Source organism: Flavobacterium sp. (assembly GCF_028689845.1).
In the GTDB taxonomy this organism is placed as follows: Bacteria; Bacteroidota; Bacteroidia; order Flavobacteriales; family Flavobacteriaceae; genus Flavobacterium.
Window position 1 is genome coordinate 1 of sequence record NZ_JAQVCH010000023.1, and the last position, 42,726, is coordinate 42,726.

Here is a 42,726-nt window from a genome sequence, read left to right on the forward strand (position 1 = left end):
TCATACTGTTTTTTCAAGCTTTCTATTTCATCGGCTTGATTTTGTATAGAATGCATGGATTGATTTAATTCTTTTCTCAAATTTTCAATAGTACGCTCCAAACCTTGCATTTTACTAATTAGCTTGGCGAGTCTATTCTCTAGAGAATCAACAATTTCTATCATTTCACTCATCGTAACTTGTGTTCACTACACGATTTACAAAGTTAGTATTCCTATTCGATTATCGCAAATAAATGAAATAAATTTTATAATCTTATTTTTATTTCTTGATTATTGGTCGTTTTATACTGTTTGTAATTTTTAATTTTGGATTTGATATTTCTATAAATTTAAGTAGATTAGCAAAAAAATAAACGCCATGAAATTCTTAATCATCCTACTTTTTGCCTCAATTTCAGTCTGTTCACAAGAGCAGTATCCTAAAGATTATTTTATCGCTCCGCTTGATATTCCGCTATTTCTTTCTGGAAGTTTTGGCGAATTGCGTTCGAATCATTTTCATTCTGGTTTAGATTTTAAAACGCAATCAAAAACGGGCTTCCAAGTTTTCGCTACAGCGGATGGCTATGTGTCTCGAATCAAAATTTCTACTTTTGGTTATGGAAAAGCGATATATATTACTCACCCCAACGGATTTACTTCCGTTTATGGTCATTTATTGCAAACATCTCCCAAAATTGAGGCATACTTAAAAATGAAACAATATGAACAACAAAGTTTTGAAGTAGATTTATTTCCGTCTCAAGAAGAATTAATAGTGAAACAAGGTGAAGTAATTGCGTTGACTGGAAATACAGGCGGTTCAGGCGGACCTCATTTGCACTTTGAATATAGAGATACCAAAACTGAAAAAATAATTAATCCGTTGTATTTTGGTCTTTCCGATAAAATAAAAGATACTAAAGCTCCTATTGTTAATGAAATCGTTTTATATCCGTTAACGGAAGAATCTATCGTCAATCAATCTCAAATTCCAATTTCTGTTCCGATTTCCTTACAAAAAGATGGAACCTATTTGGCTTCAAAAGTAAAAGTAACAGGAAAAGTTGGCGTTGGAGTCAACACGTTTGATGGGTCGGATAATAATTATTCGAAAAACGGAATTTTTCAATTAAAAGCAAGTTTAGACGGAAAACCAAGTTTCGAACTGCTTTTAAATACCTTTAGTTATGATGAGACGCGTTATATTAATGCATTTATTGATTACGGTCGGTATAAAAAAATGAATCAACGGGTTCAAAAATTATTTTTCACTAAAAAATTTCCGTTAAGTATTATTTCATCGAATGACAAAAATGGAATTATTGCTCTTTCACCAAATATGTCTTCCATATATAAAGTAGAGATTTCCGATTTTAATAACAATAAAACGTCGGTGACCATTCCTTTAGAATATGCAAAACAAGAAATAAAAATCCCTGCTAAAAACACTAAAACAAACTATTTTATTAAATCGGCTCAGGAATATAATTTTGTGAAAGAGAATGTAACTGTCTATTTTCCAGAAAACATTTTTTATGATGATTTCTACTTAAATTTTGATGTAAAAAAGAACATACTGTATTTGCACGATGATTCGGTTCCGGTTCATGCAAATTTTTCGGTTACGTTTGAAGTAGATTCTATCCCTGAAAAGGAACGGGAACATTATTTTATTGCGAATGTAGAAGGCAAAAAAATTTATTATAACAAAACGAAAATTAAAGGAAATAAATTTACGGCTTGGACACGTAATTTAGGCCAGTTTTCCTTGATAAAAGACAATGATCCTCCGCTATTAAAAGCAGTTAATTTTCAGGAAGGCAAATGGTTAAGCAAACAGAATACGCTTGAATTTGAAATTTCGGATGAACTTTCGGGAATTAAAACCTATGATGGTTTCTTGAATGGAAAATGGATTTTATTCGATTATGATTATAAAACTAAAAAAATAACACACGATTTTTCAGATAGTGTCGTTATCGAAGGAAAGAATGAATTAAAAATAGTTGTTACTGATAATATCGGAAATTCAACTATATTTGAATCACATTTTTTTAGAAGTCAAAAACCTTAAATTTATCTTTTGAAAACAAAACAGATTATAGTTAGCCTAGTGCTTTTTTGTGTAGGATTAGTTTCAAATGCCCAAACTGCTCGAATTAAAGGAATTATTTTAGATAAAAATAATAAACCGGTAGAGGGTGTTTCCATCAATTATCAAGAAAAAGGAACCATCACGAATGAAAACGGATTTTATTTGTTAACTATTCCTGCTAATCAAAAAATTACCTTGGTTTTTACACACATTTCCTTAAAAAGAGCCACGCTAAAACTAGAATTAAAACCAAATGAAGATTACGAATATAATTTTCATATGAGTGATTCAGATGAACTCTTGGGCGAAGTAATAATTACTTCTGGCAATCGAAAAAGGGTTGAAGGAATTGTAGCGATTGAACCCATTCTGATTCGACAGATTCCTGGAGCGAATGCTGGTGTCGAAAATATTTTAAAAACACTTCCTGGAGTAAATTCCAATAATGAATTGAGTACGCAATATTCTGTTCGCGGTGGAAACTATGATGAGAATTTAGTTTATGTCAATGAAATTGAGGTTTATCGACCGTTTTTAGTCCGTTCTGGCCAACAAGAAGGATTGAGTTTTACTAATACCGAGATGGTTCAAAATGTTGATTTTTCAGCGGGTGGATTTCAAGCCAAATATGGCGATAAATTATCGTCGGTGTTGGATATTACCTATCGCATTCCGACCAAATTTGCCGCAGCTTTGGAAGCAAGTTTATTAGGTGGAAGTTTAACTGTTGAAGGTGTGAGCAAAAATCAAAAATGGGCCAATATAACCGGAATTCGCTATCGTGATAATAGTCTACTGGTCAATAGCCAAGAAACAGATGCAAATTATAATCCGACTTTTGCCGATATTCAAACCTACCTAACTTTTACACCCAATGCAAAATGGCAATTTGGGTTTTTAGGAAATATTTCTCAAAATACCTATGATTTCCAACCTCTTTCTCGTCAAACTAATTTTGGAACTATTGATGAACCGATAGCCTTGCAAGTTTTTTACGAAGGGCAAGAAAAAGATAAATACCATACGTATTTTGGTGCTTTTAAAACATCATTTAATATTAATGAAAACAATACGCTAAAATTTATTGGGTCGGCTTATCACACACTGGAAGAAGAATATTTTGATATTTTTGCAGCTTATTATTTAGGTGAAATAGATACTAATATTGGTTCTGAAACAGTGGGTGATGTTACTTTTAGTAGAGGAATCGGAACACAACTCAACCATGGACGAAATAATTTAGATGCCTTGATTGTAAATGCAGAAGTAAAAGGCTTTCATAAAATCGAAACGAATGCGATTGAATGGGGATTAAAATATACTCGCGAAGATATTCGTGACCGTTTAGTTGAATGGGAAGTCATCGATTCTGCGGGGTTTTCTATAAATCCGCCACGCGATTTTCCAGTAAATGACCAACCGTATTCGCCTTATACTGGTCCGTTAGTTCCTTATCAAAATGTTCGAGCTACTAACTTTGTGACAATTAATCGTATTTCAGGTTACGGACAATGGAGTAAGAAATCAAGCTTGGGTTCTAGTGAAGTTTGGTACAATGCGGGGGTTCGAATGCAGCATTGGCAAGTTTCTGGCGATAACATTACGTCCAATTCGCAAACTGTTTTTAGCCCAAGAGGTCAATTTGCTATTAAACCAGATTGGGAAAAAGATATGGTTTTTAGAGTTTCGGGAGGATTTTATTACCAACCTCCTTTTTATAGAGAATTACGAGATTATTATGGCGTAGTGCAACCCGATGTAAAGGCCCAACAGTCCATTCAATTGATTGTTGGAAATGATTACAGTTTTAAAATGTGGGATAGACCCTTTAAATTGGTTAGTGAATTATATTATAAAACCCTTACCGATGTTAATGCTTACACGGTAGACAATGTTCGGATACGCTATCGAGCAGATAATGTTACAGATGCTTTTGTGTATGGAGCAGATTTTAGAATCAATGGCGAATTTGTTCCGGGAACGGAATCGTGGTTTAGTTTTGGTTATTTAAAAACAGAGGAAAATATTGAAAATAAAGGTTACATCGCAAGACCAACAGACCAACGGTTGAAATTTGGCATACTTTTTCAAGATTATGTGCCTAATATTCCAAGCTTGAAAATGTATTTGAACCTTGTGTACAATACAGGTTTGCCAGGCGGTTCGCCTTCGTATGCCGATCCGTATGACTACCAACAGCGATTGCGAGATTACCGTCGGGCGGATGTTGGATTTTCGTATGTATTAACCGAAAACAATGCAAAAAGACCTGATGGACATTGGTTAAAACGTTTTAAAGACTTATCGATTGGAATGGAAATTTTCAACTTGTTTAATAATCAAAATGCAATTACCAATACGTGGGTTCGAGATGTTTATTCAAAAGTGCAATACGGCATTCCAAATTACATGACCACTCGGGTTTTTAATGTGAAATTAGCTGCACGACTCTAAGTAAAGATTAATTTTTTATATCTTTGAATGCAAACGGACTAAATTTAGAATCACTGTAAACAATTGCTTTAATAAAAACGATACTAAAAATAATAAAGTAATAGCATTAGATTATAAAATCAATAAATAGTAACCTATGAAAACTTCCTTAAAATATATTTTTCTATTGCTTGTTTTGACGGTTTTGGGTTGTAAAGAGGAAGAACAAGAAAAACCAAAAGTAACTTATAGAGATACACAAGCTGAAGCCATAAAACGGGACACCACGCAAATAAAAATTTCCGATTTACCCATTCAAATGGACGGAACTAATTACTTGCTTCATCCAATTGGTGATGTTCGAGTTTATAATGGTAGTGGCTCAAAATTTAGTTATGGTTCTTCCAGTACAAGCCGAGTGAGTTATGCCATTTCAAACTATGACCGATATGAAATTACAGGGTATTTAAATAATATTTACATCCAACATCTTGATTCTACCACTACTAAGCCGCTCACAACCAAGGCGGTGGTTATTCAATCGGCGACTTATCTCTATTCGATGGCAGAGAAAACGAAACGACAAATGCTTATTTATACGTTATCTGATTTAGACACTAATAAAGATGGAAAATTGGATACCAATGATATTAATTCGCTCTATATTAGTGAGATATCAGGAAATAATTTTATGAAATTATCGCCTGATTATCAGGAGTTAATCGATTGGAATTTAATCGAATCTAAAAATCGATTGTATTTTCGAACAAAAGAAGATTCTAATAAAAATGGCGATTTTGATAAAGACGATGCCGTTTTTTACTACTTTGTTGATTTAATGGATAAAGAATGGAAGTTAAACGAATACAAACCGTTTGATTAAATTAAAATATCGCTTTCTAAATCTGATTTTTCTATCTCAAATGTAAAGCCTAGCTCAGCCATTAATTGAATGACTAAATTTTTATACCAATTTTCAGATTTGGGATGAATGTAAATTTTTTCAATCAATTGGTGAATATCTACGTCAATTTTATATCCGTGATTAAGTTCAATTTCAAGTTCCGTTACATCGGTAATGATGCGAACTTCTCGTTCATATTGAAAACTTTTTCGTTTAAATAGAAAAGGGAAAAAATTGTCATCAAAAGGAATGAGTTCTTTTTTATAATCGATATAATTCACTTGCCCAATATGTTGCTTTGTTTTTTGTTCAGGAACCAAAGCAGCTTGCAAACGCTCAACGGTGGATTGAATGGCTAATCCTTCATTGTTTTTAGTGAAAATTTGCCACATTGCAAACGATTCATATTCGTTGATATGCCAACTACTAATCACGATTTTTTCTCGACGTGATTTGTAATAATCTAAAAATTCAGGTTTGTTTTCTGCAATTTTTTTTATTTCCTCAAAAGTGGGTTCGCTAAACGTACCTTCATATTGATCTTCAAACTTATCAGACCGCGACATGAATAATTTTTGTGATAATAATAAATCCAAAAACTTCGATAAATCCAAGTATTTCCAAATAATCGTTTTGGAATCTTTCGGCAGTTTTATTGTTGGATTATGAAGATACATTTTTATTTTTCTTTAGGAAATTTTGTGGAGTACTGTCCTGCTTGATAAGCAATTAAAATAACTATAAAACTATAAGTAGCAATATAATCAAGTAGTCCAAATTCGTTTAAGACAAGTAATAAACTTACACTAATCAACAAAAAAATTATCGTAAATCGTTTTTGTGTCATTTTTCACTTTTTTTTCACTTCTATTCAAAACTTTGCATCATTACCAATTTAGAATACATTCCATTTTTGGAGAGCAACTCATCATGCGTTCCTTGTTCTACAATTTCTCCTTTTTGCATCACTACAATTACATCCGCTTTTTGAATAGTTGATAAACGGTGTGCAATGACTACTGATGTTCTATTTTGCATCATGTTTTCTAGAGCAACTTGAACAAATTTTTCGCTTTCGGTGTCTAAAGCGGAGGTTGCTTCATCTAAAATCATAATCGGAGGATTTTTTAAAACCGCTCGAGCAATCGATAACCGCTGCTTTTGTCCGCCTGATAATTTTCCTCCAGCATCACCAATATTGGTTTCAATTCCGTTAGGCAATTCTTTTACAAACTCATACGCATTGGCGATTTTTAAGGCTTCAATAATTTCATCATCAGAAGCATCTTGTTTTCCTAATAGTAAATTATTTTTTATGGTATCGTTAAATAGGATAGAATCTTGGGTAACTAAGCCCATTAAACCACGTAATGAATGCAAATTAAAATCCTTAATATCGATGCCATCAATTTTTATATTCCCTTCGTTAACGTCATAAAAACGAGTCAATAAATTGGCAATCGTACTTTTTCCACTACCTGATTGGCCGACTAGAGCGACCGTTTTTCCTTTTGGAATGACTAATGAAAAGTTTTTTAATACATTTTCCTCTTCATACCTAAAGTTTATGTTTTCAATTGTAATAGCCGAATCAAAAGTATCTTTCGTTATTGCATTTTGCTTACTCTTTATCGGATTTTCTTCTTCTAAAACTTCCAAAACACGTTCTGCCGCAGCATTTCCTTTTTTAACACCATACGATGCTTTTGAAATTGCTTTAGCTGGCGTTAAAACACCATAAGCCAATCCCATATAAGAGATAAAAGCAGCACCAGATAAGGTTTTTTCTACTAAAACTAAATTTCCTCCATATAATAATAAGATACCAATTACTAGAATTCCTAAAAACTCACTCATAGGTGATGATAAGTTTTGACGGTTTAAAATGGTGTTCGATAACGTGAAAAAACGGGTTGTAGATTGTTTGAATTTATTTTCAAAAAACGATTCCGAATTAAATCCTTTAATCACTTTTAATCCGCCCAAGGTTTCTTCTATAATCGAAAGGAAATAACCTTGTTCTTGTTGAGCTTTATCCGATTGTTTTTTTAATGATTTTCCAACGCGAGAAATAATCATCCCAGAAACGGGAATAAAAATAAAAACGAAAACGGTTAACTCTGAGCTGATGAAAAACATCATACTAATCGTGAAAATTATCGTTAAAGGTTCGCGAACAATCAATTCTAAAACAGATAAGAAGGAATGTTGAATTTCCAATACATCTGTAGAAATTCGAGCCATCAAATCGCCTTTTCTTTTTTCTGAAAAGAAACTTAGTGGCAATTCTACTGTCTTTTTATACATCGCATTTCGAATGTCTTTTAAAACACCATTTCTAAGGAAAGTGATAAAATACATGGCCCAATAATTGAACAAGTTTTTTAAGAGAAACAACGAAATAATTCCAATAATCATCAAGGAAAGGGTATACTGTGAGCCGTGATTTTCATTATTGGTAGTAATGAAATAACTCATATACTCTTCTAAATATGTTTTTAATTCTAAAACCCCGTTGTATACGGGTTTAATCATTATTTTTTTGTCTTCTTTAAACAAAACAGTTAACATCGGAATTAAAGCCACAAACGAAATAGCACTAAATAAGGCATACAGGATATTGAAAAAAATATTCAAATACATGTATTTTTTATAGGGTTTCGCAAAGCGAAATATTTTTTTGAAGTAATTCATTTAGTTTAAGTGCATTTCTGCCACAATATTTTTAATTTTTTGGTCTAAGGTAGCTTCTACTTTTTTGAAATCATCAATAGTAGCTAAGTAATCGTTTACGCTAAAATAAAACTTTATTTTTGGCTCTGTACCACTTGGTCTTGCACAAATTTTGGTTCCATCTTCTAAGTAATAAATCAATACATTCGACTTAGGGATTTCTAATAATTCTAGCTCATCGGTTAGTAAATTTCTTGCTGTTGATTGAGCATAATCTTCTATACAAACAACCCGTTGACCGTTGATATTTGTGAGTGGATTTTCACGTAAATCAACCATCATTTGTTTGATTTCATTAGCCCCTTCTATTCCTTTTTTTGTAATTGAAATTAAATATTCTTTATAAAAACCGAAATCTATGTATAAGTGCAACAACTCTTGATATAAAGAACTTCCAGCTGCTTTTGCTTGAGCAGCAATTTCACAAACGAGTAGGGTAGCAGCCACGGCATCTTTATCACGAACGGCATCGCCAACCATATAACCAAAACTTTCTTCGCCACCGCCTATAAACGTTTGATTTGGAAAATCTTTGATAAATTTAGCAATCCATTTAAAACCGGTTAAACCTACTTTGCATTCTACACCATAGGCAGAAGCCAGTTCGAGCATCATCGGTGTAGACACAATGGTTGAACCAATAAATTGATTTCCGTCGAGTTTATTTTCTCTTTTCCATTGTTCAAGTAGAAAAGCAGTCATGATTACCATGGTTTGATTTCCGTTTAGCAAAATCATTTTTCCTTCCAAATCTCGAACGGCAACACCTAATCGGTCTGAATCAGGGTCGGTTCCTATCACAATATCGGCATTGGTTTTATCGGCTAAAGCCAAAGCCATTGTTAACGCTTCAGGCTCTTCTGGATTTGGAGATTTGACGGTTGGAAAATTCCCGTCTGGAATTTCTTGTTCTTTGACAATATTCACATCGGTATAACCTGCTTTTGCCAAAACAGCTGGAATCGCTTTGATAGAAGTGCCGTGCAAGGAAGTATAAACGATTTTTAAATTTTCTTTTGCAGCTTTTGGCGTATCAAAGCTTGCATTATCTATTGTAGATTGAAAAAAAGCTTCATCAATTACTGTGTCAATGTATTCAATCAAATTTTCATTTGCTTCAAATTTAATTTCAGCATAATTAAGGTCTTCAATTACTTGAATAATTTCTTCATCTTGAGGCGGAACTAATTGCCCACCATCTTGCCAATATACTTTGTAACCATTATACTCTGGCGGATTATGTGAAGCAGTTAAAACAATTCCGGCATGACAACTTAAATGTTTTAAGGCAAAAGAAAGTTCGGGCGTAGGACGCATATCTGAAAAAAGATAGACATGGATTCCATTGGCCGAAAATACATCGGCTACCACTTTGGCGAGCGTGTCGCTATTGTGACGACAATCGTAAGCAATCACTACTTTTAACGCATCAGTTGGGAAAGCTTTTTTTAAGTAATTTGAAATTCCTTGCGTGTTTTTTCCTAATGTATATTTGTTGATTCGATTGGTGCCAACGCCCATGATTCCTCGCATTCCGCCTGTGCCGAATTCTAAGTTTTTATAAAAACTTTCTTCCAGTTCTTTTGGAGAAGAAGTTATCATGCGTTCAATTTCTTCGTGTGTATGTTGGTCAAATGTTGGAGTTAACCATTCGTTTACTTTATCTAAAATGTTGTTAGGAATGTGCATATTCATTATTTTTTAAATCCTATTTTATTTCGTTCTTTCTGTGAAGTTGCATTTTCATTATCCATTAAAAAGTTTAACGCTTTGTAAATATCAGGAAATTGCTTTTCGATTTCTGTAATTTTATTATTTAATTCTTTATAGTTTAGAGCAAATTGCCTTAGCGAAACAAATGTTCTCATGATTGCAATGTTAATAGCAATTGCTTTTTCCGAATTCAAAACACTGGAAAGCATTGCAACTCCTTGTTCTGTAAAGGCAAAAGGTTTTGCACCACCTAACTTACTTTTTGATGGTATCACAGATTGTGACACCAAATGTTTAATTTCATTTTCATCGAGTTCAAACATAAAATCGGCAGGAAAACGATTGTTATTTCTTCTGACAGCTTGTTTTAAAGTTCTAGTTTCAATTTCATATAATTCGGCTAAATGAAAATCGAGCATTACTTTTTGTCCTCTCAACTCACTAATTTGTTGTTGAATAATTTCTAATTTCATGATTTTGGCGTTTATAAAGTTTAAATGGCGTTTAGGTTTATTTAATTCATATTTATTTTGTTTGAAATTTTATAGTTTTCGTTTGTTTCTTTATTGCGTAAAATAATTTCGCCTAAAAAGCCGGCTAAAAACAGCTGTGAACCAATAATCATTGTGGTCAACGAAATGTAAAAATACGGACTATTGGTTACTAAATCATAAGGCAAATCATTATATAATCGGTATAATTTTGAAATTCCAATGTAAATGGCCGCAGCAAAACCGATCATAAACATCACCAATCCCCATGCTCCAAACAAATGCATTGGTCGTTTGCCAAAACGAGATAAAAACCAAATGGTAATTAAATCGAGAAAGCCATTGATAAACCGCTCCATCCCAAATTTTGTTTCGCCATATTTTCTGGCTTGATGTTGCACTACTTTTTCTCCAATTTTTGTAAAACCAGCGTTTTTTGCCAAAACAGGAATGTAGCGATGCATTTCGCCAGAAACCTCTATGTTTTTAATAACTTCATTTTTGTAGGCTTTTAGTCCGCAATTAAAATCATTTAATTGAACGCCTGACGTTTTTCGAGCAGCCCAATTAAATAATTTGGAAGGAAGATTTTTAGAAACCACGGAATCATAGCGTTTTTTCTTCCAACCGGAAACTAAATCATATTTTTCATTAATAATTAAAGTATATAATTCAGGAATTTCTTCTGGATTGTCTTGTAAATCGGCATCCATTGTAATGACAACTTCACCTTCAGCTTTAGCAAAACCAGCGTGTAGAGCCTGCGATTTTCCATAGTTTTTTTGAAATCGAATCGCTTTCACATTTTGATTTTGTTGAGCCAATGCATTAATGACCTTCCAAGAAGCATCGGTGCTTCCATCATCAATAAAAATAACTTCATAGGAAAAAGCGTTTTTTTCCATTACGGAAACAATCCAATCATGAAGTTCACGAAGCGAATCTTCTTCGTTTAAGAGTGGAATGACTATGGATAGATTCATTATTCTTTAAAAGTAGTTGGTGTTTTAAAAACCAAGGCAACTAATAAGCCAAGAACCGCATAGAATGCAATTTGAAAAAAATAAGATTGAAATTGAACCATTGGACCAAAATTATCTTTACTTTCAATATCTGAAATTGCCTTATTGATTTCACTGGCGGGAACATTAAATTTAGCCATCGTTTCTTTGGTCATTGCAATAATATTTTCCGTCAAGACCATCTTTGCATCGGGATCTATAACATTAAATAAAATGATATTATAAAGCACATATATTGCAACACCTACTATGATTGGTAAAATAAAACTTAAAAAAGCATCTCTGTAGTTCATTATTCCTTTTAATTCTTTTTTACTTGAAATTGAACTGTAAATAGCAATACCAATTATGATGACGAAGTTCACAATTCCAATCCACCAATTGGTGAATAATGATAAATCGACTACATACATTGTAGTGGTTATTAAAACCAAGATTACACCGATTATAATGCCTAAGGTGACGCCGTTCTTTTTAATGCTGTTTTCCATTTTTTTGTTGTTTTAAAGTACAAATATAGCAATATTCCATTTAAGGTATAAATATCAATTTTTAAAATAGTTAAAAAAAATCAAGTAAAGATTTGAATATTGAAAAATAGTTGTAAATTTGCATGCTTAAATAAAAAAGTATAAACAAAAAGTTGTGTTTGGTTTATACCTTTTCTTAACTGAAAAGCCGCAAAATAAAGCACAACCATTAATAGAAAAGATTTACACAAATGAAAAAAGGAATTCACCCAGAAAATTACAGATTAGTTGCTTTTAAAGACATGTCTAATGAAGATGTTTTTATCTCTAAATCTACCGTTGAAACAAAAGAAACAATCATGCACGAAGGAGTGGAATATCCTGTGTTTAAAATGGAGATTTCTAGAACATCTCACCCATTTTATACTGGTAAATCTAAACTTATTGATACCGCTGGTCGTATTGATAAATTCAAAACTAAATATGCTAGCAGAGCAAAATAATTTGCTGTTAACTTATATATCAAAAAAAATCCCGAGTTTATCGGGATTTTTTTTTTGCTCTAAAGTAAGTTTGTTTATTTTAGTATTCCTTCAAGTGGTTTGAGCTGCTCCATATCGATGTCTGAGTTTTGAATCGCTTTAAGCATGACCATAAAGTCTTCTGGGTTCATATTTTCACCAAGAATTCGAATCACTGCAAAACCACTATCTTTTTTATTGCCATATAACACAAATTCATCAATAGCATCTTCTTTTCCTACAAAGTAAACTGCCGCTCCTTCTTTGCCAGAGCCAAACTTCATCAGTTGTTGGTATTTTTCATCTTTTAGAATTTCATTTAATTTAGAACGTTCGGTGTCAAATTGGCCTTGATTTTGTTCATTGGCCTTGAAAGCTAACACATTCATTTTCTTTAACGATTCCATAGTTTTTTGCTCTTTGGCAGATAAAAGTTCGGGTTTGCTATTAAAAATACTTGGCGAAACATCAACCGAAATAAAGTCGCTAGATTCTGTTTTTTCTACAAAATATTTTTGCAGCGATGGATTTTGGTCGCAAGACATTAAAGTAATTGCCACTAAGGATAAGATTATCTTTTTCATTCGATTAGTTTTGTAAGGTTTTTAAAATACGTTCTTCATTTTCTGAAAGTGGCATGATATTACTTGTTTCCCAAAAACGACCGGTATAATTCATGCCGTTTGGATATAAACTATTTTCTTGAAAAGCTTCATTTTTATTGGGAATACTAGTAATCGTATCCTCAAAATTTGTGACTACTAAATCGCTAATCGACATTAAACGGTCGTTCATTTTTCCTCCAAATTTTATATAGACATCCAATAATGTTTTTTTATAGCTTGGAATGTATTTTCCGTTTACAAACTTGTAAGATTGTTTGATTTGAATATCATAAAATGCATATTTAAACAATAAAACATTGGTAATTTCAATGTTTTTTTTGTGTTTTTCAGACATTTTCAAATCAATATCCAACACAATTTGATTGATTGGGTCGTACGTAATTTTACCTTCTAATAATGCTTCTTTGATTTCTGGTTTCGGAATAACATAAATAATTTCTATAGTTGTTCTGTTTTGATCTTTTTTAGAGCGGAGTTCAAAATCATAATAGTCCGATTTTTTCTGGTTCAAAAAGTTTTTTTCAATATAATCATAACTAAAAAATCCATTGGCTGCTTTTTGAATATCGAAAAAAGAATCCATTTCTGATAAGTCAGCTTTTCCTTTTTTCTCAATTTCAGAAGCATCGGCCAATTGATAAGCACGACTCTGATTCACAATAAGTACCGAAGTTAACTTATCTTTCTTTTTAGGTTGCAAGTAAAAATCGATTAATCCATCTGCAAATTTGGAATATTTGTTATTTATTTTGACAAACTCACGGTAATAGGTTTCGAGTTTTACACTCTTGTCCAACGCATTTTTTGAATTTGAAATGACACTCGCTAAAATAGAAGAAACGGGTTTGTTGGTGACAAATACTTCTTCTAATGCAATTTCGTCTACGTGCAGATAAATGGATTGAAAAGAAGAGTCGATAGCCGTTACGTCAAATTTTTGTGATTGATAACCCATTGAACTAATTTCGATGGTCTTAACATTGGATGGAATATAAAATTTAAAAACGCCATCTTCATTTGAAATCACTCCCTGCGTGGTTTGGAGTGCAATAATATTGGCAAAAGGAATTGATTCGTTTGTTGTTTTATCAATAATTTTACCTTGAAAAATTCCTATTTGAGCTTGTGTAAGGATGGTTGTAAAACAAAAAAAAAGCAAATATTTTTTTTTCATATCATTAGATTGAAGTGGAGTTTGAAATTAAAAAACTTTGTCAGTAGGCTACTGACAAAGTTTATTGGAGTTATTATTTTTTGCCTTTTTTAGCCGCTTTTTTCAAATCATCGCCTCCAGGCAAATTCATTTTTTCGGTTAATGCAGAAATTTCATCTAAATCAAAGTTTCCGGTTAAGGATAATAAAACGGTTTCTTTGTCTTTTGGACCGCCTTCCATAAACATGAATAATTCTCTTACTTCAGATTCTTTAGCACCCGCTCGCATGTAGATGCGAACATTTTTACCACCGTCAGACATTCGCATGAGTTCTTCTAAACCAGCCGTTTTTAAATATTTGTCGGCTGTAGCACGCATATCTGTCGTGATTTTGGGATTAGAAGTAACAAATACTTTTAAATTATCTAATTTTTTGATCAGGTTTAAATATTGTTGGGCTTCTTTATCATTGGTGTCCATTTTAACTTTGCCCATCATTTCAAACATTTTTTTGTTTACGATGATGGTGCTCACTTCTTCTTGACCGTCAAATTTGTCAAAAGCACTTTGACCAAACAATACGGTTGAAATTAAAAAGATTACTAGGGTTGTTACAAATTTTGTCATTTTTTTACTTTTTAAAAATTAAGTTTCTCGATTTTTCAAATTCATTCAAATACACGATACCTTCAACACCATTGTTTACATTTTCTGAAAGAAAATTCAAGGCTTTTTGAGTATGTTCAAAAGCTTCTTCTGGACTTTCAAAGGTTCCTAAATCGGAAGCCACTTGAATAGGGTCAGAAGCGGGTTTGTAATTTAGATAGGCAAAAACCCCGCCAAAAAAAAGAATGCTTGCGGCAATTGAAATCCAAGCAATAGAAAAAGATGCTTTTGGTTTTAAAGGCAGCTCTTTTTGATATACTTCTTTTTGACTTTGATTAAGATAACCAAATAGCGGTTGGTAAGCAGCTAAATGCGGAGCGACTTTTTTTGATGAAAAGTACTGTTTTAATTGTTGTTCTTCCGCAAGATTGGACTCTCCTTGAAAGTATTTTTCTAGTAATTTTTCTATTTTAGCTAATTCCATATTGGTGGGTTTTAGTTATTTTTTCCTTGATCGTTTTACGAGCTCTTGATAAGGCTACTCGAATTGCTCCTTCATTCATTTCTAGTATTTTAGCAATTTCTTCAAATTCATATTGTTCGATATCACGCATTTGAACAATTATTTTTTGTTGCTCGGGTAATTCATTTATCATTTTTTCTACCCAACTCAAACTGTCTTCATCTTCTATTTTTTGGTCTAATCTTGGCTCACGATCTGTAAAATTAGTGTGAACCAATTTTATGTTCGATGCTCTTTTAGATTTTAATTGGTCTAAACAATAATTTTTAGTCATTGTCATGGCAAAAGCTTCTATATTCTGATAACTACCTAAATCTTTTTTTTTATCCCATAATTTAACCAAAATATCTTGCGTTGCATCTTGAGCTTCTTCTGTACTAACCAATAATCGTTTGGCTAACCGAAAGACTTTGTCTTTAAACGGGGCAATCAAGGATACGAATTCCTGCTGATTCATGGGTTAGATTATTCGATTGGTTATATAAGCTAGACGAGTAACTTTCAATTTTGTTACAAAGTATGATTTAATAAAAACTAAAGTATGTAAATTTACGTTCATAATGTAAATTAAATCATGAAAAAATCAGGCTGTATTTTTCTATATGTGTTTTTTATAGCTTTTGTTTTTCAAGCTTGCGAAGACCTTGACGATAATCCTGTTCCAGCTGCTTTAAAAGTGAATGATTTTGTTTGGAAAGGATTAAATTTGTATTACTTATGGCAAGCTGAGGAAGAAAATTTAGCAGATAATCGATTTGCAACCCAAGCAGATTTAAATATTTTTTTAGAAGGTTATCCCTCTGCCGAAGGATTATTTGAAGATTTATTAGTCGCCCGTTCTAAAGATAGATTTAGTGTCATTTTTAATGATTACCGTGTCTTAGAAGGACTTTTACAAGGAACAACAAAGAATAACGGAATGGATTATGGCTTGCGATACAAAGCAGGAAGTACCACCGAAATTTACGGTTGGGTTCGTTATGTTTTACCTAATTCTGATGCAGAAAACAAAAATATTGTCCGAGGAATGCTTTTTCATGCCATTAATGGAACGCCTTTAAATACTGATAATTACCGAAGTTTATTGGGTTTAGATTCCTATACGATTCATTTAGCGAACTATGAAGATGGAACGATTGTTCCTAATGGTCAATTTGTTGAATTAACAAAATCAAATTTAACGGAAAATCCCGTTTACCTATCCAATATAGCCGAAATAGGAAATAAAAAAATCGGTTATTTACTGTATAATGGTTTTTATCCAAATTTTGAAAATCAATTAAACCAAGTGTTTGGAGATTTTAAAGCACAAGGAATTACGCATTTAGTATTGGATTTACGTTACAACTCGGGCGGTTCTGTTGATACAGCAACCCGATTAGCAAGTATGATTACGGGGCAATTTTACAACCAAGTTTTTTCAAAACAACAATGGAATGAAAAAGCAGCTAATTATTTTAACGATACAAATCCTGAAGTTTTACTCAATCGCTTTACCAATGTTATCGGCAATGGAAATGCTATCGAAAGTTTAACGCTTTCTAAAATTTATATTTTAACGAGTGGGAGCACCGCTTCGGCAAGTGAACTAATCATTAATGGTCTAAAGCCTTATATGCAAGTGGTACAAATTGGAACAACAACAGTTGGAAAAAATGTAGGTTCGATCACCTTGTATGATTCGCCTACTTTTGGTAAAAACAATAAAAGTGGTGCTCATCGATATGCAATGCAGCCAATTGTATTGCGTATAACCGATAAAAACGGAGAAGGCGATTATGTAAACGGAATTGAACCACTTGTGGAACAAGCTGAAAATTTAGCCAATTTAGGGGAGTTGGGAAATGAAACGGAACCACTTTTTAATACCGCTATTCAATATATTCTTGAAAATGGTCGCGTAGGGGAACGATTTAAAGAAAATAATCAACTCAATTTTAAAGACCGAAAATCATTGGCTGTTTTTGGAAGTGAAATGTATTTGGAAAAAGCACCATTTGTTTTTCAATAAATTTTTCTATTAAAAAAGGATGCCTGTGACAACATCCTTTTTATTGTAAATTTTTGTAAATTTAATCATTAAAGTAAAAACCTGCTGGAATTACGCCAACTGTTTGCTCCTTAAGAAGCGTACCAGTTAACGAATAGACATAAATTTTTCCATTCGAATTGAAATCCAAGGCATCACCTACATAAATTTTATCCTCTTCTACGGCAAAACTATACACTCCATAAACACCCTGCGAATTCGTTGAGAAAAGTGGTGAAGAAGGCAAGCTGGTTGTTGTTATTGAAGTGCCATAGATAGCTGCATCAAGGGTGTAATACATTTTGCCCTCTTCTTTCACTAAATTTGATGGATGTTCTCCTTCGCTAAATTCAAATGTGCCAATAATAGTATTGTTTGCTAAATTGATTTTGGTGAGTGAACCTCTAGTTTCGTTACCTGTCCAAGCCGCTTTTCCGCCACCTAACACATACAAGGTATTATTTTCAATAAACATCGAATTCGGAACATCGCCTACCGCAATTGTTCCAGAAACAGAATTGTTTACAGCATTGATGACAGAAACCGTATTTCCATAACCGTAACCTCCCAAATGTGCGACATACAATTTGCCATTTTCTTCTACCAAGCGTTCTGGACCTTCGGCAACTGAAATTGATGCGGTAACGGCATAGTTTGACAAGTCAATCACGGCTACATAATCATCCGTAGCATCGGTTGGATTTCCCCAATTGGTCACATACCCTTTTCCGTTAACAAAAGCAATATATCTCGGGTTTTTTAAGCCTGTTGAAATCGTGGCAATAGGAACCAAAGTATACCGGTTAATGACCTGAATCGTTTCAGAATAGTTCATCACAACAAACGCTTTATCTTGATAAAACCCAATATCTTGTCCAGTATCGCCCAAAGGCGTGTTTGGATTGACAGTTCCATATGCATTCAATTGAAAATCAGTAAAATCAGAAGACCAATAGGAGATAGAACTGTTTCCGCCACCAAAATTTCCTTGATTTAGAATTAATAATCCGTTGTCATAAGCTCCTAGCGGTAAATCAGGACTATTATCATCGTCATCGCTACACGAAGTGAACAATAAGCCACTTAAGACCATTAAAATTGAAAGTTTTTTAAGATTCATTATATAAAATTTAAAGTTAGAGATACTTGATATTGCCTTCCTGGCATTGGCCTTGACGCCACATTCTGATAGTTGGTATTTTCAATATTTAGAATTTGAAAACCGATTTGGTAATTGTTTTTTTTTCCAAGATGATATTCAAATCCCACATTGGAATACTGATAGGCATCCAACGTATAATAATTGTCTGAAGAAGTGAATACTTCACCTACAAATAAGGCTTGAAAAAAAGCTGTCATTCTTTCATACGAATAGGCAATTGAACCGTTGGCTTTGTGAAATGGCGTATAAATCAATTGTTTTTTGGTTTCAGCTTGTTCAGAAATGGTATAAGAATAGGTTGCATTTAGTTGAAAATGATGCGAGCCAACGTTTATTTTAGAATCTAAAACACTTTCAAAACCATAACTATTGACGTTGTCGGTGTTTTCTGGTTTCCAAATTCCAGAAGGAGTAGGCAACCAACGAAGCATGTCTTCGAGTTTGATATAATAAACAGTTACCGTTAAAGAAGTGCTGCGGAATCGAAAAGATTGTCCAAGTTCTGCTTGGATAGAATGTTCTGGATGTAAATCAGGATTGCCGCTTCCTTGCCAATACAAATCATTAAAAGTCGGAATTCTATAATTTTTAGAAGCATTTGCTTTTAAATAATAATAGTCAGAAATTTTCCATTGAGCACCTGCAGAATATAAAAACGGGCTTTCATAAACGCTAGCATATTCTTTTCGAAATCCAATTTCATAATTCAATTTGGAGGTTAATTGATGCTTCCAAAGAAAACTGCCCGAACCAATTGTCCTTTTTTCGGCGTTGATAGCTGAACCTTCCCCAACATTCTGACTCAAGTCGAAAACAGCATTCAAATCGACATTTTCTGCTACCTTATAATTCAAATCATAGCGATTAAGCACCGTGTTTACTTTTCCAAATGTATAGGAATCGTTGTCTTTGTTTTCATAATAGTGATATTGTTCCGTTAAATAAGCCAACTTGATTTTAGAAGTAAACCGATTCTTAAAATAAAGCCATTCCACCATGTTTCGGCTGTTAAAATCTTCGTATTTACTTCTGGAACGAACGGTTATCGTACCTGAAAAATGACGTTCACTATCAAACCAATAACTATAAAATTTTAAAAAATTGTTTTCGTTTAGTTTGTAACCGATTGAAAAATGAAGGCCATTATTGTAGTATTCCCCATTTTCATTTTTCTGATTTTTTCCAATATATTCATAGTCATTATCAGAACTATTTCGAACAATACTCAACTGCGTAGCCCATTTTTCTGAACCTGATTCAAATTTATAATTTCCGTTAAACGTAGAAAAACTACCATAATTCAAATCTAGAAAATGAGCTGTTGGCGAATTAAATTTCAAAAAATTTGTTAAATGAATCGTGCCGCCTATGGCTCCACTTCCGTATAAGACACTTCCTCCACCAGCTCTAATACCAATTGAATTGAAGAGATTTCCATTGATGGTGTTAAAATCGGTTTGACCAGTAAGCTGTGAATTGATGTTGATTCCATTCCAAACCACAGCCGTTTGTTGAGCTGTAGTGCCACGAAATGAAGGAGAGGCGACCATTCCAGCACCATTTTCTTTAAAATAAATGGGAGTATGAAAAGCTAAAAGCGTTGTGAAACTTGATTTATTACGTTTTAAAACGCTATCTGATAAAATGACAAGCTGTTGTGAATTTGAAAATCGGTTAAGTTGTGAGTCCGAAACAAGAACTTCTTGTAAACGCAAAATAGTATCATTTTGCCCTTGAATAAAGGAGCAAATAAATAAAAAAAGTATACAAAAATGGTATTTCCAAGTCATAATGTCTGAAACCTTTCTTCCCGAAGATTTGAATCTGTTACATATTAGGCAGGTCTCCTGGCTTGCGTCTTGTTGTTGAACCTTCCCATCCCAACGGACAGTGGTGTAAAAGAATAACAACAAGCGGAATAGCTTACAGTTGCGGGAACAGCTCAGGATTTAAACCTGATTCCCTTTTAATGCACGACTGAAAAATCAGTAATGCAACCTCAATACGAGTGCGAAAGTAGTTTACTTTTTTTAATTTATCAAGCAATCGTGCTTAATCTTTTTTGTTGCTGGTCATTTTAAAAATCAACCAAATAAAACCAACCACAAAGTGTAAAAGGATTATTCCTCCCACAATAAACATAAAGGTATTTGAATCTCTCATCGTGTTATTTTTATCAAAAATACAACTGATTTTAAAGAGGCAATATAACATTTGTTACAAATCGATACCTTTGCCAAAAAAAATTAGTATGCGAAATTTGCTTTTTGTCATTTTCAGTTCCTTATTCCTAATTTCTTGTCAAAAAAAGGAAGTGGTAGTTCTAGATAATGAAAAAATAAATAATGCTGTTGTTTATGCAAACGGACTTTCCATTGAAAAATATGCTACTTATTCCGTGGTGAAAGTGGCAAATCCGTGGCCAACTACTTCAGAAAAGTATACCTATGTTTTATATCAAAAAGGAGCAAAAATTCCAACCGATTTAGAAAAATTTACCGCAATTCAAGTGCCCATAAAATCAATTGTGGTGACTTCTACGACGCATATTCCTGCCTTAGAATTATTAGGAGTTGAATCTACGTTAAAGGGTTTTCCAAATACAAGTTATGTTTCTTCTGAAAAAACTAGAGCATTAATTGACCAAAATAAAGTACGTGAAATTGGAAACAACCAAAATTTAAATACCGAAGTTTTACTAGAAATGCAACCCGATGTTCTGATTGGTTTTGGTGTAGATGGAGAACAAAATACCTATCAACAATTACAAAAAAACGGTCTAAATATCATTTATAATGGCGATTGGACAGAGCAAAATCCGTTAGGAAGAGCAGAATGGATTAAACTTTTTGGTGTATTATATGGAATGGAAGAAAAGGCAGAAGCGATTTTTAAATCTATCGAAAATGATTATCTTGAAGCTCAGCAATTAGCTCAAAAGGCGACCGTTAAACCAACAGTGATGTGTGGAGCGATTTATCAAGATCAATGGTATTTGCCACAAGGAAATAGTTGGGCGGCTTTATTTATTAAAGAAGCCAACGGGCAGTATATTTGGAGTGAAACGAAAGGTGCTGGAAGCTTAGCTTTGTCTTTTGAAACCGTACTGGATAAAGCCCAAAATGCTGATTATTGGATTGGGCCGGGACAATTTACTACTTTTGAAGAACTGCTAAAAAGCAATCCGAATTATGCTTTTTTTAAACCCGTTCAAACCAAGCAAGTCTATTCCTATAGTTCAAAAAAAGGCAAAACAGGTGGCGTGATTTATTATGAATTGGCATTTAGCCGACCCGATTTGGTGTTGAAAGATGTTATTAAAATTATGCATCCCGAATTGATGAAAGAATATGAGCTGTTTTTTTTAGAACAATTGAAATAATTTTTAGAATAAGGTAAAAAATAAAAGTATTGCTAAAACAAAAAAATAAAATACTGTTCATCGTTCTAAGTTTGACTTTGCTTAGTATGTTTTTGCTCAACGTAAGTTTGGGCTCTATTTCTATTCCAACACGTGCAATTATCAATTCAATTGTTGGAAATGAAATTAAAACATCTTGGGAAATTATTCTTTGGAATTTTCGTTTACCAAAAGCTTTAACGGCAATTTTGGTAGGAATGGGTTTATCTATTTCTGGATTGATGATGCAAACTTTATTTAGAAATCCACTGGCTGGGCCTTATGTTTTAGGATTAAGTTCAGGTTCAAGTTTAGGTGTTGCTTTAGTCATTATGGGAAGCAGTTTGTTGCCTTCTTTTTTAATTTCATCCTACGGGATTGTGCTCGCTTCTTCCATTGGAAGTTTTTTGGTTTTGTTAGCTGTTTTGCTTGTTTCTCAAAAATTGCGTGATACAATGGCCATATTGATAGTAGGATTAATGTTTGGCAGTTTTACAAGTGCCATCGTGAGTGTGTTGAGCTATTTTAGCACGGCTCAAGAATTACAAAAATTTATGTTTTGGTCTATGGGAAGTTTGTCTAATTTGTCATGGACAGCAATTGGAATACTCTTAGTTTGTGTCATTTTAGGGTTGATGATTAGTTTTTTTACCATCAAACCTTTAGATGCAATGCTATTAGGAGAAAATTATGCTAAAAGTTTAGGATTAAATTTTAACCGAACCCGTTTTTTAATCATTTTTGCAACGAGTATTTTAGCTGGAAGTATTACCGCTTTTGCTGGGCCTATCGCTTTTGTGGGATTAGCCGTTCCGCACTTAGCGAAATTGTTATTTCAAACCAGTAACCATCTGATATTGTTTTGGGGAACCGTGTTGATTGGAGGGATTCTATTATTACTTTGTGATAGTATTGCCCAACTTCCGGGAAGTGATTATACCTTACCGATTAACGCGATTACCTCTTTAGTTGGAGCTCCAGTCGTTATTTGGCTTTTAGTACGAAAACGAAAAATAATGATCTAAAATCTAAAGCTTTTACGCAATGAAAATTCTTCAAACCCAACAACTAGCCATCGGTTATGTATCTAAAAACACTGTAAAAACAGTGGCATCTGATATTTCGCTGGCGTTGGAAGGAGGAAAATTAATCGGTTTAGTAGGCGTTAACGGGGTTGGAAAATCGACTTTATTACGGACTCTTACTGGAATTCAAAAACCTTTACACGGCTCAATTTACATACAACAAAAACCTATAGAAAGTTATACTTCTTTAGCTTTAGCTCAACAAATAAGTGTGGTATTAACAGAAAAGTTACCGCCAAGTAATTTAACGGTCTATGAATTAGTAGCTCTTGGTCGTCAGCCTTATACTAATTGGTTGGGTAAATTATCAGCTAAAGATAAAATCCAAATTGACCAAGCCATTTTTTTAACGGAAATCAGTCCTTTAATTCATCAAAAATATTCGGAAATTAGTGACGGACAATTGCAAAAAGTGCTCATTGCGAGAGCTTTGGCACAAGATACGCCTTTAGTAATTCTCGATGAACCCACTACACATCTAGATTTAGTCCATAAAGTTTCGATGTTTAAATTTCTTAAAAAATTAAGTCAAGAAACCAATAAATGTATTTTGTATTCTACGCATGACATTGATTTAGCCATTCAATTGAGTGATGAAATGATTGTGATGACTGATGAGAAAGTCATTCAAAATGAGCCTTGCCAATTGATTTTAGACGGAACATTTTCGAGCTTGTTTTCAAGTGAAAACATCTTTTTTGATGCAGAAAAAGGGAAGTTTATTATTCGATAAAGTTTTCAGATTCTATTCAAAACTCCATTAAATTTTCTATTTTTACTGAATTCTAATAATAGCAATATGACGACTTCTTTTATACTTATCATCACTTTTATTATTGCCTTGCTCATTGGGATTTATATTGGCAAACTGCTTTTTAAAGCCCAAAACTCTTCAGAAAAATCAATTTTTGAAGAGCGAAATAATAGTTTGCACACACAGTTAGAACAACTAAAGATTCGTTTACAAGAAGAACAATTTCAATTTGGCAAACAATTGGAAGTTGAAAAAAAAGAGAAAGAAATCATTCGGGGAGAAAAAGAAGTGCTTTCACTTCAATTGACCAAAAAAGAAGCTGATTTTGATAATTTATGGCAACGAAATAAAGAGCAAAAACAAGAAGTAGAAGAATTACAGGAAAAATTCACCAAAGAATTCGAAAATTTAGCCAATAAAATATTAGAAGAAAAAACAGTAAAATTTACCGAACAAAATAAAGAAAATTTAAAAAATATACTTTCGCCTTTACAGGAAAAAATTCAACATTTTGAAAAGAAAGTAGAGGATACCCACAAAGAAAGTATTGATTACCATGCTGCACTTCGTCAGCAAATTATAGGTTTGAAGGAAATGAACGCACAAATGAGTAAAGAAACACTCAACTTGACCAAAGCGTTAAAAGGCGATAGTAAAATGCAAGGAAATTGGGGCGAATTGATTTTAGAACGGGTTTTAGAAAAATCCGGTTTAGAAAAAGGTCGCGAATATGAAGTGCAGCAAAGTTTTACAACAGAGGATGGAAATCGTTTACTGCCAGACGTGGTGATAAATCTTCCTGACGGAAAGAAAATGATAGTCGACTCGAAAGTCTCGTTAACGGCTTATGAACGCTATGCTAACGAAGAGGATGAAACTCAAAAAGGAAGCTATCTAAAAGAACATTTAGCTTCTATTAAACGCCATGTAGAACAATTGAGTAATAAAAATTACCACGATTTATATCAAATGGAAAGTCCTGATTTTGTCTTATTGTTTGTTCCGATTGAATCGGCTTTTGCAATTGCCTTAAACGAAGATAATACACTGTATAACAAGGCATTTGAACAAAACATTATTATTGTGACGCCCACTACGTTATTGGCTACGCTCCGAACCATTGATAGCATGTGGACCAACCAAAAACAACAAGAAAATGCCTTAGAAATTGCTCGTCAAGCCGGAGCCTTGTATGATAAATTTGAAGGATTTGTAGCTGATTTAGTAAAAATCGGTAAAAAGATGGATGAAGCAAAAGTCGAATATGGCAATGCCATGGGAAAATTAGTGGAAGGAAAAGGAAATTTAGTTGGAAGTGTGGAGCGACTTCGTAAAATGGGAGCAAAAGCGAAAAAAGCTTTGCCAGAAAATATTTTAAAGCGAGCTACAGAAGAATTAGAGGAGTAATTTTGCAATCGCTTTGTACTTAAATTTGTTTAGTAGGAATTTTAATATTTTTATTTTAGTTGAATTCAGTTTTCATATGATTTTTTTCAATTTATTACTGAAAACTTAAAAGTATTCACTTAAAAATGTGAATCATATCGTTTTTTTGTTATTTTTGGATTATATTTAATTTCCAAAATGAAAAAAAATTACGCTTTTTTCTTCTCTTTTATCTTTATTTTAGGATTTTCAGGAGTTATTCTTTCTTGTTCCAATGACGACGATTATGTTCCTATCGTGGATGATTTGCCCATAGCTACTGATGATTTTGCTACTTACGCGTTGGGAGATACGGTCGAAATATCAGTTTTAGCAAATGATACCACGGGCGATTTGGTCGTTCCAACAACGGTAAGTTTGGTAGGAGGAATAGATACCGATTCTAACGGAACTTTAGATGAACTAATTATCAGTGGAGAAGGTTCTTGGCGTGTTAATCCAACTTCTGGAGTAGTTACTTTTATTCCAGAACCAACTTTTCAACTTAATCCAAACCCAAAAAAATATACTGTTCAAGATCAACAAGGTAACGATTCAAATCAAGCTACTATTACCATAACGGCTACTCAAACTGCAAATGTTGATTTAACACAAGTTCCATATCCAAAATTATCAGATTATAAGTTTTTTGTGGGTGAAATGAAAAATCAAATTCCTTCACTTGGCGTTTTACCTTATGAGCCAGCAAGTGCTTTGTTTACTGATTATGCTCATAAAAAACGATTTGTATGGATGCCAGCAGGAACCAAAGCAACCTATGAAGGTGATGGCGAATTATTAGAATTACCAGTAGGTGCAGCCATCATTAAAAACTTTTATTATGACAATGTCATTCCCGGAAATGTAACTAGAATTATTGAGACTAGAATTATGATAAGAAAAGCAGATGGATGGATTTTTGCAGAATATGTGTGGAATGCAGAACAAACTGAAGCCTTTTTAGATATGGAAGGAAGTAATGTTAGTGTCACCTGGATTGACGAAAATAACGTAACTAAAAGCACTAATGCCTACCGAGTTCCTTCTGAAGCTCAATGTATGATTTGTCATAAAGTTGATGATAAACCAATTCCGATTGGAATCAAACCACAAAATATAAATACAAATTATAATTATGTAACGGGTTCTATGAATCAATTATCAAAATGGATTCAAGAAGGTTATTTAGAAAATAACATTCCTACTTATATCGAATCAATTGTAGATTATAGGGATACTTCAAAATCTTTAGACTTGAGGGTTCGTTCTTATGTTGATATTAATTGTGCTCATTGTCATCGCGAAAACAGCCATTGCGATTATCGTCCAATGCGTTTTGCATTTAATGAAACGATTGATCCAGTAAATATGGGTGTGTGTGTTGATACTCAAGACATGGCCGGTTATTCAGGTGCTTTAAGCAAAATTGTAACTCCCGGCAATCATAATCGTTCGATGTTATATTATCGATTGACAACCAATGATATGGCAAGCATGATGCCTTTAATTGGTCGTTCTATGGTACATGAAGAAGGAGCCGAATTAATTAAAGATTGGATTAATTCGCTTTCAGGGCCATGTGATTAACTTTAAATTCGAATCAAACTAAACTAAACAATAACTTAAATGAAAAAAATTACTTTATTAATGTTTCTATGTGTTGGAATTCAATTTTCCTATGCACAAGCGACCTGTAACAGTGCCATGGTTTTGCCAGGAGCTGGATTTTACGTTGTCGGCGGGATAACGGGTACACAAGTACCTAATCCAATTTGTGTAGATAGCGGAAATGTAGCTAATAATCCGAAAGGGAATTGGTATTCCTATACGCCAACGCAAAATTATACCGTAACCGTTACTTCCGATATTTCGAATAATACTCCTCGAAAAGATACACGTGTTCATGTATATACGGGAGGTTGTGGTGCTCTAACATGCTATGCTGGAGATGATGATGCAGGTCAATCGTGGTCTTCTATTTGTACTTTTGCAGTGTTAGCAAATACAACTTATATTATTGCTTTTGATAATAAATGGTCTAGCGATGGATTTACTTTTCAATTAATTGAAGGGCCTTACCAACAACCTGTTGGAAACGCAGTAACTTTTACTAATCAAAATCTTTCAACTATCAATAGTGCTTACAATTTGGCTATTGTGGATATGAATGGCGATTATTTAGATGATATTGTCGGTGTGAGTGATAATAAGATTAAGGTGCATACTCAAAATAGTAGCGGTGGTTTTACAATTACAGAATATCCAACCACAACAGCTGTAAATATGCCCTCATGGAGTCTTGCTGCCGGCGATTATAATAAAGATGGTTTTAATGATTTAATGTATGGAGGAGGTAATGGGATAACATTTATGAAGTCAAATGCCAATGGTGATGGTTATATCCAAGACACGTTTAGTCAGTATGTTTTTTGTCAGCGAACTAATTTTCTAGATTTAAATAATGACGGTCATTTAGATGCTTTTTCTTGTCATGATGTGGATCCGAATGTTTATTTTATAAATGATGGAACAGGTGTTTTTACCTTTTATCAATCTGGTGTAACACCAAATTCAATGCTAATTGGAACTCACTCTGAAGGAGGGAATTATGGTTCTATTTGGGTTGATTATGATAATGATGGAGATCAAGATTTATTCATTGCTAAATGTCGCGGAGGCGGAAGCACCGCAAAATATAATGAATTACACAGAAATAATGGTAATGGAACGTTTACCGATGTTTCAATTGCAGCAAATATGTATGACCCTATTCAAACTTGGTCATCTTGTTGGGAAGATTTTGATAATGATGGCGATATGGATGCTATAATTGGAGCAAGTTCTACCACTGATGGAAGCCATAAATACATGCGAAACAATGGTGATGGAACTTTTACGGATATCACTGCAGGTTCTGGCTGGGATTTAAATTCAAGTTTGAATATTGAACACATTGCTCACGATTTTAACAATGATGGTTTTGTAGATATTATCGGTGGCGGAAATAAAATTATGTATAACCTTGGTGATGGCACTTTTTCTCCAGCTGGAATAAGTTTTGGCGTTGGTGCTGTGGGCGATTTAAATAATGATGGTTTCATAGATTTTCAAACCGGAAGTACGTTGCGAATCAATAATGGAAACACCAACAAATGGTTGAAATTGAACCTTCAAGGGATTCAAAGTAATAGTAACGGAATTGGTGCTCGCGTAGAAATTTATGGAGCATGGGGTAAACAAATTAGAGATGTTCGAAGTGGTGAAGGCTTTAAATATATGAGTTCTTTAAACGTGCATTTCGGAATTGGTCAAGCGACTGCTATCGATCAAGTTGTTATCAAATGGCCTTCGGGAATAGTGGATACTTTTGTTAATCCTTCGCCAAATCAAACTTTGTTTGTGGCAGAAGGAGTAACCTTAAGTGTAAATCAAAATGAAGTTTCAAGCTTTGTCATGTATCCAAATCCTGCAAAAGATTTTATTACCTTAAAATCAGCTAATGCTAATTTAATTATTTCAGCTGAAATCTATGATTTGAACGGTCGTAAAGTTGCTTCTCCAATCATTAAGGAGGATATGATTTCAGTTCAAACCCTAGCTATCGGCACCTATTTACTAGTAGCAAGAGACAGTGAAGGTAAGCTTTCTACACAAAAATTTATCAAACAATAATAACGTTTTACTAAACTATTTTATAAAAAGCCCTCCTTTGTAGAGGGCTTTTTTATAACTTTGATTTTTATAAAAATATACAAAATGAACTATATCCTTTTTGATGGTCCAGTTAGAAATGCGTTGTTGCCATTTACTTATACGCGTCCTGTTGCCGATATCCGTATTGGAATTTTAACTATTCGTGAAAAATGGGAAAAGTATTTAGGCTATACCACCACAACGATTACCGAAGATTATTTGTCTGAAAAATATCCTATGGTCGAAATGGAAGAAAATATTCTAATCAATGCTTCTTTTCTTCCCAACGAAGTTTTAGTAGAGATGATTAAAAGTTTAGAGCCTCATCAAGCCATTTTCAAGCATGAAGAAGTTATTGCTTTCTATACTAATGATACCCAAGAAGAAGTTGATTTTGATAGTTATGAAATCATCGAATACAATGAAGACGGATTGCAAATTGCTCATCCCTGGGATATTTTTGCCAAAAATGATCAAGCCATTCGAGAAGATTTTGAATTGTTAACCGAAGGTCGAACTTCGCAACCTATTCCTAAAAGCGTCAATGTCATCGCACCTGAACATGTTTTTATTGAAAAAGGAGCTACGCTCGAATTTGTAACGCTAAATGCAGCAACGGGTCCAATTTATATCGGAAAAAATTCAGAAATCATGGAAGGTTCTGTGATTCGTGGTCCTTTTGCTTTGTGTGAAGAGGCTCAGGTGAAATTAGCGACCAAAGTCTATGGAGCAACTACTGTTGGACCGCATTGTCGCATTGGTGGAGAAGTTAATAATTCTGTGCTTTTTGGTTATTCAAATAAAGGACACGATGGCTTTTTAGGGAATTCAGTTTTAGGCGAATGGTGTAATATCGGTGCCGATTCCAACACGTCAAATCTGAAAAATAATTATGAAGAAGTGAAGTTGTGGAGCTATGAAACAGAAAATTTTGCTAAAACGGGACTTCAATTTTGTGGTTTGATGATGGGCGACCATTCTAAATGCGGTATTAATACCATGTTTAATACCGGAACAGTAGTTGGTGTTTCTGCTAATATTTTTGGTTCAGGATTTCCTAGAAATTTTGTGCCGAGTTTTTCTTGGGGCGGTGCTTCTGGATTTACAACCTATTTAACCCGAAAAGCATTTGAAGTTGCCAAAGTAGTCATGAGTAGACGCCAAGTAGAATTTACTGAGGAAGATAAAAATATACTAGAACACGTTTTTGAAGAAACAAAAAAGTGGCGAAAAGAGTAGGTTTTTAATTGAAAATTATTAGCGTGGCCTTTACGGTTTATTATTCCTTTTTTACGTTTTTCAAACTCAACAAATTCAACGGATTAATTCCTAAACCGCTCACGTTTTTTCTAGTAAAACGAGCGACTTTATCATAAAAGAGCGGAATAATCGGAGCTTCGTCAATGATGATTTTATCCATTTGTTGGTATAAGTCAAAACGTTTGGCATCATCGGTTTCTAAGAATGCTTTTTCATACAAGGCATCGAATGCTGCATTGGAAAAATGTGTATAATTTGGCCCATTGGGGGCAAAATTTTTACTGTAAAAAAGCGACAAATAGTTTTCTGCATCAGGATAATCGGCTATCCAACTCGCTCTAAAAAAACTCACTTTACCGGTAGCAATCGCTTGCCTTAAAGTGGAAGGCGGATTGACATCTATTTCTACTTCTAATCCAATTTTTTGCCATTCGCGTTGTAAAAACTCTGCAATATCAATATAGGTTGCATTGGTGCTCAAAATTACTTTTGGTTTTTTGATTCCCGTTTCCAAACTGTAATCCACCACCAACGATTTTGCTTTTTCAGCATTAAAATCATATCCTAACTGTCCATTAAAACTTGGCATCCCACTCGGAATGACACCACTTGTAGCCGGAATGCCCATATTGTTTCGCAGATAGGTAATCATTTTTGCACGGTCAAATCCGTAATTCAGAGCTTGACGAATCCGTTTGTCCAAAACCGTTTTGTCTGAACCATCCATCCGAAAACCCAAATATTCGGTGTTGAGGTACGGGCCGCTTATTAAATTTACTTCCTTTGCATACTTGGGTTGCAAATCACCTTTTTGAGTCAGAATTTCATCTTTATAGGAAGGGTCTAAACCCGAAATAAAGTCTAATTTCCCCTGAATAAAAGCTAAAAAACCACTTTGTTTATCGGGTAAAAAGGTAATCGCAACGGCTTCTAAATAGGGGAGTTGTAGTCCTTTTTTGTCTTTTTCAAAATAAATAGGATTACGGCGTAAAACCAATTTGACGTTTTCTTCCCAAATTTTAAATTGAAATGGTCCTGTGCCAATCGGTTTTGTTCTAAAATCATAATTCGGACTTTCCATCACTTCTTTTGGCACAACCGAGGCATATTTCATTGACAATAAACCTAAAAAAGCTGGAAAAGGTTGCGTTAATTGTATTTTAAAAAGGGTATCGTTTACCGCTTTAAATTCAGCTACATTTTGTAAAATCCATCCGCCGGGTGAAGCTACTTTTTCTGATTTTAATCGATTTAGACTGTATTCAAAATCAGTTGCTATCACTGTTCGAGTGGAATCAACTCCAAAAAGTTGGTTTTTATGAAAATAAACATCATTTCTAAGTGTAAAATGATAGGTCAAGCCGTCTTCAGAAATGGTCCATTCTTTAGCAATATCGGGTTGAATATGCAAACTGTCATCTAGCTGAACAAGGCCATTAAATAGCTGATGACAAGCCCAAATCACATTCTGTGACTTCGCAAAAGCAGGGTCTAAGGTGGCAATATTGGCACTTTCATTATATCTAAAAACCAAGGCGTCATTCCCGTCCGACTGATTCTTTCCACAAGAAATCAAAATCAAAAAGAAGTAAGTTAGTGATAGGTAACGAAGTAATGATTTCATTTTCCCGAAATTTGTGTGTAAATTTGCACGCTTTTAAGCAGGTAAATATAAGGAAAGAAAGTCTTTTTCCAATTTTAGGAATTGTTGAATATGATAGCAAATCAAAAAAAAGTCGCATTTTATACATTAGGTTGTAAACTGAATTTTTCAGAGACCTCCACCATTGCTCGAAACTTTCAACACGAAGGATTTGAACGTGTTGATTTTGAAGATGTTGCCGATATTTATGTAATTAACACCTGTTCTGTTACAGATAATGCCGATAAACAATTCAAACAAATTGTAAAGAAAGCATTGAAAAATAACGAAAAAGCCTTTGTAGCCGCAGTAGGTTGTTATGCTCAATTAAAACCGGAAGAATTAGCTGCAGTTGATGGTGTTGATTTAGTTTTAGGGGCGACTGAGAAGTTTAAAATCACTGATTATCTTAATGATTTATCCAAAAACGACTTAGGCGAAGTACATTCTTGCGAAATTGAAGAAGCCGATTTTTATGTAGGGAGTTACTCTTTTGGTGATAGAACCCGAGCTTTTTTAAAAGTACAAGATGGTTGTGACTATAAATGCACGTATTGTACGATTCCGTTAGCAAGGGGGATTTCTAGAAGTGATACGATGGAAGGTGTTTTGAAAAATGCCAAAGAAATTTCGCAACAAGGAATTAAAGAAATAGTGTTGACGGGTGTTAATATTGGCGATTACGGAAAAGGCGAATTTGGTAATAAAAAACATGAAAGTACTTTTTTAGATTTAGTAACTGAATTAGATAAAGTGGAAGGAATTGAACGTTTGCGAATTTCCTCTATTGAACCTAATTTGTTAAAAAATGAAACGATAGTTTTGGTCTCAAAATCGAGGGCTTTTGTGCCTCATTTTCATATTCCGTTGCAATCGGGAAGTAACGCTGTTTTAAAGAAAATGAAACGTCGTTATTTACGTGAATTGTATGTAGATCGAGTAACTAAAATTCTCGAAGTCATGCCTGATGCTTGTATTGGTGTCGACGTAATCGTTGGTTTTCCAGGTGAAACAGACGAACATTTCTTAGAAACCTATCATTTTTTAAATGAGTTGCCTATTTCCTATTTACATGTTTTTACGTATTCGGAACGAGATAATACCGAAGCAGCAGAAATGGACGGAGTAGTGCCAAAGAATGTTAGAGCAAAACGCAGTAAAATGCTACGCGGTTTGTCTGTGAAAAAACGCAGGGCTTTTTATGAAAGCCAAATTGGAACAATCAGAACGGTTTTATTCGAAAACGAAAATAAAGAAGGCTATATTCATGGATTTACTGAGAATTACGTTAAAGTAAAAACACCATGGAATCCTGAATTGGTTAATACGTTGCACCAAATCAAATTGACAAAAATTGATGAGGATGGAAGTGTTCGATTGGCGTTTTGTAACGAATTAATAGGATTGTAAATTACTTTTCAAACAAAATCAAACGTCCTTCAATCGAGTAATTCGAAAAACCAATTGTTTTCGCAATCCATGCTATTGTTTTTGCATGGTAAAAGAAAACATGGCTATGGTCATTTTTATAATACCAGGTGTCAAAATTTTTTGTTTCATCAAACAAATCCGTCATGCAGTACAGTTTGCCGTTTGGAAGTAATAAATTATATAATTTTTCAAATTCTTTTTTTGGATGATGAAAATGTTCCATCACTTCACAACAAGAAATGTAATCATATTGTTGGTTTAAAAGGGAAATAGTATTTGAAAAAAACGGATCATATTCCGAAATGTGGTATGCTGAATCCTTTAGCATTTTAACGATAACCGAGTTTGTTCCTGAACCATAATCTAAACCTTGATGCTGCGGTTTAAAATCTCTTTGAATGGCATTGGTAATAGGAGAAGCAAATTGCTGATAACCTTTATCAAAAATATCGTTGTTGTGATTTTCATAATGTTTCTGTTCCTCTTTTTCAGAAAAATAATTTTTATTATCTAAAAAAACAGCAAAACAAGTGGAACAAAAATAAAACTCTCTTGTATTTTGACTATAAAAATGATTAGAAGGCGATTGACATAATGGGCAATTCATACTTACAATTTTATACCCGGAGGTAATAATTCTTTATAAATTGGATTTTTTCTAAAAAAAAGTGCAATTTTCGGATTGGTCGGAACTACTTTTAATTTTCGCTCTTCAGCAATTGTGAGTACTCTTTTTAAAAAATCTTCCACATATTCCGTTTCGATGTTTTCAGGTTCATTGAGTTTTGTGAGAAATATTTTTCGATCTTGAAGGGCATATTCAATGACTAATAAGCCAAACTCTGTTGGGGTTTCAAAATGTCTAAGAAGTTCATTGTCTTTAATTTCCATAATGTTCCATTTTACTTGAAAAAAGTTTAAAAAGCAGAAAGTAGCCTCAAGTAAAGAGGTTTTACAAATTTACGGCTTTTAATTTTTTAATAGTAGACATTACTTTTTATTCTTCAATATTTAACATTTAACAATCATAATTTTATCCTATTTTTTTATAAATTCGAGTGATTAAGAGTAATTTTATCGATTATTGACATTTTATATGGAAAAAATACCAGTTTATTTTATGCCCGGCTTGGCAGCAAGTCCCGCTATTTTTGAACGCATAAATTTGCCAGAAGAATCATTCTCTATCTTTTTTTTAGAATGGTTACTCCCATTAGAGAAAGAAACATTGAGTGATTATGCTTTTCGAATGACCAAACATATCCATCATGAAAATCCGGTATTGATTGGCGTCTCCTTTGGAGGCGTTTTAGTACAAGAAATGGCCAAATTAATTTCCGTTCAAAAAATAATCATAATATCAAGCGTGAAAACCAATAGTGAATTTCCAAAAAGGATGAAGTTTGCTAAAACTACCAAAGCCTATAAATTATTACCAACGGGTCTGGTGCACAATATTGAAAATTTGTCCAAATTTGCCTATGGCGAAAAAATTATCCAACGCTTAAAATTATATGAGAAATACCTAAGTGTTCGAGATAAATCATATTTAGATTGGTCTTTAGAAACAATTATTTTGTGGGATAGAACGCTGGCTGATGATAAAGTTATTCATATTCATGGCGATGCCGATGAAGTTTTTCCTTATAAAAATATAACAAAATGCATAACCATAAAAGGAGGAACACACATAATGATTTTGAATAAATATAAGTGGTTTAATGAAAATTTGCCAAAAATTATTTTAAATGAGTGAGGTTGTGGATTGATTTTTGTAGATTTATAAATAATAAAATAAAAGTAGAAAATGAAAAGGATTTATCAGGTATTGCTTACAATTGTTTTTATAGGAATCGCTGGAATATTTGTTTATTCTAAAGCGAAAGAAACGCCTGTCAAAGATAAAATCGAATTGGTTGGTTTGCCAACCCAAATTGATTTTGCTGGTGAAGCAGCTCCTTTAAATATTGTAGATGTTCGTGAGCGTTTAGATCGTGAAATGCTAATTAATACTAATTTGCATTCTTCTACGACTTTAGTTTTAAAAAGAGCTAATCGTGCTTTTCCAGTTATCGAACCGATATTAAAAAAATACGGTGTTCCTGATGATTTTAAGTATTTAGCGGTAATAGAAAGTGGTTTGGTTAATGCTGTTTCACCTGCTGGAGCTCGAGGAGTTTGGCAATTTATGCCTGAAACGGCCAAGGAAAAAGGGATGGAAGTAAATGAGTATGTCGATGAACGCTATCATTTAGAAAAATCTACAGAAGCGGCATGTCGCTATTTATTAGAAGCCAAAAATAAATTTGGAAGTTGGACATTGGCTGCTGCTTCTTATAACGGTGGAATGACGGGTATTAACCGACAATTAGAAAGTCAACAAGTTTCTGATTACTATGATGTATTGCTAACCGAAGAAACCTCTCGTTATGTATTTCGGATTTTAGCCTTAAAAGAAATCATGCAGAATCCCGTAAAATACGGATTTGATATTCCAAAAGACCAATTGTATTATCCTATTGAGAGTAGAAAAATTGAAATTGATACGCCCATCTCTAATCTGTCTTCGTTTGCAAAAGAAAATGGGATTAATTATAAAATTTTGAAGTTGCATAATCCGTGGCTAAGAGATAAAAAATTAGAAAATAAATCGAAAAAAGTTTATATTTTAGCTATTCCTACGGAAGGATATTAATCGAAATTCAATGAAAATGACTACAACCACATTTCTTTTATTATTAGGAATTGGCTTATTAGCTGGTTTATTAAGTGGATTAATTGGAATTGGCGGAGGCGTCATTATGGTTCCACTTTTACTAATTTTAGGATTATCACAACATCAAGCTCAAGGAACAAGTCTCACCGTTTTAGCCGTACCAGTTACTGCTTTAGCTGCTTTTACCTATTATAAAGAAGGCCATGTCGATTGGCGATATGCCGCTGTTATGGCTGTTTTCTTTGTTATAGGAGGTTATTTTGGAAGTAAATTTGCCATTCACATTGAAGAAAAAGTGCTTAAAAAAATATTTGGGGTAGTACTCTTGCTGATGGCTGGAAAACTAATTTTTGGTAAATAATTAAAATGTTGCCAACATTTCTTTTGAATTTAATTGTATGATGCGTTCCTTAAAAACGGTATAATTCATCTCTAAAGCTTTTTTAGTTGGAGTTTTTAAGGGAACCGAAGCAGCCCCTCTTTTAATGTTAACTACTTGCAAATGGGAATCAATCATATAACAGGTCGGAAAACCTAATGTTTCTTTCATGTTTTCAACAATTTCGTTGTCGTTTTTATAATTTTTGTGGGCGTAACAAATTTCAATTTGACCACTAAATTTTTTAGAGAACTTTTTAACCTCTTGTTTTTTGCCCCAAACAATGACTACAAATTCAACTTCTTTTGAATATTCTTTGGCTAATTTATTTAAAGCTAAAATTTCTCCTTTTCCCGGAACGCACCAAGCGGCATAAGTCACCAAAAAAATAGGCTTTTTAACTTTACTCATTTTAAGTTTTCTATTTGAAACTCGTTTTAATGTAAAATCATTGAATTTAGAACCCACTAATTGATTTTGAACTAAACTATCAAATAAAAATTGACCACGATCAAAATCACCTGCTTTGTAGGCTTTGTTACTTTGTTGTTTGAATTTTGAAAAATTACTTCGGACTGCATCAGAAAAAAGTCGCTCACCGTCTTGTGCAAAAAAGGTGTAAAAAGGAGTAAAAAAAAATAATATGACTAACAAATTTTTCATCCGACTAGTATATTAACAGTCAAATGTAAGTAAAGTATTTATAAAAAACAAATTTTTTTATTGTAACTCGTTGAATTACAGTATTTAACTAAAATGCCATTTTGAAATGAATCAAAACGGCATTTTTTATTGTGAAAATTAGTGATTTATATTTTTTTCAATTGTTGTTTCATCATGGTGATTTGTTCTTTCAACATATTTTGCTTATCTAATTTTTTGGCCTCATTGAGTAAATTAGTGGCTTCAATTTTACGCCTTCTCGACATCGCAATTCCTGCTAAATTCAATTTGGCTACTGCTAAATCCATATCCATGGAAAGTCCTAATTCAATTGCTTTTTTAAAGAATTTTTCCGCTTGGTTTAAATTAGTTTGTGAAACCATCAATCCGTGTAAGTAGTTATAATAGCCTTGTTGCTTTTTAACCAACGCACTTTCAGGTTTTTTAATTTTATCTAACCATACTTTTGCACCCACGAAATCTTGTTTTCGTAATTTTAAAAAGGCTAACAGTATAAATTCGTTTTTAAAATAAAGAAAAATCGGGAAAAAAGTTAAAAGTAAAAGGAAAATTCCATTTCCAATATTATTGTCGGAAAATTGCCAAACACTCAGAATTACTAATACGGCTACGAGAACTAATTTGATATTTTTGTGAAACATGCTGTCATTATTATTTTATGTTTGCAAAGGTAAGAAAAGAAATGAAAATATTTTTATAAAACCACTTGTGAGGAAAAAAAGTCTTTGTATATTTGCACTCGGTTTTTGAGTAACCCAATAGTAGATAATTATACACGATTTTTAAAGATACATCACAATGAGCAAAAGAACGTTTCAACCATCGAAAAGAAAAAGAAGAAATAAACACGGGTTTATGGATAGAATGGCTACTGCTAATGGTAGAAAAGTCCTAGCTCGTCGTAGAGCAAAAGGAAGACATAAACTAACTGTTTCTTGCGAACCAAGACACAAAAAATAATGGTTAGTACTAATCAAATATTAAGGCGTTACTTTTTTTAGTAACGCCTTTTTTATAACTTGTCCACTCAAAATACAACTAAACTACAATAACACAACAACATGCCTAAAGACAACTCCATTAAATCTGTTTTAATTATCGGCTCAGGCCCAATTGTTATAGGTCAAGCCTGTGAGTTTGATTATGCTGGATCACAATCGGCTCGTTCAATTCGAGAAGAAGGAATTGAAGTGGTTTTGATAAATTCAAATCCAGCAACTATTATGACCGATCCTTCTATGGCCGATCATATTTATTTATTGCCATTAACCACAAAATCCATTATCGAAATTCTTAAAAAGCATCCTAACATTGATGCTGTGTTGCCTACAATGGGCGGACAAACAGCATTGAACTTATGTTTAGAAGCTGATGAAAAAGGAATATGGCAAGATTTTGGAGTGCGTTTAATCGGGGTAGACATTAATGCGATTAACATTACTGAAGACCGCGAACAATTTAAACAATTATTAGAAAGAATTGGAGTAGGATCAGCTCCAGCTAAAACGGCTACTTCGTTTTTGAAGGGAAAAGAAATCGCACAAGAGTTCGGTTTTCCGTTGGTGATTCGACCTTCCTTTACTTTAGGGGGAACAGGTGCCGCTTTTGTACATCGCAGCGAAGATTTTGATGAATTATTAACCCGAGGATTAGAAGCTTCTCCAATTCATGAAGTGTTAATTGATAAAGCTTTATTGGGATGGAAAGAATATGAATTAGAATTGCTTCGTGATAAAAATGACAATGTGGTCATTATCTGTTCTATCGAAAATATGGATCCTATGGGAATTCATACGGGCGATAGTATTACCGTGGCTCCTGCCATGACCTTATCGGATACTACTTTTCAAAAAATGCGAGATATGGCCATCTTGATGATGCGTTCTATCGGAAATTTTGCTGGCGGATGTAACGTACAATTTGCGGTTTCACCCGACGAAAAAGAAGATATTGTTGCTATTGAAATCAATCCACGTGTATCGCGTTCATCTGCCTTAGCTTCAAAAGCAACGGGTTATCCAATTGCTAAAATCGCTTCAAAATTAGCCTTAGGTTATACGTTAGATGAATTACAAAATCAAATTACAAAATCAACGTCTGCTTTATTTGAACCAACTTTAGACTATGTCATTGTGAAAATTCCACGATGGAATTTTGATAAGTTTGAAGGTGCAGATCGAACCTTAGGCCTTCAAATGAAATCAGTGGGTGAAGTGATGGGAATTGGACGTTCATTCCAAGAAGCCTTGCATAAAGCCACACAATCGTTAGAGATTAAACGAAACGGATTAGGAGCCGATGGAAAAGGATATAAAAATTACGAACAGATTATTGAAAAACTTACGTTTGCCAGTTGGGACCGTGTTTTTGTGATTTATGATGCCATTCAAATGGGAATTCCTTTGAATAGAATTCATGAGATTACTAAAATTGATATGTGGTTCTTAAAACAATATGAAGAGCTTTATCTGCTTGAAAAAGAAATCGCTAATTATTCTATTGACACATTGCCAAAAGAGTTAATCTTAGAAGCAAAACAAAAAGGATTCGCAGATAGACAAATCGCTCACATGGTGGGTTGCTTAGAAAGTCAGGTATATAAAAAGCGTGAACTACTTTCTATAAATCGTGTTTTCAAACTGGTTGACACTTGTGCTGCCGAGTTTAAAGCGAAAACACCTTTTTATTATTCTACTTTTGAAGCTGAAATAGAATCTGCAACTGGCGAACGCTATGTGCAAAATGAAAGTATTGTCACGCCTAAAAAGAAAGTTATCGTTTTAGGTTCGGGACCAAACCGAATTGGACAAGGAATTGAATTTGATTATTCTTGTGTTCATGGTGTTTTAGCAGCAAAAGAATGTGGTTATGAAACCATTATGATTAATTGTAATCCTGAAACGGTTTCTACCGATTTTGATACGGCTGATAAATTATATTTTGAGCCTGTTTTTTGGGAACATATTTACGATATCATTCGACATGAAAATCCAGAAGGAGTCATCGTGCAATTAGGCGGTCAAACGGCTTTAAAATTAGCTGAAAAATTAGACCGTTACGGAATTAAAATCATTGGAACAAGTTTTGATGCACTTGATTTAGCAGAAGACAGAGGACGATTTTCTGAACTATTAAAAGAGTTGAAAATTCCGTATCCTGAATTTGGAGTCGCCGAAAATGCAGAACAAGCAATTGCTTTGGCCGATGTTTTAGATTTTCCTTTATTGGTTAGACCTTCGTATGTGTTGGGCGGACAAGGAATGAAAATTGTGATTAATAAACAAGAATTAGAAGAGCATGTGATTGACTTGCTAAAAAATATTCCAGGTAATAAACTGTTGTTAGATCATTATTTAGATGGAGCAATTGAGGCAGAAGCCGATGCTATTTGTGATGGCGAAAACGTGTACATCATCGGAATCATGGAACATATTGAACCATGTGGCGTACATTCTGGCGATAGTAATGCCACGTTGCCACCCTTTAATTTAGGAGAATTTGTATTGCAACAAATAAAAGACCATACGCATAAAATTGCCTTAGCTTTAAAAACAGTAGGTTTAATTAATATTCAGTTTGCCATTAAAGATGATACTGTTTATATTATTGAAGCAAATCCGAGAGCTTCTCGAACAGTTCCTTTTATAGCAAAAGCGTATGGCGAACCCTATGTTAATTATGCCACAAAAGTGATGCTTGGCGTAAACAAAGTGACTGATTTTACTTTTAATCCGCAATTAAAAGGATTTGCCATCAAACAACCTGTTTTTTCATTTAGTAAATTTCATGGTGTAAATAAAAAATTAGGACCAGAAATGAAATCAACTGGCGAAAGTATTTTGTTTATTGATGACTTAAAAGATGATCAATTTTATGAATTGTATTCTCGACGAAAAATGTATTTAAGCAAATAAATAAAAAGCCTCTTCGGAGGCTTTTTTTGATTGTTTAAATAGTTGCCTAAATATAAAAGACGTCAGGCAAACCGTATCGTTCACTTGACGTCTTTTTTATGCTTGTTTTTAAATTATATCTTTTTTAGCAATATTTTTTCTTGCGTAAACTGGTAAGAGACTTCTAAGAAATCGAGCATTTTTTTCCAATTGCTATTCGGTTCATAATAATTAGAGTAGTATTTGGTGGTTTTAATTATAATTTTATTTCCTTCTTCAACTGCTGTGCTAATGAATCCACCCGTTTCATTTTCTACTTTTTTATTGAATTTTTCTAGACCAGAAACAGAATAACCAGCTGGAATTTCTAATTGTATTTCTTGTTCAATTTGTCTCGGAAAAGTCATATAAACATTATTAGTTCGCTCTTTTTCTTTTTTGGAGGTTTCAATTTGCGAAGTCAGAAACTTACCTAATTCCACCATGATATTATTTCCTGCTTTTTTGATAAAGTGGTCTTTTATCAAAAAACTTTCGGTGTAGTGCATGGGTTCATTTTTTCCAAAACGACCTGTATTTTTAATTTCCATGGTATACGCTTCAATGTCAATTTCATATTCTTCTTTGGTTGCATTAGTAAAACCTTCTTTTTGATTTTCTTTTGATTTGGCAATTATTGCATCAAATTCTTTAGTGTATTGAGCTCTTTTGTTTTTATTCTTCACTAAATCCATTAAAGAGGTTGTGCCATATTTTTTATAATCTTCATACACATAATCGTAGAAATTTAATAAGTTAGATTGCTGACTTTCTTTATAATGACCATAAAAAGAATTCTCTCTTGAGACCTTAAAACTCGCTAAATCTTCCTGTAAAGTGAGTTGCGTAACTGTTCTGTTAATATTGTCATTTTTAGTGCTTCCTGGCAAAGTGATAGATTCGGCATCAATAATTTTTTTGCCTTTTGATACTTCTAATAAATACGCTTTTGAATTTTCTAAGTTGTAATTAAATTGATCGGCAGAAGTAAAAGGTGTAAAAAATTCAAGAAAAATAGGTTTTGGAGTATTCACTCGCAAGAGGATAGACACATTTTTTTGAATTAATAAATCTTTAATATCACCATCAAATCTTGCAGTTCCAACAACGATGTCATATGAAATAGCACTCTTTTTCAAGAAACTCATGAAATAACGGATAAATTGTTCTTCAGAATTAAAGAAAATCGCATTAGGATAAAGTTCAAACGGATAAAAAATATTTGCTTCTCTAGCTACAAATGCTTCTACATATTGTGTAAAATATTGATGTCGTGTAAAATAATAGACTTCTCTAATTTTTTCTTCATCGTTTTTGAAGGTTTTTCCTTTGAGGAAACTATTGATTTGTGATATATTTCCTTCTGCTATAAATTTGGAGTCATAGTAATTAAAAATATCTTCTTTTGAAACGGTCGATTTAACGATTTTTTCTTTTTCAGATAAAAAAGCTTGTGCTCGTTCTTCAAATTTCCCCGAACGGGCAAAAAAGACTTGAAATTTATAACAAGGTAATTCGACCAACGGATAAAACCAACGCGGGAAATCATTTTTTTCAATAGTTGAAGCTGTAAGTTCATAAACTCGCTCACCACTGCTTTTTGTAGGAATTTCTTTTAATGCTGGTGCTCCATTATAGGTGTTAAAATTTACAAAAAAGTCATTTTCAGTTTGAAAAGTTAGTTTGTAATCCATAATTGGATAAACATCACCTAAAGTTGTTTCTACAGGATCAAAACCTACTTCTATAATCGATTTGAAAGGTTCTTCGGAGTGAAGGTAATAATCTACAATATCGCCTACTTCTAGATTCGGAATAGCAATCTTTTTCTCTTGATCAAGCTTTACCGCTTCTTTGCT

At 33.4% G+C, this 42,726-nt stretch carries 38 protein-coding genes and 1 riboswitch; of the genes, 18 read left to right on the forward strand and 20 right to left on the reverse strand.

Features of this window, described 5'->3' with window-relative positions:
- The first annotated feature begins 360 nt into the window (after positions 1–360).
- From PHR76_RS09515 to PHR76_RS09525, 3 genes are all read left to right on the forward strand, one after another.
- Positions 361–2,058, forward strand: coding sequence for a M23 family metallopeptidase (locus PHR76_RS09515; RefSeq protein WP_300061546.1), 1,698 nt, complete (start codon positions 361–363; stop codon positions 2,056–2,058).
- A 9-nt stretch (positions 2,059–2,067) separates the two neighbouring features.
- Positions 2,068–4,533 (forward strand): TonB-dependent receptor, encoded by a 2,466-nt coding sequence (locus PHR76_RS09520; protein ID WP_300061549.1) that lies wholly within the window; start codon positions 2,068–2,070, stop codon positions 4,531–4,533.
- Between the two features lie 136 nt (positions 4,534–4,669).
- On the forward strand, positions 4,670–5,395 hold the full coding sequence (locus tag PHR76_RS09525; protein WP_300061552.1) for a hypothetical protein: 726 nt from the start codon (positions 4,670–4,672) through the stop codon (positions 5,393–5,395).
- Here PHR76_RS09525 and PHR76_RS09530 read toward each other — a convergent pair.
- Genes PHR76_RS09530 through PHR76_RS09560 form a run of 7 tightly spaced genes read right to left on the reverse strand, consistent with a single transcriptional unit; the run spans position 5,392 to position 11,866 of the window.
- Positions 5,392–6,093, reverse strand: a complete 702-nt coding sequence (locus PHR76_RS09530; protein WP_300061555.1) for a hypothetical protein — start codon at positions 6,091–6,093, stop codon at positions 5,392–5,394. The genes PHR76_RS09525 and PHR76_RS09530 overlap by 4 nt on opposite strands.
- 2 nt (positions 6,094–6,095) lie before the next feature.
- Positions 6,096–6,263 carry a hypothetical protein gene (locus PHR76_RS09535; protein WP_300061558.1) on the reverse strand — a complete coding sequence of 56 codons (168 nt, stop codon included), beginning with the start codon at positions 6,261–6,263 and terminating at the stop codon, positions 6,096–6,098.
- A 20-nt stretch (positions 6,264–6,283) separates the two neighbouring features.
- Entirely contained in the window at positions 6,284–8,110 is a 1,827-nt protein-coding gene (locus tag PHR76_RS09540) for an ABC transporter transmembrane domain-containing protein (protein ID WP_300061561.1), read from the reverse strand.
- Positions 8,111–9,838, reverse strand: coding sequence for a phospho-sugar mutase (locus PHR76_RS09545; RefSeq protein ID WP_300061650.1), 1,728 nt, complete (start codon positions 9,836–9,838; stop codon positions 8,111–8,113).
- Positions 9,839–9,843: 5 nt separating this feature from the next.
- Positions 9,844–10,335 (reverse strand): ORF6N domain-containing protein, encoded by a 492-nt coding sequence (locus PHR76_RS09550; RefSeq protein WP_300061564.1) that lies wholly within the window; start codon positions 10,333–10,335, stop codon positions 9,844–9,846.
- A gap of 41 nt (positions 10,336–10,376) precedes the next feature.
- Positions 10,377–11,336 carry a glycosyltransferase family 2 protein gene (locus PHR76_RS09555; protein ID WP_300061567.1) on the reverse strand — a complete coding sequence of 320 codons (960 nt, stop codon included), beginning with the start codon at positions 11,334–11,336 and terminating at the stop codon, positions 10,377–10,379.
- Positions 11,336–11,866 (reverse strand): DUF4199 domain-containing protein, encoded by a 531-nt coding sequence (locus tag PHR76_RS09560; protein ID WP_300061570.1) that lies wholly within the window; start codon positions 11,864–11,866, stop codon positions 11,336–11,338. Before PHR76_RS09560 ends, PHR76_RS09555 begins: the two co-directional genes overlap by 1 nt.
- 230 nt (positions 11,867–12,096) lie before the next feature.
- Between PHR76_RS09560 and PHR76_RS09565 the strand changes: the two genes are divergently transcribed.
- On the forward strand, positions 12,097–12,348 hold the full coding sequence (locus PHR76_RS09565) for a type B 50S ribosomal protein L31 (protein WP_300061573.1): 252 nt from the start codon (positions 12,097–12,099) through the stop codon (positions 12,346–12,348).
- A gap of 74 nt (positions 12,349–12,422) precedes the next feature.
- On the opposite strand, the gene PHR76_RS09570 is transcribed toward PHR76_RS09565, so the two are convergent.
- The 5 genes from PHR76_RS09570 to PHR76_RS09590 all read right to left on the reverse strand — a co-directional run bounded on the left by PHR76_RS09570 (position 12,423) and on the right by PHR76_RS09590 (position 15,732).
- Entirely contained in the window at positions 12,423–12,950 is a 528-nt protein-coding gene (locus PHR76_RS09570; RefSeq protein WP_300061576.1) for a DUF4252 domain-containing protein, read from the reverse strand.
- A gap of 4 nt (positions 12,951–12,954) precedes the next feature.
- On the reverse strand, positions 12,955–14,166 hold the full coding sequence (locus tag PHR76_RS09575) for a carboxypeptidase-like regulatory domain-containing protein (RefSeq protein WP_300061579.1): 1,212 nt from the start codon (positions 14,164–14,166) through the stop codon (positions 12,955–12,957).
- Between the two features lie 73 nt (positions 14,167–14,239).
- Positions 14,240–14,773: a DUF4252 domain-containing protein gene (locus PHR76_RS09580; protein ID WP_300061582.1), complete on the reverse strand. Its 534-nt coding sequence runs from the start codon at positions 14,771–14,773 to the stop codon at positions 14,240–14,242.
- Between the two features lie 4 nt (positions 14,774–14,777).
- The gene (locus PHR76_RS09585; protein ID WP_300061585.1) at positions 14,778–15,236 is read right to left on the reverse strand and encodes a hypothetical protein; all 459 of its coding nucleotides are present in this window, start codon (positions 15,234–15,236) and stop codon (positions 14,778–14,780) included.
- The gene (locus PHR76_RS09590; RefSeq protein ID WP_300061588.1) at positions 15,223–15,732 is read right to left on the reverse strand and encodes an RNA polymerase sigma factor; all 510 of its coding nucleotides are present in this window, start codon (positions 15,730–15,732) and stop codon (positions 15,223–15,225) included. The genes PHR76_RS09585 and PHR76_RS09590 overlap by 14 nt, the downstream gene beginning before the upstream one ends.
- Positions 15,733–15,849: 117 nt before the next feature.
- Between PHR76_RS09590 and PHR76_RS09595 the strand changes: the two genes are divergently transcribed.
- Positions 15,850–17,286, forward strand: coding sequence for a S41 family peptidase (locus PHR76_RS09595; protein WP_300061591.1), 1,437 nt, complete (start codon positions 15,850–15,852; stop codon positions 17,284–17,286).
- 61 nt (positions 17,287–17,347) lie between these two features.
- Here PHR76_RS09595 and PHR76_RS09600 read toward each other — a convergent pair whose 3' ends face one another.
- Positions 17,348–18,424, reverse strand: a complete 1,077-nt coding sequence (locus PHR76_RS09600; protein ID WP_300061594.1) for a YncE family protein — start codon at positions 18,422–18,424, stop codon at positions 17,348–17,350.
- Positions 18,424–20,256 carry a TonB-dependent receptor gene (locus PHR76_RS09605; RefSeq protein WP_300061597.1) on the reverse strand — a complete coding sequence of 611 codons (1,833 nt, stop codon included), beginning with the start codon at positions 20,254–20,256 and terminating at the stop codon, positions 18,424–18,426. Before PHR76_RS09605 ends, PHR76_RS09600 begins: the two co-directional genes overlap by 1 nt.
- A gap of 29 nt (positions 20,257–20,285) precedes the next feature.
- Positions 20,286–20,483, reverse strand: a riboswitch (cobalamin riboswitch).
- 234 nt (positions 20,484–20,717) lie between these two features.
- On the opposite strand from PHR76_RS09605, the gene PHR76_RS09610 reads away from it, so the two are divergent.
- The 7 genes from PHR76_RS09610 (at position 20,718) to PHR76_RS09640 (ending at position 30,062) form a co-directional block, all read left to right on the forward strand.
- Complete coding sequence (locus PHR76_RS09610; RefSeq protein ID WP_300061599.1) at positions 20,718–21,848, forward strand: ABC transporter substrate-binding protein; 1,131 nt, start codon at positions 20,718–20,720, stop codon at positions 21,846–21,848.
- An 86-nt stretch (positions 21,849–21,934) separates the two neighbouring features.
- Positions 21,935–22,891 carry an iron ABC transporter permease gene (locus PHR76_RS09615; RefSeq protein ID WP_300061602.1) on the forward strand — a complete coding sequence of 319 codons (957 nt, stop codon included), beginning with the start codon at positions 21,935–21,937 and terminating at the stop codon, positions 22,889–22,891.
- Between the two features lie 19 nt (positions 22,892–22,910).
- Entirely contained in the window at positions 22,911–23,684 is a 774-nt protein-coding gene (locus PHR76_RS09620) for an ABC transporter ATP-binding protein (protein ID WP_300061605.1), read from the forward strand.
- Between the two features lie 66 nt (positions 23,685–23,750).
- The gene (gene rmuC / locus PHR76_RS09625; RefSeq protein ID WP_300061608.1) at positions 23,751–25,112 is read left to right on the forward strand and encodes a DNA recombination protein RmuC; all 1,362 of its coding nucleotides are present in this window, start codon (positions 23,751–23,753) and stop codon (positions 25,110–25,112) included.
- A 177-nt stretch (positions 25,113–25,289) separates the two neighbouring features.
- Positions 25,290–26,717, forward strand: coding sequence for a hypothetical protein (locus tag PHR76_RS09630; protein ID WP_300061611.1), 1,428 nt, complete (start codon positions 25,290–25,292; stop codon positions 26,715–26,717).
- A 39-nt stretch (positions 26,718–26,756) separates the two neighbouring features.
- Positions 26,757–28,802, forward strand: a complete 2,046-nt coding sequence (locus PHR76_RS09635; RefSeq protein WP_300061614.1) for an FG-GAP-like repeat-containing protein — start codon at positions 26,757–26,759, stop codon at positions 28,800–28,802.
- Between the two features lie 84 nt (positions 28,803–28,886).
- Complete coding sequence (locus tag PHR76_RS09640; RefSeq protein ID WP_300061617.1) at positions 28,887–30,062, forward strand: GlmU family protein; 1,176 nt, start codon at positions 28,887–28,889, stop codon at positions 30,060–30,062.
- A 40-nt stretch (positions 30,063–30,102) separates the two neighbouring features.
- On the opposite strand, the gene PHR76_RS09645 is transcribed toward PHR76_RS09640, so the two are convergent.
- Positions 30,103–31,707 (reverse strand): ABC transporter substrate-binding protein, encoded by a 1,605-nt coding sequence (locus PHR76_RS09645; RefSeq protein ID WP_300061620.1) that lies wholly within the window; start codon positions 31,705–31,707, stop codon positions 30,103–30,105.
- A gap of 93 nt (positions 31,708–31,800) precedes the next feature.
- On the opposite strand from PHR76_RS09645, the gene mtaB reads away from it, so the two are divergent.
- Complete coding sequence (gene mtaB / locus PHR76_RS09650; RefSeq protein ID WP_300061653.1) at positions 31,801–33,135, forward strand: tRNA (N(6)-L-threonylcarbamoyladenosine(37)-C(2))-methylthiotransferase MtaB; 1,335 nt, start codon at positions 31,801–31,803, stop codon at positions 33,133–33,135.
- Position 33,136: 1 nt separating this feature from the next.
- On the opposite strand, the gene PHR76_RS09655 is transcribed toward mtaB, so the two are convergent.
- Positions 33,137–33,763, reverse strand: a complete 627-nt coding sequence (locus PHR76_RS09655) for a class I SAM-dependent methyltransferase (RefSeq protein WP_300061623.1) — start codon at positions 33,761–33,763, stop codon at positions 33,137–33,139.
- Positions 33,764–33,765: 2 nt separating this feature from the next.
- Positions 33,766–34,047, reverse strand: a complete 282-nt coding sequence (locus tag PHR76_RS09660; RefSeq protein ID WP_300061626.1) for an N-acetyltransferase — start codon at positions 34,045–34,047, stop codon at positions 33,766–33,768.
- A 205-nt stretch (positions 34,048–34,252) separates the two neighbouring features.
- On the opposite strand from PHR76_RS09660, the gene PHR76_RS09665 reads away from it, so the two are divergent.
- Genes PHR76_RS09665 through PHR76_RS09675 form a run of 3 tightly spaced genes read left to right on the forward strand, consistent with a single transcriptional unit; the run spans position 34,253 to position 36,233 of the window.
- Positions 34,253–34,912 (forward strand): alpha/beta hydrolase, encoded by a 660-nt coding sequence (locus PHR76_RS09665; protein WP_300061629.1) that lies wholly within the window; start codon positions 34,253–34,255, stop codon positions 34,910–34,912.
- Positions 34,913–34,963: 51 nt separating this feature from the next.
- Positions 34,964–35,851 (forward strand): lytic transglycosylase domain-containing protein, encoded by an 888-nt coding sequence (locus PHR76_RS09670; protein WP_300061632.1) that lies wholly within the window; start codon positions 34,964–34,966, stop codon positions 35,849–35,851.
- Positions 35,852–35,867: 16 nt separating this feature from the next.
- On the forward strand, positions 35,868–36,233 hold the full coding sequence (locus PHR76_RS09675; RefSeq protein WP_300061635.1) for a sulfite exporter TauE/SafE family protein: 366 nt from the start codon (positions 35,868–35,870) through the stop codon (positions 36,231–36,233).
- Here the strand turns inward: PHR76_RS09675 and PHR76_RS09680 are convergent, their stop codons facing one another.
- Both PHR76_RS09680 and PHR76_RS09685 read right to left on the reverse strand, forming a co-directional pair.
- Positions 36,234–36,914: a redoxin domain-containing protein gene (locus PHR76_RS09680; protein WP_300061638.1), complete on the reverse strand. Its 681-nt coding sequence runs from the start codon at positions 36,912–36,914 to the stop codon at positions 36,234–36,236. It lies immediately after the preceding gene.
- Positions 36,915–37,060: 146 nt separating this feature from the next.
- A complete protein-coding gene (locus tag PHR76_RS09685; RefSeq protein WP_300061641.1) occupies positions 37,061–37,576 on the reverse strand; it encodes a DUF2892 domain-containing protein in 516 nt (171 codons plus the stop codon).
- Positions 37,577–37,733: 157 nt separating this feature from the next.
- On the opposite strand from PHR76_RS09685, the gene rpmH reads away from it, so the two are divergent.
- Complete coding sequence (rpmH, locus tag PHR76_RS09690) at positions 37,734–37,895, forward strand: 50S ribosomal protein L34 (protein ID WP_026710894.1); 162 nt, start codon at positions 37,734–37,736, stop codon at positions 37,893–37,895.
- Positions 37,896–37,996: 101 nt separating this feature from the next.
- A complete protein-coding gene (carB, locus tag PHR76_RS09695; RefSeq protein ID WP_300061644.1) occupies positions 37,997–40,849 on the forward strand; it encodes a carbamoyl-phosphate synthase large subunit in 2,853 nt (950 codons plus the stop codon).
- Positions 40,850–40,962: 113 nt separating this feature from the next.
- Here carB and PHR76_RS09700 read toward each other — a convergent pair.
- Positions 40,963–42,726: hypothetical protein (locus PHR76_RS09700; RefSeq protein WP_300061647.1), on the reverse strand; the 1,764-nt coding region annotated here is incomplete at its 5' end.

Bases quoted from the DNA above. Each gene is read 5' to 3' on its own strand.
- PHR76_RS09585 (WP_300061585.1), bottom strand. From the start codon at position 15,236: ATGGAATTAGCTAAAATAGAAAAATTACTAGAAAAATACTTTCAAGGA.
- PHR76_RS09665 (WP_300061629.1), top strand. From the start codon at position 34,253: ATGGAAAAAATACCAGTTTATTTTATGCCCGGCTTGGCAGCAAGTCCC.
- PHR76_RS09620 (WP_300061605.1), top strand. From the start codon at position 22,911: ATGAAAATTCTTCAAACCCAACAACTAGCCATCGGTTATGTATCTAAA.
- PHR76_RS09540 (WP_300061561.1), bottom strand. From the start codon at position 8,110: ATGAATTACTTCAAAAAAATATTTCGCTTTGCGAAACCCTATAAAAAA.
- PHR76_RS09640 (WP_300061617.1), top strand. From the start codon at position 28,887: ATGAACTATATCCTTTTTGATGGTCCAGTTAGAAATGCGTTGTTGCCA.
- PHR76_RS09525 (WP_300061552.1), top strand. From the start codon at position 4,670: ATGAAAACTTCCTTAAAATATATTTTTCTATTGCTTGTTTTGACGGTT.
- PHR76_RS09575 (WP_300061579.1), bottom strand. From the start codon at position 14,166: ATGAAAAAAAAATATTTGCTTTTTTTTTGTTTTACAACCATCCTTACA.
- PHR76_RS09660 (WP_300061626.1), bottom strand. From the start codon at position 34,047: ATGGAAATTAAAGACAATGAACTTCTTAGACATTTTGAAACCCCAACA.
- PHR76_RS09570 (WP_300061576.1), bottom strand. From the start codon at position 12,950: ATGAAAAAGATAATCTTATCCTTAGTGGCAATTACTTTAATGTCTTGC.
- PHR76_RS09645 (WP_300061620.1), bottom strand. From the start codon at position 31,707: ATGAAATCATTACTTCGTTACCTATCACTAACTTACTTCTTTTTGATT.
- PHR76_RS09685 (WP_300061641.1), bottom strand. From the start codon at position 37,576: ATGTTTCACAAAAATATCAAATTAGTTCTCGTAGCCGTATTAGTAATT.
- PHR76_RS09560 (WP_300061570.1), bottom strand. From the start codon at position 11,866: ATGGAAAACAGCATTAAAAAGAACGGCGTCACCTTAGGCATTATAATC.
- PHR76_RS09555 (WP_300061567.1), bottom strand. From the start codon at position 11,336: ATGAATCTATCCATAGTCATTCCACTCTTAAACGAAGAAGATTCGCTT.
- rpmH (WP_026710894.1), top strand. From the start codon at position 37,734: ATGAGCAAAAGAACGTTTCAACCATCGAAAAGAAAAAGAAGAAATAAA.
- PHR76_RS09635 (WP_300061614.1), top strand. From the start codon at position 26,757: ATGAAAAAAATTACTTTATTAATGTTTCTATGTGTTGGAATTCAATTT.
- PHR76_RS09610 (WP_300061599.1), top strand. From the start codon at position 20,718: ATGCGAAATTTGCTTTTTGTCATTTTCAGTTCCTTATTCCTAATTTCT.
- PHR76_RS09675 (WP_300061635.1), top strand. From the start codon at position 35,868: ATGACTACAACCACATTTCTTTTATTATTAGGAATTGGCTTATTAGCT.
- PHR76_RS09680 (WP_300061638.1), bottom strand. From the start codon at position 36,914: ATGAAAAATTTGTTAGTCATATTATTTTTTTTTACTCCTTTTTACACC.
- carB (WP_300061644.1), top strand. From the start codon at position 37,997: ATGCCTAAAGACAACTCCATTAAATCTGTTTTAATTATCGGCTCAGGC.
- PHR76_RS09630 (WP_300061611.1), top strand. From the start codon at position 25,290: ATGAAAAAAAATTACGCTTTTTTCTTCTCTTTTATCTTTATTTTAGGA.
- PHR76_RS09580 (WP_300061582.1), bottom strand. From the start codon at position 14,773: ATGACAAAATTTGTAACAACCCTAGTAATCTTTTTAATTTCAACCGTA.
- PHR76_RS09595 (WP_300061591.1), top strand. From the start codon at position 15,850: ATGAAAAAATCAGGCTGTATTTTTCTATATGTGTTTTTTATAGCTTTT.
- PHR76_RS09545 (WP_300061650.1), bottom strand. From the start codon at position 9,838: ATGCACATTCCTAACAACATTTTAGATAAAGTAAACGAATGGTTAACT.
- rmuC (WP_300061608.1), top strand. From the start codon at position 23,751: ATGACGACTTCTTTTATACTTATCATCACTTTTATTATTGCCTTGCTC.
- PHR76_RS09670 (WP_300061632.1), top strand. From the start codon at position 34,964: ATGAAAAGGATTTATCAGGTATTGCTTACAATTGTTTTTATAGGAATC.
- PHR76_RS09655 (WP_300061623.1), bottom strand. From the start codon at position 33,763: ATGAATTGCCCATTATGTCAATCGCCTTCTAATCATTTTTATAGTCAA.
- PHR76_RS09515 (WP_300061546.1), top strand. From the start codon at position 361: ATGAAATTCTTAATCATCCTACTTTTTGCCTCAATTTCAGTCTGTTCA.
- PHR76_RS09600 (WP_300061594.1), bottom strand. From the start codon at position 18,424: ATGAATCTTAAAAAACTTTCAATTTTAATGGTCTTAAGTGGCTTATTG.
- PHR76_RS09615 (WP_300061602.1), top strand. From the start codon at position 21,935: ATGTTTTTGCTCAACGTAAGTTTGGGCTCTATTTCTATTCCAACACGT.
- PHR76_RS09590 (WP_300061588.1), bottom strand. From the start codon at position 15,732: ATGAATCAGCAGGAATTCGTATCCTTGATTGCCCCGTTTAAAGACAAA.
- PHR76_RS09565 (WP_300061573.1), top strand. From the start codon at position 12,097: ATGAAAAAAGGAATTCACCCAGAAAATTACAGATTAGTTGCTTTTAAA.
- PHR76_RS09530 (WP_300061555.1), bottom strand. From the start codon at position 6,093: ATGTATCTTCATAATCCAACAATAAAACTGCCGAAAGATTCCAAAACG.
- PHR76_RS09535 (WP_300061558.1), bottom strand. From the start codon at position 6,263: ATGACACAAAAACGATTTACGATAATTTTTTTGTTGATTAGTGTAAGT.
- PHR76_RS09550 (WP_300061564.1), bottom strand. From the start codon at position 10,335: ATGAAATTAGAAATTATTCAACAACAAATTAGTGAGTTGAGAGGACAA.
- PHR76_RS09605 (WP_300061597.1), bottom strand. From the start codon at position 20,256: ATGACTTGGAAATACCATTTTTGTATACTTTTTTTATTTATTTGCTCC.